Raw genomic sequence first — 56,455 nt, 5'->3', positions numbered from 1 at the left:
TAGGGCCACTGCCTATCTCCCCCGTTGCCATTAGAGGCCTATCAGCCAAAGCGCTGGTAGGCCTCTAAGTATCCCTTGGCCCGCTCCGCTTTCGGCGCGCGGTCAGCCCACTGCCAAAATTCCGGCCCGTGCCCGGGGATGAAGGTATGAGTCAGCTCATGGATGACGACAGAATCGAGGACATACTCCGGCACGTCCTTGAGGCGATCGGTGATGCGAATATCGCCGGTAGAGGTAGTGCAGCTGCCCCACCGTGTGTTTTGATTGCCCACCCAACGAATTGAGCCAATCTTCGCTCGCCCGTCGAGGAAGTTTTTATTGAGCTGGACGGCGCGCTCGTGCAGATCAGCATCAGAGCGCCGCGTCGAGGTGTGCTTGCGCGCTACCTTCGCCTGCATGTCGGCCACGGCTTTGGCCTCCTCTTTCGCCGACATCCAGGAAGGAATCCGGACTTCTAAGACGCCGTCGACAAGCCGTGCTTGCACCGTCCGCTTGCGCTTTGCGGAACGGATAACGCGCACGGCGACACCTGAGTTCTCATTACTCGACATGACAGGTCATTGTACTTGTGCTGGAATGGGAGCAACGAGCGTGGCTTTAGGGGGAAAAGCATGCCAGTTGCATCGCAAGAGCAATCAACGACTGCCTACATGTTGGCGCCGGGGGTAAGCATTCTGGAGCGCGAGCCCGGCGTCATTCAGTTCGGCATGGACGCCACTCGCGTGGGGGTGGTCGAGGTGGAAAGCGAAATTATCGCTTCCTTGAGTCGCCTCCACCAGCCCATTACGCGCGATAGTATTCAGCGGCTCCTCACCCGCGCCGGCATGGAGGAAACCGCTGCGAGCTCGCTGATTGAGGATCTCATTTGTTACAACATTTTGTGGCCGGAGCCTGCGCGAAGCTGCGTGGTTGTGCTGGGCAAAAGCCCGCTTGCCGAGGCCATACGGGCAGCCGCCAGCCAGGATGGATTCGTGCTGCGTAACCAGCTAGAACAAGAAAATACCTACTCGTATATCAAGGCTGTCAGCCCGCATTTTCCGGTGGTAGCGGTGGATTTCCTTGATAAGCCGGTGGAACTGGCTGAAGCACTGCGCAAGTGCAAGGGCGACTTTTTACCTGTGTCGATGTTTGACGCCCGTGGTGTAATTGGCCCCCTGCGAACCGCCGGCCGCGGGCCGTGTCCCATGTGCTCGCATCTGCACCGAATCGACGGCGATGAGCAGTGGCACAACGTCGTCTGCCAATTGGATACAGCAGATGCCAAGGCCGACGAGGTCATTATCAAAGCGATTGCCATGCAAACCATGATCTTTTTAAGACGGCTTGCAGGCCGCCCCAGCCCACCTGGTGCAAAAAGTAGCCGCGTCATGCAAGGCGAGTTACTGGAGGTAGACCCTTACGGCCACAACCAATACCGCCTAGTCCTCGAGCATCCGAAGTGCCCCTACTGTTTTGAAAGGTCCCAGCGGCGCTAAGCGCTAGCATCGTGGCGCTTCCCTGCGGCATCTGGCTAAAAATGCAGGTCTGGGTTTGCTGCCCTGGGTACTTGTTCAGCTGCGCAGCGTGGAGATGATCTGCAGAACTTCCGCACCATAGCGCTCAAGCTTGGAGGGGCCGACGCCGGAGATTTCGAGCAGCTCGCCTTCGTCAGCCGGGAGAGCCTCAGAGATTGCTTGCAGAGTGGCATCGGAGAAGATGACGTAGGCCGGCACTTTGGCATCGCGGGCGGTGTTCGCACGCCAAGCGCGCAAGGCGGAGAACACTTCTTCGTCGCCCTCGTAATCGCAGTACTCGTGGCGTCCCAAGACCTTTTCAGCCGGGCTGCTCAACGGCGCTGCACATACCCGGCACTTGCGCTCGCGATAGCGCCTACCGCTACCAGCGCTTTCTTCGATTCCCGGCACCAAGCCGTCAAGGAAGCGGGTGCGTTCACGGGAGGCCCGAGAACCAGTGGTTTTTGCCAAAGCCCAAGACAAAGCGAGGTGCTCGCGGGCGCGGGTGATTCCGACGTAGAACAGGCGGCGTTCTTCTTCCACCTGCTCGTCACCTGCCTTGATGGCGTAGTTGATAGGTAGCAGCTTCTCCGTCAGGCCCACCAAGAACACGGCGTCCCACTCCAAGCCCTTGGCCGCGTGGATGGTCGCCAGCGTGACGCCTTCCATCGTGGGGTTCTGCTTATTTTCAGAACGGCGATGCAGCTCTCCCAGCACTCCGCTCAAATCAATGCCTTCATGGTCTTGGACAATTTGCTCGATGAGATCTACGAGAGCATTCAGCGACTGCCAACGCTCACGTGCCTTGGCACCCTGCGGCTCGCTAGGCGTAAGCCCCAATTCAACGAAAGCAGCACGAGCGATGGCGACGGGATCCGCTGGCAAGTCTTCACGGCGGGTAGCCGCAATGAGCACGCGGATTGCTTCCAGGATTTCCGGGCGGCGAAAGAAGCCCTCGCCACCGCGGACTTGGTAGACGATGCCGGCGTCGGCAAGCGCCTGCTCAAACTGCTCAGACTGGGCGTTGATACGGTAGAGCACCGCGATCTCAGAGGCTTTAACGCCCTTGTTGAGCAGAGTCAGGATTTGGCCCGCGACTTCCTTTGCCTCGATCTCTTCGGATTCAAAAGCCTTGAACGTCGGCTCCGGGCCGGGCTCGCGCATACCCTGCAGTTCCAAGCGTGTACCGGCAGCGCGGCCAGATGCCTTCGCGATGACGCGGTTGGCCAAGTCCGTTACCTGCGGGGTGGAACGGTAGTCACGCTGCAGCTTCACGATTGTGGCGTTGGGGTAGGTGCGCGAGAAGTTCAGCAGATAATCCGGCGAGGCACCGTTGAAGGAGTAAATCGTCTGGTTGGCATCGCCAACCACAGTGAGGTCATCGCGCTCGCCCAGCCACGCATCTAGAACCCGCTGCTGCAGCGGGGTAACGTCCTGGTACTCATCCACCACGAAGGTGCGGTACTGCTCACGGAAGACCTCTGCCACGGAAGGGACATTCTCAATGGCGCCAGCGATGTGCATGAGCAGGTCATCAAAGTCCAAGAACATGCGATCCGGAGTGGACTTGAGCTGCTCATAGCGGCGGAATACCTCCGCGACCTTGGCAGGTTCAGCAGGCGCTTCGCGGTCAATTGTGGCGATTACCTGCGGATAGGAATCCGGCCCAACCAGCGAGGACTTAGCCCATTCGATCTCGCTGAGATAATCCCTGATGGAGTCCTTCGAATTATCGAGATTCAGCGAGCGCACCGCACGGGCAACGAGGGAGAACTTGTTATCGACGAGCTCCCACGGCAAATCACCTGCCACCTGCGGCCAAAAATAGCGCAGCTGACGCCGCGCCGCCGCGTGAAAAGTCAGCGCCTGGACACCGCCGACTCCCATGTGGTTGAGGCGGTCACGCATCTCGCCCGCAGCACGGGTAGTAAAAGTAACCGCAAGGATGCGCTGCGGGCTAGCGAAACCTTGGTCCACCATGTTGGCGATGCGGTAAGTAACCGTACGGGTCTTACCGGTGCCCGCGCCCGCCAGGATGCACACCGGCCCACGCGGGGCGGTGGCTGCTGCAAGCTGGTCCTCGTCCAATAGGGACAAATCCGGCCTATTCACCGTGGTACCACTCCATTATCATCGTGTGTGCAATCGAGCCCTTGCGGGCAATGTTTAATTCCGGCAGCTCAGCGCGTGAAACCCAGCGGATTTCTTCGAGCTCGCCATCAGTATCGCAAACAGCCTGGACATCATCCGTGACCGCACTAAAGCCCATCATCAACGAGCCACTAGGCGGCCAAGGCTGCGAGCCCCAATAGCGCACTTCGTGCACACGCCTGCCGGTCTCCTCCAACGCTTCCCGCGCGAAAGCTTCCTCCAGGCTCTCCCCCGGTTCGACGTAGCCCGCGATGAGCGAGAAGAAGCTATTGCGCACGCGGTTGCGAGCCAGAAGGATCTTATCCGTGCCTGCCAAGTAGATAATGCCGATTACTGCGGGATTGATCCGTGGAAAGACCATGCGGCGTGGGTCTTGGAGCGAGCGCCCGACGACGCCCGGTTCTGGGAAGTACAGTTCATCACCCGTACGCGCATCAAAACGCGTCTCCCGGCGATTGCGAACTAAATGGATGGCCTTGAGGATGTCAGGGTTTTCTGCGAAGAAGGCAGCGTCACGGAGCGTTCCCAGCTTCGTAGCGGATTGATCGGGGATAGAAAACGCCTGAACGGCCCCTACCTCAACGAGGATGGGGCCGCTGGGCTCCGCGACCAAGACCGGCGCACCCGTGTCATCGACCGGCACTCGGTTGCTCTCGGTGACAGGAAGAAACACTAGTCTTCTTCGTCCTCTTCTTCAGTTGCCTGCTCCATCTCGTGCTTGATGTAAAGGAGGCGATCACCGGGCTTGAGGGAGTAAGCATCCGCGGTATCCACGCGGTGCAGCTCATTGTTACGCAGCACTGCCAGCACGATGTCTGCGAGGTGACGTGGGTTGGAGCCCACCTCGAACTCGCGGACCGCACGTTCGGAGACGGAAAAGCCCTCGTTTGGGGAGAGGAGATCCTCCATCATTTCCACGACCGTCGGCGTTACGGTGGCAAGGCCCAGCAGGCGTCCGGCAGTCTCCGCGGAGGTAACCACGGAATCGGCACCCGATTGGCGCAGCAGGTGGCGGTTCTCAGACTCACGCACCGAAGCGACAATCTTTGCCTTCGGGTTCAGCTCGCGCACCGAGAGAGTACACAGAACGGCGGTATCGTCCGTGGACGGAGTCACGACAACAGACGCCGCATTCTCGACGCCCGCGATGCGCAGGACATCTTGCTTAGTGCCGGAACCGAAGATGGTGACCAGGCCGTGGTGTTCAGCGTTCGCGAGCGAGGCACGGTTGGTGTCGATGACCACGATCTGGGAGGCCGGGACGTCGTCAGCCAGCAAAGCAGCGACGGCGCCCGCGCCCTTGGTGCCGTAACCAATAACAACAGTGTGGTTGCGCAATTGCTTTCTCCAATTCTGGATTTCGAATGTACGACGTGCTTTATCTGTCAGCACTGACAGCGTCGCGCCGACCAACAAAACAAGGAAGATCAGGCGGGCTGGCGTAACTATAAGCAGGTTGACGAAGCGGGCTTGCGGGGTCACCGGGACGATATCGCCGTAGCCCACTGTGGTGAGAGAGACTGCGGCGTAGTACGCAGCATCGAGAAACGACAGGTTCTCGCTGTAGCCATCACCATCGAAGTAAACAACGACGGTGACGAAGACAAGCAGCGCGAATGCCCACAGGACGCGGCTGCCCAGCTGCTTCCACGGGCTGTCATTGTCAGCACGCGGGACCGTGATCACATCAATGAGCGCGTGATCAGGCTGCGACGTCAGCTCAATCTGCGGCATGAAGCGCGCCTTAAAGCGACGGCTTATGCGTTGCGCACGTTGTTTCGGCACTGGACTTTGGTCTTCCTCTAACTTTGATTTTTGTGGCTTTAGCGGCACGCGTTAACGCGAGCATAGCCATAATGGGACCCGCGTTTTACGAACCGGCTAAATACCTTAACCCGCAGAGGCAGAAACTGACGATTCAAGAAGCTCCACCAGCCGCTTTCCGGTGGGCAAATCCCGCGGTTCAAAGAGATAGCCGTCATGGACATAGAAGAATGCCGCGCGTACGTCTTCGGTGCTATGCACGCGCCGCCATGCCTCAGCATAGACCGCAAGCTGGATCTCTGCCGCGCGCATATCCGCGCCTTTAGGCGGGCGGCCAGTTTTCCAGTCCACGATAAACCAGGTGCCGTCTGCTTCGCGGAAGACTGCGTCCATGCGTCCGCGTACTACCGAATCACCGATGGTGATTTCAAAAGGCGCCTCAACGTATTCCGGGGTGCGCTGCGCCCATTCGGAGAAAAGGAATGCCTCCTTCAATGCTTCCAAGTCCTGCTCAGGCTGTTCATCGGAGCCGGGCAGTTCATCCTCCGACAACAGAGCCGGCGAACCAAACCTATCTTCCAGCCAAGCGTGGAAAGCGGTACCGCGTTTGGCGTATGCATTCGGCTTAAAAGGAATGGGACGTCGTTGGCGCCGCGCGAACTGAATGGGGTCTGAACTGAGCGAGACCATGTCGGAAGCTGTCAGCTCGGTTGGAAGCTCTACGTCCACGACGGGTGCTTGCAATGCCGCGTATTCCTCGATCAAAGCACCGGCTTCTTGTTCCCAAAGCTCAAAGGTTTCTCCTGCGCGCAACTCCGGAAGTTTGTCCATGGCCTCCAGCACAGTCTCCGCTGCCTTCACAGCATGCGAGCTAGCTTCCAGCGCTGGGAAAGTGCCCTCGAGCATTACCTCGTGCGCGGCAGCCTCCTCGGGGCTAGCAGGCACGTCCCAATGCTGAACCAAGTCAGGATGCTTTGCACGCAGCAGTTCTAGGTATTCGTAGGGCCCCTTCTTCGACTTATTTTGGACCTTGTTGGTTCCAGAACCCGTAATCGTCAGCGTGGACTCGGTGCGGGTCATCGCAACGTAGAACAGGCGCGCGCTTTCCTCGCGCTGGTTCTGGCGCACGTTTTCCTTATAGGCCTCGCATGCCTTGCCGAATTCCGAACGCTTTGTGGCATCAGGGTCCAGCTCGATGACGTCTTCGTCACCGGGGACCTTCTCCACGAAGGTGAGGAAGGTTTCGGCTTGGCCCTTGTAGCTCGTGGAGTCAGCGTGGAGCACACAGACGTGCTTCCACTCCAGGCCTTTGGATTTGTGCACGGTCATGATTTGCACGCGCCCGGCTACAGCGGGAGCTTCGCCGGGAGTAAGGCCGTCTTCGCGTTCGCGTGCCATCGAGAGATAGTCCAGCAATGCGGAAAGGGAATCGCCGTGGAAATCAGCGACGACGTCGGCAAAAGCGTCCAGGTGCGTGGTGCCGCCCAACGTGCCGCTGGCTAGGACCTCGGTGCGGATATTAAAGAGTGCTTCGATGTCGGCGAAGAGATCCGATAAAGACTTAGACAGCGAGTAGGTACGCAGATGGCGCAGTTTCGAAGAAAGCTCCTCCATGCGCACCAGCCCCGGCGCGCTATAGCGTTCGCGCTCGCCAAGGTCTGCCAAAGCATCGGCCAGGCCCAAAGTTTGTCCGGTGCCTTCTTCAGTCAGCTCCGCTAGTTGGGCGGCGAGATGCTCGACTGGGTCGCCGCCCTCCCAACGCAACCGTCCTGATGCCGCTGCATCGCCGCCGGCAAGGTTGCGTTGACGTGCCAATAGCTGCTGCAGATCCTTTACGCCTAGCCCGCACATGGGCCCGGTGAGCACGCGCAGTGCGGCGTTGGTGTCCTGCGGACGGACGAGGATGGTGGCAACGGCAATGAGATCTTGAATCTCCGGCTGCCAGAGCAAGCCGCCTAGGCCGACGATTTCATTCGGCACGCCTGCGTCATCTAGGGCTTGTGCGATAAGGGGCGATTGCTTATTCGTTCGCACAAGCACCGCCGCGCTGAAATCGTTTGGGTCCTCGTATCGCTCATAAAGGCTCTTGAGATGCTGGGCGATGTGTTCATGCTCCTCGCGCTCAGAGGCAAAATACCCCAGCTCGATATCGCCTTCCGGCGCGCCATCGCGCGGCTGCAGCTCATCAACAGGCCGTGGGCCAGCGGACTCGGAAAAGAGCTTGGCCGCGACGTCGTTTGCCAGTTCCAAAGCACGCTGTGGGTTGCGCCAGGATGTGGTCAGCTGGTCCTTCGGCGCGGGTGAGCCATCTTCCTGAGGGAAATCCTCTACGAAGGCAGCAAGATTTTCTGCCGTGGCGCCACGCCAACCGTAGATAGATTGCATTGGATCGCCCACGGCCGTTACGGATACGCCTGGGCGCACGCCGCCGAACAGGGAACGAAGAAGCACGCGCTGTGCATGGGAGGTGTCCTGGTACTCATCGAGCATCACCACGTTGAAACGCTGGCTTTGCTGCTCGCCTACTGCGGGATGGCTCTGGGCCAGCTTGGCGGCGATTGCCATTTGCTCGCCAAAGGTGATGACGCCACGGGCCGCTTGTTCTTCCTTCAGGGCCTCAACGAGTGGAAGATACTCCACACGCAGCTGCTGGCGGTCTAGGTACCGTTGCACATCCTTGTTGAATTCCGGGCCGTTTTTACGGGTCTTTTCTAGGTCATAAGCGGTGGCAGTGAAGATCCGGGCATGCTCCCGGATATCGGCCGGATCCATCAACGCGTTATCGATGGATTGTGCAAGCTTGAGCAGGGTCTCAGTAACCGTGGCCACCGACTGGGACGCAGATAATTTGCCGCCGTAATTGAGCACGACATCGTGCGCGATAGCGAAGCGCTCTGCATCTGTAATAATCCGCGCGCTTGGCTCAACCGGCACGAGCAGGCCATATTCCCGTACCAAATCACCCGCGTAGGAGTCATACGTGGCGACCTTCGGCGCAATGTTTTCCAGCGCTTCCGCCGCTGCAGAATCCGGCGCGACGATGCGGGAATCTCGCAACTTCATCAATTGCTTACGGATGCGCTGCTCAAGCTGCTGAGCTGCCTTGCGGGTAAAGGTTAGACCCAAGACGTTTTCTGGGCGCACCATGCCATTGGCCACGAGGTAGACCACACGCGAGGCCATGGTTTCCGTCTTGCCAGCGCCCGCGCCGGCGACGACCAGCTTCGGACCGAGCGGGCCCTCGATGACCTTGCTCTGTTCGTCCGTCGGCGGGAAAGGCTTATCCAAAGCAGCAGCAAGTTGCTGGGGGCTTAATAGTTTAGTCTGCGAGCTCATCAGAGACCTGCTTTCCTTCTGCTTGGATGGGACAAATGGACCGGATTGCGCAGCGCCCACAGGACTCATTTTCCCGGGCGGTCAAGTGCTGACTGGAAAGTTCAGCTACCAGCGCGGGCAGCTTCCCAGCGAATTCTTCTAGTTCTTCCGGCGGCACAGCAGCTTGGTCACGGCTGGTGATGGACTTTTGATCAGTGCCTGGATAAACCAGCACGCCGCCACCGCGAGCCATACCCTCACCCGTGCGGATTACAGGACCGTGTGCTCTGTCTTCGTTAGCGTCGCACAGCTGACCATGTGCCAAGGCCAGCTGATAGGTCTTTAGCTGCGCATTGTCTTTGGCTTCCTCACGAGACGGCGCGCTGCTGCCCGTCTTGAGGTCAACCACCATGTAGTCTTCGCCTGCTTTAACCAGGCGGTCCATATAGCCTGCCACCTTAATTCCCGGCATGACCTCCACGGAGACCGGAACCTCCACACCAATCAGCTCGAAGTTAGAAGCAGTGTCCTGGGCCCACTGATGCGTGCGCTCAAGCAGGCGCTCAAAGTCCGCGAGCTCGGAGTCTCGCTTCCAGCTGGGCGCATTAAGGATGAGGCCAAAAGCATCCTTGACCATCTTTTTGCCAAGTTCTGGATCCACGCCGCGGCCCAGCGCCTCAAGATATGCATGCGCCATGGTGCCGCGCAGCAACGCCAGCGGCGTCTCTTCTTCCTCGCTCAAGTTTCCAAGTACTGCATTGAGCGGACAACGCAAGAGCGCCTCCACGCGGGATGGCGAGACACGGCCAGTGGGCGTGCCAGAGTCTTCCGTTTCTTCCGCTACCGCCACCGAGCGTGCAGCCCACCATTGCTCAGGATGGGCTCCGGGCACTCCGGCCTTGGCAAGCCGTGCGAGCTGACGTGCCGCCTGACTGCGCTCAGCCTCCCCGCTTTCAGGATCCATGACAACACGGCGCAATTGGGCCACGAAAGAAGGCACCGAAAGCACCGCTACCTCGAGCGGGTCAATTTCCCGCTCACCGCGCACTGATACCGGTTCGGGTTCGGCCACTTGCAAGCCCAACTCTTGCGGCAAACGCACCGCGCGCAGGCGCTTATTTGCTTCCCGGCGTTCGACTGCACCGGGCACGTCCACGCTGCCCTGCCGCGCAAACTCACTAATAAAGCGCGACGGCTCTTCGGGCACGTCAGCATCGGGTGCATCGACCGCGGCAAGCAACAAACGCGCACGATGGCGGGTCGTGGCCACATGGAACAAGCGGCGTTCCTCCCTCAAGCGGCTTGCCACATGGCTTACCGGCGTGCCCGGGGTAATCGACCGATCCAGCAGATCAATTAACGCTTCCTGCTCAAAGATCGATCCCGTCTCACCGAGGGAAGGCCAAGCACCTTCCTGAGCGCCAGCGATGACAACAGTGTCCCATTCCCGGCCCACCGCACCGTGCGCAGTAATCACCTCTACCGCCTGCGGGATAGCGCTGCGGCGGTCACGCACGCCGGTGGGCAATTCTTGTTCTTCGATGTGCCGCAGGAAGGAATCGAGCGAAGCTCCGGGACGGCGCTCAGAGTAGTCACCTGCAGCATCAAAAAGCGCCATCATGGCATCCAGGTCGCGGTCTGCCTGCGAGCCGGTTGCACCACCGCGCAACGCAGCCGCCTGCAAACGAGCATCGAGCCCAGTGGCATTCCATACCTCCCACAGGATTTCCTCGATAGAGGCTTGCGCACCAATGGCAGCGCGGCCTGCCTGCACAATCGCGCGGATGCGCTCCAAGATGGTTTCTTCGCGCTCGGTCAAAAGCCCCGCGAAATCCGGCAACTGCCCTTCCAAAAGTCCACGCAGCGAATCAATGCCGCGCGCTTGTGGCGCCCACCGCCGCAGGCCACGAATCAGGCGGCGCAAGGTTACGGGATCCGCTCCGCCCACAGGCCCGGTGACTAGGTCTTCGAGTTCCGCATTGCTGAGTTCATGCTCGAGCGCCCGTAATGCCAAAAGTACCGACTTGACCAGCCTTTGCTCGGCCAAGATTACGTCCGTGGGATTGATATGAACCGGCACGCCAGCGGCTAGCAGCGTGCGGCGAATCTGGCCGATATCTCCGCTAGAGCGGACGATGACGGCGATATCGCGCCAGTCGACGCCGTCTTCCAAGTGCCGGCGGCGCACCGCGTCGGCCACCACATCACGCAAGGTCGAGCGCGAGTCCACGATGCTGATGCAGGCAGGCGCTGGACGACGCTGCGGTTCATCCAGCACCAGCTCATGCTCTGCGGGAAAAGAAGTCAAGAACTCCGAATTGGCACCGCGGAAAGCAAAGACCGCTTGGTCAGGGTCACCTGCTACTACGGTCAGTTCCGCCCCACGCGAGAGCTTTTGCACAAGCAATCCGGAGGTTGGATCAAGCAGCTGGGCATCGTCAACGATGATGGTGTGCCACGGGTGGTTTTCGGTAGCGCTAGAGCGCAGCAGTACCTCGTTGACTAACTCCGCCGCCGAATAAGAGTGTAGGCCGGCTAGCTGCTGGGTGCGCTCATACTCCAGCAGGAATTCACCCGCCGCAGTCCACATCGGTCGGTCATACTTCTTACCCAACTCCATGAGCTCATCAGGACCTTGGCCGCGCTCGATAGCGCGCAACAGAAGGTCGCGCAATTGGCGCGCGAAACCCTCGAAGGTCAGTGCCGGCCGTACCTCCGCCGGCCAGCTGCCGCGATGTTCTTCGGCTTGGCCCTCGAGTAGTTCACGGATGACGGCGTCCTGCTCCGCGCCGGTGATAAGGCGGATCTCCTCGTCCGCTGCATTACGCAACAGCGCAAAGGCCAGCGAGTGCACGGAGCGCACCATGGAGGCCTGCGCCGCGTAATCCTCAAGGTGTTCTGCCAATTCACGGCGCAGGATGGCGCCAGATTCCTTGGAGGTGGAAACAACCAGAATGCCCGAAGGATCGGCGCCGCTGCGCAGCTTTTCCAAAACCACGTCAATCAGCAGGCTGGAAACGCCGGCACCAGCCGAGCCTAAAACGCGCCAGGCACCTTTTTGCGGCAGCGGAAAATCCCAAGTGCGCGTGCTGTAATTGGCATGGCGCGGCACGAGGCGCACTTGAGGGGAAGGCGGCAAAACGACGCCTACACGGGCAGTAGAACGGGGATCGTAACTCACCCGTTTAGTATTTCAGATGCCCTGGACACCAGCAGAGCTTCGACCCTTTCAATATTCGAACGCGTGGTTGACTTCGAAGCGGGATGCAAGTTATTGACGTAGCGGCGATAAGCTGAGGCACGCAACAACAACTGCGGCATACCTGGCACGTGTCCAAAGCGCGAACAAATTCCATCATCCACAGACTCGGCTACTAGGCCGTCGACAATAACGAGTGCCGCGCTCCAGCCCAGTGGACGTGGGGCTGCGGAAGGCACGACGTCGACAAGCGCCGGCGGATTCGCCCCAGAGTAAACGGTCGTGCCCAGCACGTCCACGTGCGCGATGCCCACGGGGAGGCTATCAGTTAGCTCCGCCGAATAGGCCTCCCCTGTCTCCGCCCAAGCGGCACGCTCGGCGCGAGCGAAAACGTCGTCACGCTGGCCAACATTCGGCATAGGAAATGTAGAAAGCGCCGCGTCCAAGCGCAAGGCCATCTGTGCGGTTTCATCGATGCGCCCACGCAGCTGCCCTGGAACATACTGATTGGCCTTCCAGCCCGCAGCTGTAAAACGGGCATCCGTGCTAAGGACCGGCCGCACCACGCGCGCGCCTTCTACGGCGAGCTTCTCACGGACCTTGGCGGACCATCCGGAAAGCTCGTTGGCGCGGGCGAAGACAACGTCACCTACCTTGATGCCGTGATCCCACTCCGGCCCCAGAACCTCACTTTGGACCTTGCGGAGATTGGCGCCAGCGTGAAATGCATTCAGCACGTGCTCTGGAGGAAGCAACATTTAGTTCTCCTATTCCGGCTTATGCGGATCTTTAACCCGCGGGTTTGGATACGGCCATGGATTCGGCTCGCAGGTTACATCCTCGTTGGGATAGACTTCTTTGGAGTCTTTTTCATAGAGCTCAGCGTTGTTCAAGCTAAGCGTCTGCTGCATCATGACCGGCGCAAGCTTCCCCTCGCCGCCACACGCCTGGTGGGAGGCATAGCCAATGGCATGGCCAAACTCGTGGTTGATGAGGTACTGGCGGTAATTGCCCAAGTCACCTTCGAATGGCAGCGCCCCGCGCACCCAGCGGGACTCGTTGAGATTGACCGTGGACTCACCAGTGATTCCGGTGTGGCAGGAAGTCTCCGTTTCCAGCTGCGCGCCGCAGAGCTCAGCGGTGGTTTCCAGGGAGGTCAAGCGAATACGCGTATCCGGATTTTCATCGGCCTTTACGTGGGCGAATTCGAAGTCACCGGTAGCCGTCCAACCGCGTGGATCCCCCAGCGTTGCATCGACCATGGCAGCAAAGGCGGAGTCGCCTCCGTACGGGGTCGTGTCGACGCCGTTTTCAATCTCTACCGAGTAACGAACCTTCTTCTTGCCGCCCTTACCCGCATGCGCGCCGGCAGTACCCGCATCGCGGTAAGTATCGTCGCCCTTTTCCGAGAAATCACCGCCGGCGGGTAGCCCGTCCTTCGCCACAGCAATGCGGCTGGCCTTGGCGGGATCGGGGCCTACTCGGTCTTCTTCGGAGGTAGCCGCCGCGTCTCTGCGGGAAGCTACGGTGGCCTCTTCTTCTTGCGCGGGACGTGCGACGTCGACAAGCACCCACACGGTCAGCACCACCATCACTGGGATCGCAACAACGCGCCACCAACCATAAGCCTGTGCAAACCTGACGATCCACGGATCTTGGCCAGGCTTGCGATGCGGGTGACGTGGGGCGCGTTGCGAACTATCCACAGGGCTTTTCATGAGGAAATAGATTACCCGTTGCGCCCTTTTTGAGGGCAATTCCTCTGCTAGGACGCAAAGCTAATGGGTTTAAGCGCCTGCAAAACCGACGGCATGGGTCTTAGCGACGCCGATTTCTGCATAGACCACACGGTCGGTGCGGACGATGTACTTGCGGCCCTTGGTGTCTTCCAGCTCCAAGGTAGCGTTATCTGCCAATGCGGAATTGACCTTGGCTACCAGCTCTTCCTGGGTGCCCTCTGCGTGAATGACGAGCTCACGGGCGGTGTCTGCGAAACCAATCTTGATATCCATGAAAAGGTCTCCTCCTTAAAAGTTTAATTTAAAGTCTCAATGGCCCTACTATAGCCGTACCGGCTACTATCAAGTTGTGTCATTTCAACAGTCTGAGCCCTCGCAATCACCTACCTTTGCGTCCCTCGGCGTCGCAGCAGAGATCGTAGATGCCCTGGCCAGCCGCGGAATTGAGCGCACGTTCGCCATTCAGGAACTGACTCTTCCGATCGCGCTCGGCGGACAAGACCTCATCGGCCAAGCCCGCACTGGCATGGGAAAGACGCTCGGCTTCGGCATCCCAGTTCTAGATCGCGTGTTTGACGACGCCGATATTAAGGAACTAGACGGCACCCCTCGCGCCCTCATCGTGGTTCCTACTCGCGAGCTTGCTGTCCAAGTCGGCGAAGATCTTTCGGCTGCTGCTCGCAATCTCCCGGTACGCCTTGCCACTTTGTACGGCGGGCGCCCTTATGAAGAGCAGATCAAGATGCTCAACAAGGGCGTCGATGTTGTCGTAGGTACCCCGGGCCGCCTTTTGGATCTGGTTCAGCAAGGCCATTTGAGCCTCGAGCACGTGGCAATCCTCGTGCTCGACGAGGCCGACGAGATGCTTGATCTGGGATTCTTGCCAGATATTGAAAAGATTCTGGAAGCTCTCCACGGCAATGCGCACCAAACCATGCTGTTTTCTGCCACCATGCCTGGCCCCATTTTGACCTTGGCACGTACTTTCATGTCGCGGCCTATCCATATCCGCGCCGAATCAGGCGACGAGAACCAAACCCATGCTTCTACCCGCAAGGTGACCTTCCAGGCTCACCGCATGGACAAGTTGGCGATTGTCTCCCGCGCGCTGCAGGCGGAAGGCCGCGGCAAGACCATCATCTTCGCCCGTACCAAGCGCTCGGCAGCGGAAGTTGCAGACGAACTAGCCCAGCGCGGGTTCCGAGTCGGCGCAGTGCACGGTGACTTGGGCCAAGCAGCGCGTGAAAAGTCCCTCAACGCATTCCGCGAGGGCAAGGTGGAAATCCTCGTGGCCACCGACGTTGCCGCACGCGGTATCGATGTCGACGATGTCACCCACGTCATCAACTATCAGGTTCCAGATGACCCAATGACCTTTGTCCACCGCATTGGCCGCACGGGCCGCGCAGGCCATACCGGCACCGCAATCACCTTGGTGGGCTACGACGAGCTGGGTAAATGGCGCCTTATCAACGACGAACTCGACCTCAACGAAGCAGAACCGCCGCAGTGGTTTAGCACCTCCCCCGAGCTTGCCGAGGCCCTCGGTTTTGAAGAGGGCATCGCCGAGTCCGTCGGCCCCGCGACTAAGGTAATCGGCACAACCCGCCTGCGCGAAAAGCCCTCGCCTCGCAATTCCACCCGTACCCGCCGTTCCAGGAGCCGCCGTCGATGAGCAAGACCCCAATCCTTCGCGCGAGCGCGACTGACTGGAAGTTGACTGGCGCCATCGCTGCGGTGTGTGCGATCGCTGTAGGAGGAGCCTACTTTAGCGCCGATATCCGCGACTCTGAGCTGGTTCCGGCAAGCCATGCCATGCCTGACGACGTCGAGGTGCTCGCGGAACCCCCGGTCAAGCTTGCCGAATCCTTCCGCTTGCCCAATACGCCCGTGCCGGGCCAATACCGCGCGCTTTCTGCGAAGGGGCTGACCATCACGCACGAGGGTGAAACAATTACTGCCTCTGACCCGAATGGCAATCCGGTATGGCACTACACGCGTGCGGGTTTAGACTTGTGTTCCCTGGGCACTGCTTGGGGCAAGGTAGTTGCCACCTACCGCACCGGCGTGGGCTGTGGCGATACCGTGGCTATTGATGCGGCGACGGGTCAGTACTCGGATACGCGCAGCGCTATCAATTCCGAAGATGTCGTGGCCATTGCCTCCAATGACCGAGTAGGCACCGTCTCTACTGAACGCGTAGACATTTGGCGCTCGGACATGGTGCGCACCATCGAGTACGGCGATGTTAAGGCCAAGCAAGAGCCGGATATGCAGGAACACGAGGAGTGTTCCATCACCTCGGCTCTAACGCGCACTGAAAACCTCGCCGTTACTGAGTCCTGCCCAGAGAATCCAAACGTTACGTCGCTGCGCCTGATGGGCGCCACCCCGGAGGATTCGCGTAAGCCGGAGATTTCCGCCGATGCCACCATGGATAATCAAGGCTCGAGGCTAATTGCAGTGGGCCAAAAGGCCGCGGCGGTCTATCAGCCCGGCGAGACCCCGCGCATCGATTCTTACTCTGAGACCGGCGAAAAGACCGCCTCACAACCGGTTGCGCCTTCCCCGGAGGTTAATAACTCTTCGACGCCTTTCGCACCGGCTACAGCGGATCTTCCACACCACATGTCTTGGTTTGATGGCCAGCGCCTCTATTTGTTTACTCCGACTACGCTCAAGGTGGACCACGTCTTTGAGGACGCAATCGGAACCGGCATGGCAGTAGGAGATCGCCTGCTTATGCCAACCGATGAGGGAATCGCAGTGGTCAACTGGAGCACCGGTGAAACCGAACGCAACATCCCCGTCGACCGCGGCGACTACGAGGGCCCCGTCTTCCTCACGCAGTCTGGAACCGCCATCGTGGAACAACGCGGCGACACCGCAGTGGGCCTTAGCGCGCTTTAAAGCGCTGCCCGCACAATCGCCGCTGCCAGCGGCCCTAGCTAGCCACGAAAGTTGGCCTCGGCCCACTTCGCGGAGTCCGGCACGACCATCACGAAATACAGCGCGGCAAGAGCGCTGGCAAGAGTGATAACACCCAGCACCGCAGCGCCGCCGCTAAACATCTGGAAAGAGCTCGCGGCAAGGATGATCTCGACGAGGACCACTGCTCCCCTGCCCCAGCGCTTACCCTTTACAAAGGCTAGGGCACCGATAATCACAAAGCCGAACACGATGAAGATGAAGACAGCGGTGCCGAAACCAACGAAGTTGGAAGCGCCTGCCTCAGAGACCATCGAAGCGTTCTCAGCACCCTTCAATTCACGGATAATGAGGAAGAGGCCGAAGGCAATAACAGCCACGGACTGCACGATGGCAATGCCCGCAGCAATCAGCACCGAGCGCGGCGCGCCCGAATTCGCCGCGGCGCTTTTTTCAAACTTTTTGGCAGTGTTCTTCTTCGAATTCTTCTCAGTCACGCGCCACAGTCTACTCACCTGTTTAAAGCATGAGACGCATTGTCATGCCGTTACGACGCGCGGATTTGATAACGCGTGGGAACAAGTACTGCTAGGAACGCGTCCTTAACTATCGACGCGGATGCGCATCGGGGGCATCTGTCCAGAAGTAGATTTGACGGGATCCAAGTCACCACACTCACCTAAAATAACCCAAAGTGGCAGGTAAACTAATTATTGCCAGCTTTCTTGCAGGAAGAAGGGCGCCATTTTTCGCCGTTCACTTGCATGAAAGTCAGTGATCTTTGCCACAATTTACCTCTTAACCCTAGCGGGATGGAGGTAAACATGTCATGATTCTCAAGTAGCAAAAACAACGGACTGTTTAAGCAGCCCAAAACTTGGAAAAACATCCAAGTGAACACAAAGTGAATCATGGCGGCGCCGACGCTGGCCCTAACTCGAGACAGGGCCCCACTGAGCGCAGACCGGTTCGCTCCCACCCCTGTTAATTGCTGTAGTCCGCATTTGTGGACCGCAGAGACCTGTCATGCTGTCTAAATTCTGTTAGGAGATTTCAATCATGGATTGGCGCCACGAAGCTGTTTGCCGCGACGAAGACCCAGAGCTGTTCTTCCCAGTAGGCAACTCCGGCCCTGCACTTACCCAGATCGCAAAGGCCAAGCTAGTTTGCAACCGCTGCCCAGTTTCCTCCGCTTGCCTGAAGTGGGCACTGGAGTCCGGCCAGGATGCCGGAGTCTGGGGCGGTATGTCTGAGGAAGAGCGCCGCGCTCTCAAGCGCCGCCGCAACCGCGGCCGCGGCCGCGCACGCGTTACCGTTTAAAATTCACTTCCCTAATTCTCCGCTAACCTAACCCGATTTCCCCACCGGCTGATCCAGCCACTAAAGTCAGTGGGTAAGTAATTTATCCGCTCACCTATTAGCAAGGAGGCCGCCCATGTCTAAGCGTGGTCGTAAGCGCAAGGATCGCCGTAAGAAGAGTGCAAATCACGGCAAGCGTCCTAGCGCGTAAATAAGCAGCACGACAAAGGCTCGCTCTCCCTTCGTTGAAGGAAGGCGAGCCTTTTGCTGTATCTAAAATAGGCTGCTGAATCTACCTTTGGACTATCTACCTTTGAATTTTAGTTCCAGCGAACCTCGGTACGAGTTATTTCGATGGTGATGCGCTGACGCAGCGACTGTGGCGCTTTGGTGCCAGAACAACACTTGCGAACGAGCGCACGAACCACTTCTTCGCTTTCAAGCCGTGCTTGGCATTCGTCGCACTGGGCAATATGTTCACGGATTTCTAGCGCACGCGCATAGCTTGTGCGCTCATCCAATAGCTCGCAAAACAGTGCCTGGACCTCAGGAGAATTACATGCGCCGCAATTGTTTCCTGTAGCGTTGCTCATTGCTTCTCCTCCATGTCTGGGTGGTTGAGACCGATGCCTTCTTCTCTAGCCACGTCTTTCAACGCGCCACGAAGGAGTTTTCTTCCACGATGTAGCCGGCTCATGACCGTGCCAAGTGGAGTGTCCATAATTTCTGCGATTTCCTTGTACGCCAGGCCTACGACGTCGGCGTAATAGACAACCATGCGATAATCCTCCGGCAAATCATTCATAGCCTCGGAGATCGCGGAATCCGGCATCAACTTCAATGCTTCGACTTCGGCTGATTCCAGGCCTGTCGAATCATGGCCGGCAGTTGTATAGAGCTGAAAATCGCTCAAATCATCTGCTGAAGATTCCGCCGGGCGGCGCTTCGCCTTGCGATAGGAGTTGATGTAGGTATTGGTCATGATTCGGTAGAGCCAAGCTTTGAGGTTGGTGCCTTGCTTGAAGGAGCCAAAATTCTTATAAGCCTTCAGATAGGTCTCTTGAATCAGGTCTTCGGCGTCCTGCGGGTTGCGCGTAAGACGCATGGCTCCACCGTAGAGTTGGTCGAGTAAAGGCAGTGCTTGCTCCTCAAAGAGGCGCTGACTGTCCTTAGCGCTAGTAGTTTTTGTAGCCACGTATCCCATCCTAATGGGTTGGCATGACGCGGCTACTAAAATGCGGCTTATGTCCAAGTCCAAGAAAACTCCGCATGCCGCTACCCCAGCTTTAAAGCTCTTGGAAGAAGCGGGAATCCCACATAAGGTGGCAATCTTCGAGGGCGGTACGGATCATTTCGGTGACACTGCCGCAGCGGAACTAGGCATCGATGCTGATCGCGTATTCAAGACTCTGGTGGTCGATCTCACCGCGGGCAAAGGCGCCAAGCGGGAATTAGCGGTTTGCGTGTTGCCAGTCTCACACAAGCTCAGCCTAAAGAAGGCGGCCGCGGCATTCGGTGCGGCGAAGGCGACGATGGCTGATCCTCAAGATGCCTCGAAATCCTCCGGCTATATTCCAGGCGGAATCTCTCCGCTAGGCCAAAAGCACGTTCTTCCCACCGCAATTGATGAAACGGCTGTCCTCTTCGACACCATCTTTTTCTCCGGCGGGCGCCGTGGCCTCGACATCGAAATGAATGCGGAGGACTTAGCCAAGGTTCTCGATATCACTTTCACCGACCTGGTAGCGCAGTAGTTGGCGCAGCAATCGTTCTAGAACAGCCCTTCCGGGGGTTGTTCTGCAATAAGCTCGGCATAATCGTTATGCACGTTGCCCACGGCTGGATCCGCGGGCCGCGCTTGAAAACCGGTGACGGTGCTTGGCTCGAGCAAAGGCTCGCCTGCCAGCCATGGCCCGATTTCCTCCTGCCGCAGGAACTTAGGCAGGCGGCCGTGCAGCCACGCCATTTCTTCGGTGGCTTCGGTGGTAATCATCGTGGCTGAAAGCCTGTCTTGGCCCGAGGACCACAGCCCGGCAGCAAAGAGCATGCCCTCTGGGCCGGTGACGTAATAGGGCGTCTTCTTGCCCTTGCCCTTGGCCTTGGTTCCACCGCCTGGGCTTGAAACGTCAGCTTTCCATTCGTAGTAGCCATCCAACGGAATGATGCAGCGATTGCGTGCGAAAGCCTCGCGGAACGAAGGCTTAGTCGCCACGGTTTCGGCACACGCGTTAAAAAGCGGCGGACCGTTTAGGTCCTTCTTCCAATGTGGGATAAGACCCCAGCGTGCTGGCTCCACACGTGCTACGGATTCCTGTACACGCACCACGGCAATCGGCTGTGTCGGGGCGATGTTATAACGCGCCGGCGGCAGCCCTTGTGGGGCGTGGACCTCCTCAATACCTGGCCAGTCGCCAACCGCGGCGAGTAAAGACTCGCTGAACAAAACAAATCTTCCGCACATGAACTTATATTATGGACTACATGTCTTTGTATTGGTCAGCCCCGCGTGCCACCGGCCCACTGGATTGGGAACAACCCATTCCAGGGTCGAAGTCGATCACTAACCGCGCCTATATTCTGGCAGCGTTGGCTGACTCTCCATCTATCCTGCGCAATCCGTTGCAGTCACGCGATACGCGTCTTATGGAGGCAGCGCTTGAGTCCATGGGCGTTGCCTTCCGCCACGAAGGCAACGACGTCCACGTCAATCCGGGCCCGCTGCACGGCGCCACCGTCGAGTGCGGTCTCGCAGGAACGGTCATGCGCTTTGTCCCACCCGTCGCAGCACTAGCCAATGGCCCTGTCCGCATCGACGGTGACCCGCAAGCACGCAAGCGCCCAATGGGCACGATGCTTTCCGCACTGCGCAGCCTCGGCGTTGAGGTCGAGGGCGAGGGCCTGCCCTTTGCCATCTCGTCCACGTCAGTTCCAGTAGGCGGCGCAGTGACTATCGACGCCTCCGGTTCCTCCCAGTTCGTCTCCGGACTCTTGCTTTCGGGCGCGCGCTTTGGGGAAGGCATCACCGTCACTCACGAAGGCGGCCCGCTTCCTTCCCTGCCGCATATCGAGATGACCTGTGCAATGCTGCGCCAAGCCGGCGTCGAAGTCGAAGAAAGTAACAATACCTGGCGCGTTAGCCCCGGCCCCATCGCCGGCGGGGAATGGAACATCGAGCCCGATCTCTCCAACGCCACTCCGTTCATGGCCGCAGCGGCGGTTGCTGGCGGCCGCGTAACCATCCCGCAGTGGCCACAGCACACGACCCAGCCGGGCGCTGAGATGTGCGAGATCCTGCAAGCCATGGGCGCCCACGTGGAACAAACAGAAGATTCCGTCACCGTCATCGGTGCCGCGGACGGCAACCTGCATGGCATCGAAAAGCACATGGGCGATATCGGCGAGCTCACGCCTACCGTCGCTGCCCTGTGTGCGCTTGCTTCCTCGCCCTCGCGTCTTAACGGCATCGCTCACCTGCGCGGCCACGAAACAGACCGTCTGACAGCGCTCGCAACCGAAATCAACGCCCTAGGTGGCAAGGTCACGGAGCTTTCCGACGGCCTCTATATCGAACCGGCGCAGCTCCGCGGCGGGAAGTGGCATTCCTACGCGGACCACCGCATGGCAACCGCCGGCGCCATCATCGGGCTGCGCGTTAAAGGCGTGGAAGTAGAAGACGTCAACACCACTGCGAAAACACTTCCTGGCTTTGCAGGAATGTGGGAAGAAATGCTGGAGGCCGCCCGTGGCTAGAAGTACACGCTCATACGACGAATCCGACGTACGTATCCGCCCCGGTAAGGGCTCGCGTCCGCGTACCAAGGATCGCCCCAAGCACAAGGACGCCAAGTTCGGCATGGTGGTGACCAAAGACCGCGGCCGCTGGGGCGTGACGCTCGACGAGGGACCGCAGGTCGTCGCCATGCGTGCACGCGAGATGGGCCGCACCCCGGTCGAGGTCGGTGACCGAGTCGGCGTCGTCGGTGATACCAGCGGGCGCAAGGACACCCTCGCACGCATCGTCAAGCTTGCGGAGCGCACTTCTGTTTTGCGCCGCACTGCCGACGATACGGATCCTTATGAGCGCATCGTCGTCGCCAACGCCGACCGCATGCTCATCGTCACCGCAGTGGCGGATCCTCCCCCACGCTCCGGCTTTGTAGAGCGCGCACTCATCGCCGCCTTCGTCGGCAACGTGCACCCAGTGCTCTGTCTGACCAAGACCGATCTCACCGACCCCACACCTTTTGCTGCCGAATTCGCAGATCTTGACGTCACCGTAGTCGAAGCAGGCGTCGATGATTCCTTGGACCAAGTGCGTGATGTGATAAATGGCCACGTCACAGCCCTCATCGGGCACTCCGGCGTGGGTAAATCCACGCTCGTTAATCGCTTGGTTCCCGACGCTAAGCGCGAGACCGGTGAGGTCTCCGCCGTGGGCAAGGGACGCCATACCTCCACGCAATCCGTCGCTCTTCCGCTGCCAGAAGAGCTTTGTGCAGACGGCGGCTGGATTATCGATACCCCAGGCATCCGTTCCTTTGGCCTAGCGCATGTCGACGCCGATACAGTCCTCGGTGTCTTTGAAGATCTAGCCGCGGCAACAGAATATTGCCCGCGCGGCTGCACGCACGTCGGCCCCCCAGCCGATCCAGAATGCGGGCTGGATCTGAAAATTCCCGAAGGCTCAGCCTCCGCCCGCCGTCGTGACGCGGTGCGCAAGCTGCTCGAAGCGCTGCGCACCAACGTCGATTGGGAAAATTAGAGCAGCTCCACCAAGAAGGGCAGCTCAGATGGGTCGTAGAACGCCATAAAGTTATCCAGGGCGTCTCCTACGGCCAGCTCCGCGTCTTCGTCACCAAGATCGGCGTTATCGATGACCTCGATGGCCTTCGCGGTAGCTTCCTCAGACTCTTCCACGTCCACGTGGATAGCCTGCAGGTTTTCCTCCGTAATGACTGCAGGATTCAGCTTGACTACCGGATCACCCATGTCAGGCTGGGGAGTTAACACAGACTCGTCAACGTCCACCGAAATAACTACGCGACGATGCGGGAAATTCTCCTCGTCGCCAATGGCGAGCAGGCGAAGGGATGCCATCGAAGCCTCCAAGAATGCGGAGTAGGCAATCTCTTCTTCATCCCCCTCGGTGTAGAACTCGCGCAGCGCAGGGGTCACGGTAAAGCCCCAGCCGGAGCGTGCGGCCAACTGGCCGGTCTCCTTAAGCTCGCTGAGCATAGCGAAGGTCGCCGGCAGATAAACGCGCGCCTTAGCCACTTAGAACTCACCCTCGATGTCGAATACAGCCTGGACCTCGACGCTGGTGCGGTCGAAGACGGTATACAGCATGCCGAGCATTCCGAAATCAACGGCAGCACGCACGTTGAGAATAGAGTCATCGACCATGACGCAGTCATTGATCGGCAGCTCGATGGCATCCGCCGCAGCCTGGAAGGCAGCCAGCTCAGGCTTTTCTGCCCCAATTTCGCCGGAAAGGATGACCGCATCAACGATGCCGCGGTATTCCCACTCGCGGATATGCTCTGCGCCTGGGCCACCTGGATCATTAGACAGGATGGCGGTCGCTACGCCGTTAGCCTTGGCTGCAGCGAACAGGGAACGCCAGCGCTTGACGTCTTCCTCGGTGCCGTCCAAGACACCAACGAAATCTACGATAAGACCGCGCATTTAAACTTCCTTAATACTAAAAGAGCGGGTGTGCTTTTAACGGACGAAAGTATATCTAAAAATAAAAAATATCGCGCCCACCCCTTTCAGCATTCTCACAGGAGCCAGCGCTTTCCGACGCCACGTGGCACAATGGTGGGTGCGTTCGCCTCCTGTATGACCTGCAGGAAGGCTCACTTAAGTTGTATTCACCTATCCCTGGTTTTAGCCACCTCAAGCTCTATACCGCGCCCGATCGAGTGCGCTATGAGAGAAAGCCCACGGAAGAAGACCTTTCCGCCCGCAAGGAAATCCTCGACCTTGTCGTCTTCGCACTGGAGGTTACGGGCGGGCTGCGCCCACTGCATCATCTAGCGGGCAACAAGTACAACCGCGATATCAAAGTGCATTTGCACGCTTGGGCGCTTAATCATCGGCCCCACGATAGGCCGCTGCGCGCACAGCTGCGAAGCCTGCACGCCCGCGCTAACGGTGAGTTCTTTGGCTCGGCCGATATTGGCGGCAAACGCCATGGTTTTACCGGGTCCTTCAAGCACAATCGGCTAGAAGAGTTCCGCTTGCTCTCCCTTGGCCACAACCTGAATATCTAGGCTCAAGGGGCAGGGCTCGCACCAAGTACTTAGGGCCAAATATTAAAGCGACCCCAGGCGCAGCAGGATGTCGGTCCAATCCACCGAGGTCCATGCGCCGACGCCGAGGCCAATCACAGAGGCGATGCCGCCAAAGAGCATGCCAATCTGGCCGAAGGCAGGGCGCTCTTCGGGGGTCTTACTGGGTTTTCCATCTGCAATGCGTTCTACGCATTCTGCGACCGTGAGGTTCTCGGTTTCGGCAGCAGAAAAGTAATCTTCCATGCCTGCAGCGACAACAGCCTCATGGCAGGAACGCGGTTCCTGTTCAACCTCGCCGTAGGCTTGCGCGGTTCCGCTCAGGAGCGTGGCAGACAAAAATGCCGAAAATCCCAGGCTGAGTGAACGACTGCGCACGGAGTTACCCTTCTTAGAAAAAGAAAATCTATTGTTGGCTTCCTTCTAGAGTATAGGAAACTGGCATAAAACTTAAAGCGCCTGACCAATTTCTTGGCCAGACGCTTCAAATGAGCTTATATCCGCTAAGCCTCGGTGGTTTCAGGGGAAGCTGCCTGGGCTTCCTGCTGCGCCTTGAACTGCTTGCGGAGCATGAACAGCTGGCGGACGGTCTCTTCCTTGACGCCCTCGTTCATGGCGTTGAACATCTCGCCGCCTTCCTTCTGGTACTCCACCAGCGGATCGCGCTGTGCCATCGCACGCAAGCCGATGCCTTCCTTCAGGTAGTCCATCTCGTAGAGGTGTTCACGCCACTTCTGGTCGATGATAGGCAGGATGACCATGCGTTCGGTGTTGCGCATCTGGGACTCGCCGCCGATAGCGCTAACGGACTCTTCGAGTTCGTCGTACTCGTGGTTAGCATCGCTTAGCAATGCATCGCGCAGCTGCTCTGCACTTAGCTCGCCGACAGAACCGTACTCGGTGCCCTCCACCAAGGACTCGTGGCTCATAGTCGGGCCATAGAGAGACTCCAAAGCATTCCACAGCTCGTCCAAGTCCCAGTCCTCGACGTAGCCGGTGGCAGTAGCGCCGGCAACATAAGCCGACACGGTGTCATCGATCATGTCGCGGATGTTGTCCTTGATGTCACCAGAGTCCAAGATGTCGTGGCGGGTAGCGTAGACAACCTTGCGCTGCTCGTTGAGCACTTCGTCATACTTCAGAACGTTTTTACGCATTTCGAAGTTCTGATTCTCCACCTGTGCCTGGGCGCCCTTGATGGAGTTGGACACCATCTTCGCCTCGATCGGGACATCGTCAGGCACGTTCAGGCGGTTCATCATGTTCTCCATGGACTGACCCACGAAGCGAACCATCAGCTCATCACGCATCGAAAGGTAGAAGCGGGTCTCACCTGGATCGCCCTGACGGCCGGAACGGCCACGCAGCTGATTGTCGATACGGCGAGATTCGTGGCGCTCGGTGCCCAGGACATAAAGGCCTCCTGCTTCACGGACCTCGTCACCCAGGCGCTTGGAACGCTCACGCTCCTCGTCAATCTCAGCGTCCCATGCCTCCTGGTAACGCTCTTCATCCTCGAAAGGATCGAGGCCGCGCTCACGCAGTTTCTCGTCCAGGATGACCTCGGGGTTGCCACCCAGCACGATATCGGTACCACGGCCTGCCATGTTGGTAGCAACGGTTACGGTGCCAGGGCGACCGGCGCGGGCGACAATCTGGCCCTCTTCCTCGTGGTGCTTCGCGTTCAGGACGGAGTGCTTGACGCCACGCTTGGTCAAAAGCTGGGACAGGTACTCGGAGCGCTCAACGGAGGTGGTACCAACCAGGACCGGCTGGCCGGCCTCGACGTGCTCAGCAATGTCATCGACGACTGCGGCGAACTTTGCTTCCTGCGTCTTGTAGATGCGGTCAGCCTGGTCAACACGCTGGTTCGGCTTGTTCGTCGGAATCGGCACAACATCGAGACCATAAATGGAATGCAGCTCGGCAGCCTCGGTCTCTGCGGTACCGGTCATGCCGGAAATCTTCTCGTACAGGCGGAAGTAGTTCTGCAGAGTAACGGTCGCCAGAGTCTGGTTCTCGTTCTTGATCTCCACGTTTTCCTTGGCCTCAATGGCCTGGTGCATGCCCTCGTTGTAGCGACGGCCTGCCAGCACGCGGCCGGTGAAAGAGTCAACGATCATGACCTCACCGTTACGCACGATGTAGTCCTTATCGCGCGCAAACAGTTCCTTCGCCTTCAGCGCGTTGTTCAGGTAAGACACGAGCTGCGAGTGCTCTGGGGCATAGAGGTTGTCGATGCCCAGCTGGTCTTCCACGAATTCCACGCCATCCTCAAGCACGCCGATGGTGCGCTTCTTGTGGTCTACCTCGTAGTGGATACCCTCGCGCATCTTCGGCGCAATCTGGGAGAAAACGTTGTAGAACTGGGAGGATCCGTCCACTGGGCCGGAGATGATAAGCGGGGTACGGGCTTCGTCGATAAGAATGGAGTCAACCTCATCGACGATGCAGAAGTTATGGCCGCGCTGGACGACGTCGTCAAGCGTGCGGACCATGTTATCGCGCAAATAGTCAAAGCCCAGCTCGTTGTTGGTGCCGTAGGTGATATCGCAGCCGTAGGCTTCCTTGCGCTGTGCAGGGCGCATCTCGGAAAGAATGACGCCAACGCTAAGGCCCAGCCAGCGGTGCACACGACCCATCATCTCGGCGTCACGCTTTGCCAAGTAATCGTTGACGGTAACGATGTGCACGCCCTTGCCCTCAAGCGCATTGAGGTAAGCCGGCAGCAGCGAGGTCAGGGTCTTGCCCTCACCGGTGCGCATCTCGGCAACGTTGCCGAAGTGCAGCGCCGCGCCACCCATGATCTGCACCTTGTAGTGCTTCTGATCGAGCACGCGCCAAGCGGCTTCACGGACGGTGGCAAAAGCCTCGAGAAGAATGTCATTCATCTCTTCGCCGGCCCCCAGGCGGTCCTTGAATTCCTGGGTCTTTGCCTTTAGTTCTGCATCAGATAGCGCAGCGTACTCCGCATCGAGAGCAATAACGTCATCAGCCATCTTTGCTAGGCGCTTGACGGTGCGTCCTTCGCCTGCGCGCAGCAGCTTGGAGAGTCCAAACACTTCTAGATAGTCCTTCTTGTCGCGACAAAATAGTTAACTTCTCGTCATTGTACCCACTGGGTAGTTAACGCTTGATTCCGACCACCTTATGAAACCCTGAACGTTTGCGGTGCGTCAGCAAAACTTTAGCCCCTCCTCCGCGGTGCATAGGCCCCGACAATCAGGGACTTAAGCGAACGCGGCGGAAGGGCTAAATCTTAAAAAGAGTTGGGTTTACTCCTCAGTTGCGTCCTCCGACAGGGAGATGATGCCGTAGTCGAAAGCATGACGACGGTAGACCACAGATGGCTTGTTGTTTTCTTCGTTAATGAAGAGATAGAAGTCGTGGCCCACGAGCTCCATCTCGCTCAAAGCATCATCGACGCTCATCGGGGTAGCCGGGTGCTCCTTGGAGCGGACGATCTGGCCGGGGCGAACATCCTCGACGGTTTCTGCATAGGGATCGATGTAGCGCTCTTCCTTCGCGCGCTCGTGCTCTGCAGCAGCAACGATCTCAGCAGCCAGCTCGCCGGTACCCTTCTGCGCGCGGTGACCGGACTTCACGTTCTCACGGCGGACCTTGACCTTACGCAGGGAACGCTCCATCTTTGCCAGAGCGGTTTCCAGTGCTGCGTAGAAGGAATCTTCCTTTGCTTCAGCGCGAGCGATGTGGCCCTTACCCGTTGCGGTGATCTGGATGCGATCAGACTCTGCTTCACGACGCGGGTTCGGCTCGTGCTGGAGCTCCACGTGGAAGAAAGTCAGAGTCGGGTCAAGGCGTTCAATCTTGGCCAGCTTTTCGGTGACGCGCTCTTGGAAGTGGTCTGGCACCTCGACGTTACGACCGGTGATGGTGACCTGAGCGTTGGTGGGCTGGGACATTGAATTGCCTCCCTTATCTCGTGGGGACTGAATGACTGCACATTCCGCAGGTGAAAGGCCCTTTCCGATGCGACTTTCCAAAATAGAAACCGGATGGTTTGGGACACTTTATCTGCTTCCCTGTGACACTCTTCATGGTAGCACTGGTCATAACCAAGGGGACCAATAGGGCCGGAATTACCCCTGCAACCAACCGAATCTAAGCTTCTGCCAGTACGATTGCCCCATCAGGGACTCCCCCGCTGCCCCGCAGACGGCTGGCGCTGGCCACCAAAGTTGCGCCGGTGGTTACCACGTCGTCGACAAGCAGCAATCGTCGTCCTACGATCCGGCTTGCAGCAGGCCTGACCTGCACCGCTGCGCGCATATTGTCCCAGCGTTGAGTTGCAGAAAGCTCGGATTGATCAGCCGCTGACTCCCGAACTTCCAATGCCTCGCATACGCTTACCCGCGGCAAGGTCTTGGCCACCTGCATGCAAATCTGCGCTACTGGGTCGCCACCGCGTGCTCGCGCCGAAGAACGCCGCGTGGGGGCTGGCACCAGCACTAATTCCTCCGGAATCTCGCCGCGCGCCCGCAAATGCTCAATGCCTGCGGCATAAACTGCTGCCACATGGCTGCGCACTTTGCGGTTACCCCGCTCCTTCATGGCCACGATGAGGTTTCGCCGCACGTCCGAATAGGGCCCGAGCGCCCATACCGGCATCCCCAATGGGACTGGCCTAGCAATCTGTTGCGGCAGCGCCCGCAAATGCAGCTGGCAACGCGCACATAGATGTGCTGCAGCCTCTAGCTCTCCCCCGCATCCGGCACACTGATGCGGAACAACTATTTCTAACAAGGCCGCCGCACGCTGTGCCAAAACGCGCGAATCCCAATGCTTACCTACTAGTGCCACCTATCTCTTCTCCCCCCGAGCACTCGGCTTATTTTCGCCCCATGTTTGCCTCACGCATGCTTGTCTCACGATTGCCTGAAGCCACCCCAGCTTTAGGCGCAGACGTCACAACTTGTATAAGGCGCTTTTACTTGGCAACGATAGGTGAAGAACGCTGACCCTGCAGGCCGGCAACCTCGCGCCAGAAGGTGTTGTCGGTGTTTTCGGCAGGTAGCTCCAGCAATGCGTGAGAGTCGGTGATGTAAAGCTTCGTTGGAGAAGCTGCAACTGCCACCACCGGCGCGGTCACATTACCCGTTGCCAAAGTCGTTGCAGAAGAGCCATCCTGTTCGATGCGCCATACCGGCGAGTTCACGCTATCTGTGCCCACCATCAATCCGCCGTCGCTCATCCAATCCAGCGAAAGCGCGGTATTTTGTATCTCTTGACCCACGCGATGCGCATTAACGATTGAGTACTTACGGTTTTTGCCGCGCACGACGACGCCGACGTAGACGTTGCCCTCAATAATCATCGCAACGCGTGCTCCGGTAGCCGAGAGGCGAATAACAGAAATCTCGCCCTGAATACTATCCAGGCTAGAGGAGTCGACCTCAGATTGATGCAGTTCGCCCTTCGCCGAGCGGGATACGCGAACAATTTTCTTGCCATCAACAACAGTCCAAATGCTCTGGCCGTTTGCCTCAAAGGTCGGGCGCGCCAGTGTCTTAGACTTCAGGTCATCCTCCAGCTTTACGCCTAGCTCTCCCATGCTCAATTGATATTCATCGGAGGACTTCTTACGTATTGCGGCTACGATTCCTTCCTTGGAGATATCCGCAGACTGAACATCTGAGCCCCTGCCCAGGACGCTGTTGGCTGGCTCCACCTGGTCACCTGCGACTTCAAACAAGGCTCCGTTGTTGACGGCGAAAAGCTGGGCGTCAGAGCTGACCAGATTTCCAGGGTTGAATTCGGCAAAATCATCGACGGTCATCACGTCCAAGCCATCAACGAGAGGGCTACCATCCGCCGTAGCTTTAACGGTGGTAGATACACCAGCGTTGTTTAACGTCCACGTCAGCGCCGCGGCAAAGCGGAAACGCTCGTCCTTGCTCATCGAGCTCAACCCGCCGAAGTTGTAGGTGCCGTTTTCATAACCTAAGAACGTCGCCGAAGTTGGCGTTAGATCTGTAGTCGCCGGACGCAGATCAGTATTGGGGCCTTCCAGCAACAAGGTGACAATTTCGCTATCGATGGATTGCTGGCCGGTGTAGATCCAGCGCCTATCCGAAACGAGTGATTCGCCCGACTGCCCCAAGAAATAAAGCGAAATTGGCCGGTAATTATTACGCAAGTCGTTGCGTTCAATGACCAACTTGGGCGGAAAATCTTGGATACGCCACTGCCCGTCCACCTTCTGCATTTGCACGGTGGCTGAATAATCGCGTTCACTCGGGGTATAAGCACCGTTAGGGCTCAAGGTACCGATATGTTTTCCACTGACTTCGAAGGTTTTATGGTCCAGGCCATTATCCGTGGTCAAGATGTCGATAGAGTCGACCACATCCACGGCTTCTTTCGGCGTCCATTGCTCTTGGGCGTCCGGTGTTAGGAAGTTGCGGGTGGATTGATAGTCATTGGCAGGCTTCCCGGAGGCCTTATAGAATTCACGCAGTACCAAGTCTGCATCCGCGTCCTGCTTCGGGGACATGATTTCCACTTGCGGATCGGCTTGCGGTGCAAAAGTGGCGATGACCTCGGGCGCAGTGTTATTCGGCAGCGTCGAGCAGCCGGCAGCCGAAAACAAGAGAAAGCCACTAGACAGCGCTAGACATTGCCGCGCCTGCTTTTTCCAGCGCGTAGCCCTAGACGAGTTGGGATTATTCATCACCGCTCCTTCTCGTCGTCTTGTACACCCTTATCCGGGTGCGCTGCCTCGCTTTCGGCGACGCTACCAGAGCGACCACCGCTGGATTCAGGGCCAGGTTCCGGGGCGTCGTCAAGCACCGCGGACTCCAGCTCCACGAACTCACGAGCACGGCGCTCCGAAGGCCAGATGATGCCGACATCTTCTTGCTCCATTACCTCTGCCGCTTCCAGTTCCGGCTGCGGGGCATTGGGGACCTCAAGGGCAATCGGCTGCTCTTCGATGGCCGTGTTCGGCGAGCGCGGAACGATGAGGCGGAAGCGCGAACCGACGCCGATATAACCGATGGCATCGAGCGTACCGCCGTGCAAGACCGCATCCTCGCGGGCGATGGCCAAGCCCAAACCGGTACCCCCTGAATGGCGCTTACGCGAAGCATCTGCACGCCAGAAACGGTTGAATACGAGCTCTTCTTGACCGTCCTTCAGACCCACGCCAGAGTCGGTCACCGCGATGCCCACCGCTTGGTCATTGGCCTGCAAATCGACGACCACGGGATTTCCCTCAGAGTGGTCGATAGCGTTGGCCAAAAGATTACGCAAGATGCGCTCAATGCGGCGCGAATCTGCTTCGATAGTGACGGGCTCATCCGGCATATTAACCTGCACGTCGACGTTTAATTCCTCTGCCAGGTGCTGGACCTGTGCCAGCGCAGAGTCAACACAGGAGCGGGCGTCGAATGAGGCCGTGGAAAGGTCAGCCACGCCCGCATCATGGCGCGAGATCTCCAGCAGGTCGGCGAGCAATTCCTCGAAGCGATCAAGCTCGCGAATCATCAGCGCTGATGCGCGGCGAGTATGCGGCTCAAGGGAATCCGGATCAGCAGCGATGAGGTCCGCCGCCATGCGTACCGTGGTCAACGGAGTGCGCAGCTCATGGGAGACGTCTGAAGTAAATTGGCGCTGGAGATCGCCATATTCCTCAAGCTGGTTAATCTGCTTTGAAAGCTTGTCAGCCATGTCGTTGAAAGAGCCCGCCAGACGGCCCATTTCATCGTCAGAGTTGACCACCATACGCTCGCGCAAGTGGCCTGCCGCGAGGCGTTGCGCAATGCGAGATGCGGAACGAATGGGAACGATAACCTGCTGCGTTGCCAGCCAAGCGATGCCGACCAGCAACACGACAACCACCACGCCGGCTGCCGAAAGCAAACCGCGCATGAGCGCCATTGTGGCTTCCTCAGACTCCATCGACAGCACCAGGTAAACCTGGGCGTTTGGAATATCGGAATCGATTGGGGTGCCAATAATCAAGGCATTATAAGGATCGCCGCCGGGGTGATCCACGCTGGTGTATTGCTGCGCCACCTGGCCGTTAGACACCAAGTCCCGTAATTCATTGGGCAGGCGAAAGCCCTCAGGAGAAGTAGTAAGAGAGTTATCGTCGTTTTCTACGGCGATAACAGCTTCATAGGCTTCTTGGTGTTCGTTGTGATCAGCCGATAGCTGGCCAAGGGAAGAACGTGCGGAATTGATGCGCACTTGGTTCGAGTTGGCGCTGCCAGTGGCATCGATTTGCTGCTCCACGGTGGTACGCGCGCGATCGAGCTCCTGGCGGGCTGCATCTTCTTTTTGGCTGACCAAACGCTGCGTCAGCACCGAGACAAGCGCGTACGCCAACAAGAGCATGACCACCGTGGATGCCACGAGGATCATGCCGATGACCCTTGTCTGCAGCGATGTGCGCCACTTATCTACAACGCCATCCTGCAGACGCTTAAACCAATCAAAAATAGCTGCGGGTCCTCTTTATTCGCCGGCGCCAGTCTTGCCGGTCTTATAGCCAACGCCGCGGACGGTCAGGACGATCTGCGGGTCTTCCGGATCGTGCTCGATCTTGGCGCGCAAACGCTGCACGTGCACATTGACGAGACGGGTATCAGAAGCGTGGCGGTAGCCCCAGACGGATTCCAGTAGCGCTTCACGGGTGTGCACCTGGCCAGGCTTGCGTGCCATCTCGAGAAGTAAGTCGAATTCCAGTGGGGTAAGTGAAAGCTCCTCGCCGTCGACGCGCTTGACGGTATGTTCTGGGACGTCGATGACTAGGTCGCCGACCTCGATGAGCTCGCTGGAGGAAGAGTCGGTGCGGCGCAGGCGCGCACGAATGCGGGCAACCAGCTCCTTCGGCTTGAAGGGCTTGGTGATGTAATCATCAGCGCCAGATTCCAAGCCAAGCACTACGTCGACAGTGTCCGTCTTCGCGGTGAGCATAACGATAGGAACTGCCGATTCCGAGCGGATGGCGCGGCAAATATCAACGCCATTCATGCCCGGCAGCATGAGGTCAAGCAGGATGAGCTCTGGCTCGTGTTCGTGGAAAGCAGGAACTGCTTCATTGCCGTCAGTAACAGCGATGGGCTCGAAGCCTTCGGCCTCAAGAACGATGGTCAACATTTCCGAGATGGCTGGATCATCGTCAACGACCAGAATCTTCGGCGCCATTTTCCTACTCCTCTACGAGTTCCTTGACAGATTGCACAATCATATCGGTATCAGCGGTGGCGATCCAGCGTCCGCCCCACGCACGTTCCGCTAATCGACGATACGCCGCCGCAGTGTTCGTCTGGAGATCACTGTCTTTTTCATATCGGTCACGGGCACGGCCGGCGTCCTCGGCTGCGCGCGCCTCGGCGCGGGCTGCGGCGAGCTCGACGTCGGTGTCGAGAAAGATCTGCAGGCTGGGCTTAGGCAGCCCCAAACGCGAAAACTCAAGATCGTAGACCCAGTCTACGACCTCATCGGTACCCAAGCGCGCGGCCGAGTAGGCGGCGTTTGAGGCCACGTAACGGTCCAAAATCAGCAGGTCTTTGCCCTCTTGCGCTTCCAACAGGCAGTCTTTTGCGCCAAACCTGTCAAGAGCAAAGAGGGTGGCCATGGCATAGGCGGAATCCGTTAAGTCACCCATCCGGCCGTAGAGAGCCTCTTGGGCCAGCTGCGCGTGCACGGATTCTTCATAGCGCGGAAAGCCCAAGACATCGACTTCTACAGAAAGCTCGCCTTTAATCCTGTTTACGAGCGTGTTCTTGCCCGCACCGTCAATTCCTTCGATGCTAACCAGCATTATTAGGACAAAGCCTCAATGAATGCTTCGAGGTCATAATCTTCTTCCACGCCCTCCAGCAATTCCAGAGCCTGCTCGTTGAGCTCTTCGCTGCCGGAGCCGGCAAGCCCACGGATAAACGGATAGGAAGAAACAATTTCACCGGCGCTAAACGGCGCACCGGCCCAGATGGCGGCGATGGTAGCGGCCGCTAGTGCATTGCGCTGTTCCTCTTCAGAAACGGAATTGTCATTCGTAGCCAAGGCACAAGCATCAGATACAGACTCAACGATGTCCTCGTCATCAAGGTTGGCGAGTTCATCCAGGAAATCAACGTTGACGTCATCTGCAAAGATGTCTTCGTCCCAAGTGCTCATTGCGCTCTCCTTTGATATAACGCGAAAGTTCTACTGCTGGTGGCCTCCACCGCGGGCAGACAGTTGATGAAGGGGAGAAATCTTCCCGCGATGTTTACTTCTATATCTAGCCGCTGCCGCTGCTTTTGTCAGTGCGTTGCCACAGTCAATTTATACGTTAAAAACCACAGAGAGAATCAACACACTTTAGGCTGAGCGCGGAAACAGAGGTCAATCGCCAATTCAGTCCAGACGGACAAGCACCTTGGGCCGTGTAGGACGCAGAACTTCCCCGGCTGCGCACTGCGAAGCGGAAGCCGAACTAGCTAAACCAAATTCCGAAACACTCTTTCAAGGAAACTTCCGCCTACATGGCGATACGTAAGATGCCTATTCCACTAAATACTCTTACATGGTATGGTCGTTACCGAGTTGTTACACATATCAGTTTCCAGCCCGCATCCCCGCTGGTCGGAAGCTATTTCTTTGAAGTCCATTATTGTAACGGTTAGAACTAAGCCATTCCCCTTAGAACCCTCCATAGGTGGCTTGAGAAGGAAAGGAGCGTACGATGAAGCCCGATGCACGTCGCGTGTATGTCTTTATCGCCCTCGGTCTCCTTTTCGCGTTGTTCGTAGGCTACGGTGTCTGGCGTGTTTCCACGCCTGACACCGTGGCGTCGCACAGCACCAGCGAGTCTGTAACTCAGGTTGGCGAAACCGAGTCGCAAAGCAAGCGCACCTCGCAAACTCCCACCACGAGCAGCCGCCCCCACTCCAAGCACAGCAGCAAGAGCCACAAAGACAGCTCTTCCCGCAAGCGCGCCGTGGCACTCAAGAATGACCCATTCTTGGCCCCAAACGCTTTTACCGGCAGCACCTCTAACACTGGCCCCACGTCGGTTTACCGCCCGGAGAACCTCTCCTCCCAGTCCCACGCCACCGCGCAACAGAATGCCAACAGCACCTACGCAACGGGCTACCCACAGGAGCCTTCTAACAGCGCCTCCGGCACTGCTGCACCAACCACTTCTACGCAGGCAACTGCGCAACAGCCAACCAGCCAAGCTTCTGCACCAAACAACACGCAGCCAAGCCTGACTGAAACCGTCCGTCCAAAGCCCGGGGATTCCGACTCCGGCCAGCCCACGGCGGCTCAGCCCGTCGAGCCTTCTCCTTCGGGCGAAGCCACCCCAGGCAAGATGAACGGCACGGAAGTTCCTGCTACCGATACAGCGCCAACTTTTGGAGGCAGCGGCGATACCGTTGATGCCCCGCAGCCAAGCTCCGAGCCGACCTATGCAGATACTTTTAAGGAGCCGACTGCTGTTGATGTCGAGGACACCAACATGACCGAAGCCGTCGATATCTCCGATCCAACCGGCTAGGCTCCTACCCCAACGGAAGCGCCGACCACCGGCGCGACTACGGCCGCAGGTCAGGCAACTAACCTCGCTGAGGCCCCAGTGCAACTGCTCGATGGTCAAGCGGTAACCAATTTGCGCACTCCCGCGGTTTCGGTTGCCACAATTGTCGATTTTCTGGAAGGCCCTGGCAACGCTTCATCCACGGCGAACGAGCCGCTGCGCGTTGTCATCTTCGTCGCACTGGGTTCGCACACTCCGGACGCACGCGAGCTTAGCGGCGAACTGGTGGGCGCTTCTACGGTTATCGTCGAAGATTTAGATGCCACGTTCGTCGAAGGCGGCGACGTCATTCAGGCAGAGGCCGAGGGGTTTATTGAGCGCAAGGATGTAGTTTCCATGGCGGAGATAATTCGCGGTGACGTTACAGGTCTCCTAGCAGGCCCTAGACACGAGCGATAAAGAGCTGGCTCGCCTCGCCCGCTGCAACCCGCGCCACTACGGTCTCCTCTGCTGCTGGCAGCCATGCCGCCTGCCCCGGCTGCAGCTTGAGCTCTTGGCCTTCGGTGTCACGCAGCTCCACTTCCCCACCGGTGCACAGCGCAATGGCCGGACCATCGAAGTTCAGCTCAACGGTATCGTCTGCGCAGAGCTCTACGCGGTCCAAGATGAATTCATCGATCGGCACCGGATAGGCCCAAGCCTTAGCGCCGTGCAGGGTTTCTTCTACGCTCTTCTCTTTTTGCTGCACGCGCGGATCATCCACGCTTTCATAAGTGAGGACCTTGACCAATTCCGGAACATCCACGAACTTCGGGGTCAGGCCGCCGCGCAGGACGTTGTCGGAGTTCGCCATGATCTCCACGCCAAGGCCCGAGACATAAGCGTGCAGCGCGCCGGCGTTGAGGTACACAGCCTCGCCGGGCTGCAAGACCACGTGGTTGAGCAAAAGCGCTCCCAAGACACCGATGTCACCTGGGTATTGCTCGTTCAGGCTGATGACTGTGCGCATATCGCGTGCCATCCACGCCGCAGCCGAATCCGCTGGTTCTGCTTCAAGGCGCGCGATCAGCTTTTCACCAGCCTCGACGATTGCTGCGATGAGTTCCTTACGCTTTGTAGCCGGGATAGTGATCCAAGTGGTAAACAGCGCGCGCAAGTTTTCCGACTCCGCGGCGGCCTCCGGCAGGAGCATGTTCAGGTAGTGCTCGAGCTCAGGGCATTCCAAAGCCTTCAGCAGCTCCAGCGTGCGCTCGAGGGGCCGAAAGCCAGCCATGGCGTAGAACTCAGTGAGTGCCACTATGAGCTCCGGCTTGTGGTTGTCATCCTTGTAGTTGCGGTTCGTGGCGCTTACCTCGATACCCTGCTCATTTTCGCGGGCAAAACCCTCTTCCGCCTGCGCCTTAGAGGGGTGCGCCTGCAAAGACAGCGGCTCTGCGGCGGCCAATATCTTCAACAAGAAAGGCAGGCGCTTGCCATAGTCTTGCTGCACGCGCTTGCCCAACTGCTCCGCCGGAGCGGCTGCAATAACCTCGTCGAGGCGCTGGCCATCAACGGTTGAAGGGGCCCCCGGATGCGCGCCGAACCAGAGCTCGGCTACCGGGGTATCGCTCGCGGGATCACCTTTGAGCTCAGGAATCATGGTCCGTGAGCCCCAGGAGTAGTTGCGGGTTGCGCTGTTGAGCAGCTGCATATGTATTGCTTCCTTCTTTTAAGAAATCTCGTAGGCGGTCGCGGCATAACTGCGCGTAATGAACTGAAGAGCGCGCGCCAATTCCCCTAAGGCGGGTTCAGGATCATTGCTCGATTCAGCGATTGAATGGGGAAGGTTCGCCTCTTCCTCTCCCCACAAAACAATTTTCAATGGTACCAAAGCATTTTCTTCTGGCGGGTCTATCTGCGGGTCAAAGAATATGTCACGCACCGCTGTTCCACCTCTTTGCTGTGCGCGCTCCAAAATATGTGGCAACGCCTCAGGGTCAGCAAAAGTACCGCCCAGACCATGCGCAGCCCAAACCGCGGCGGCCATGCGGGCAACCAGGGCATTGATAAATACTCCGGAACGCTCCTCTGACCAGGAATATGGGTCGACGCCGCAGGAATGAATAACCCTCGCGCCCTCCACAAATTCCCGCAGCTCGCGGCCGGGGTTAGTTGCGGAATCATGCTCTGGGCTAAGCGCCTCCAGCTCGCGGTCCACTGCGTCGGCGGCTTCCTCCAACCTGCGGGCTACGAGCTCTCCTTCTTCTTCGAGGACCGCAGCCACCGCATACAGCGCGGCGATGAACCGAGCCGGCGAGGCTCCCTCCGCCGTGGGCAAAGTGGGTGCCACAAAGGTGGACTCGGGAGCGTCCTCCACGAGCGGACCGCGCGAGGGCCCGACCAGTACAGTAGCGGCTCCCCTTTTATCCGCAGCAATAAGTGCACGGGAGGCCCAGTCACACTCCGCACGCTCACCTACCACCACGACGACATCCAAGGCACCAACAAAGTGCGGGAGTGATTCCGCCACCACCAACGGAATGCGCGCTGGCTCGGCCAGCCCTACCGCTGTATAGGCAGCCGCGCGGGCTATCTGATCAGTAGGCAAAATGACCAGGCAGCGCGGTTTAGCCCCGCCCAAAAGGCCGGCCAGCTGCGAGATAGCACCGCCTAAGACCCTGATTTGGGCTCCTTCATGAGCGACGTCGAAATAACGCACTGTTTCTGGGTCATAAGCTGCGCCATCATAGTAAGCACTATCCATGCCGCCGAGCATAGTCTGGCCCTCGGACACGCAGTAGTGCTAATTAGAACTTCCCCAGCCAATTATGAATAAAACCCCAGGTATATAATCCCTTTTTGCACGTGAGGTGAAATACCTCAACTAGAATCAACCAGCATGGTTGCAGCAGAAAGTCCGCAGATTCACCCCGTAGTTTTGATTGGTGGCGGCCCCGGCGCGTGGGACCTCATCACGGTACGTGGAATGCACGCCTTGCAAAAGGCGGAGATTATCTTGGCGGATCACCTGGGTCCAGTGCAGCACCTGGACAAGCTCTGCGACGTGGCAAACAAAGAGCTCATCGATGTCTCCAAGCTGCCGTATAAGCGCCAAACCTCCCAAGAAAAGATCAACGAACTCCTCGTCGAGTATGCGCTTGCCGGTCGAAAAGTAGCCCGCTTGAAAGGCGGCGACCCGTATGTCTTCGGCCGCGGTTTTGAGGAGCTGCAGGCACTTACCGCCGCGTCCATTCCGGTGGAAGTAATCCCTGGCGTTACCTCCGCCATCTCGGTTCCTGCTTTGGCAGGCGTGCCCGTCACCCAGCGCGGCATTGTCCATGCATTCACAGTGGTTTCCGGTCACCTGCCGCCAGGCCACGCCAAGTCTTTGGTGGATTGGCAAGCGCTAGCGCAATCGGGGGCTACGCTCAGTATCATCATGGGCGTGAAGAATTCGGCAGCCATCGCCCAGGCGCTTATCAATGGCGGACGTTGCGCATCGACGCCTGTGGCCATCATCCAGGAGGGCACAATGGCCAGCGAAAGGGTCTACAAGTGCGTCCTCGGGGACCTCGCGGAGACCGTCAGAAAAGAGCAAGTTGCCCCGCCCGCGGTCTTCGTCATCGGCGAGGTCGCCGGGCTAAACAGCCAGGATGCGCAGTAAACGCCACCTGGCTTAGTTCGCCTGCAGCGGCCAGTACTCCTTGGTCCGGCTGAGCTCCGGGGCAGTTTGCGCCACCACCTTGAAGCCGCGGCCCCCGCGCGGGCGGTGTGGCACCGCAGCGTGGAATGCCGCATGCGCTTCACGCTCTGCCTCCTCGGCAGCTTCTTCAGCAGTGCGCGCCGCACGTGTGCGTCGAGCACCAATCGCCGTAGCAGCCACTCCCGCTACAACCACGAGGATCTGCACAGCCACCACGAACCAAGGCGCGATGGCCCAACCGAAGTAGGCTTCAGCACCGCTTATCACCTTGCCGATGTTCAGCGCCACGATTGCAGTACCGACGAAACCGCCCAGCACCACCGGGTTAATGCGCGAAATCAACCAAGCGGCAATCGGTGCCGTAACCGCCCCGCCAACCAGCAGCGCAATCACCGCTGCCAAATTAGCCACGATGTCATTCCACAACCCCACCAGGAACCCGGCAGTCGCGCCGAAAGTCACCAGGAATTCCGCCGTATTAACGGTTCCCACGATGCGCCGCGACTGCTCTTTACCGATCGCCATCATCGTCGAGGTGGATATCGGACCCCATCCACCGCCGCCAGTGGCATCGACGAATCCGCCGACTATCCCTAGGCCGGCTAGAAATCCCGCGGAATGCTTGCTGCGATAGGCCGAAGGCTTCTTTTGCAGGCGCGCGAAACGCCACACGAGGTTGGTTCCAATGCCGACAAGAATTAACGCGGTTATCGGCGCCGCAGCCGCAGTCGAGATATTAGACAACACGCTCGCCCCCAGAAAGGCCGCGAGCGCCCCGGGCAGCCCGAGCTTGAATACCGTTGGCCAATGCACGTTTCCAAAGCGCCAATGGCTAATCCCTGATACCAGCGTCGTTCCGAGTTCCGCCGTGTGCACCACCGCAGAGGCTTGTGCCGGCCCAAGACCAGCCAAGAGCAGCATGGTCGTGGAGGTTACGCCGAAGCCCATGCCAATTCCGCCGTCGACAAGCTGTGCCGCAGCGCCGGCTAGAGCAATCAGAATGAACGACCGCATTTTTTATCCGATCTGTGCAAGCATGTGAGTCTGGGTGGACAAGCCCGCTGCATGGGCAAAACGGTCAGCAACAACCCCAGCAAGGTCAGTGCCTAGCGGGAAGTCTACTTGTGCAGGGGAATCCGCGAGCAGGTCCAGCAACAGCCCTGCCGTGCTAAACAGTGGCAGCACCCGCACCTCGCCTTGGCGGCGCACCTGCTTGGCGACGCCCTCTTTCCCACCACGTGTTGCAAACACCACCGAGGTGGGCAGATGGGTGAGGCTTTCTACATTCGCAGCGAGGTCGCGCACAGAGCTATCCGCCTTCTCGTCCGAAGAGCCCACGGCATAGATGACGAGATGCTGTGGTTTCTTACCTGTCTGCGGCGCCATCGCACGCGCTGCTAGGAGCTCCGCGATGTCGGCACCGGTGCCTAAGCCTTCTGCTTGCAGCAGCCGCAGCCCGGCGGATTGCGCAGCGCGATCGATCGCTTCCGGCACATCCACGCGCAGATGATAGCCCCGCGTAAACAGCAGTGGTACGACCACCGCTTCCCTCTGCCCCGCGGTAGCTACTCGTTGGGCTGCAGCTTCCAGGTCAGATTCGTGAAAATCGAGGTAAGCCGCTTCATAAGATGTGGCGCCGGCAAGCGCCGCCGCCTTTCGCGTCAAAGCCTCAATGCCAAGAGCTGCCTCTGGATGGCGCGAACCATGTGAAAGCGTAATCAGTGCGCTCATCGTCTGCTCCCCGCGCTTGCATCCTGCTTAGCCGTAGACAGATGCCCGCGACGTTGCAGCGATCGTTGCAACGCCTCGTTGGAGGAAACCGCCTTGGCAGGTGCTACCGGCGCATCATCCTGACCGTGGAACATCACGGAAAAGATACGCAGGCACTCGCAGCACTTCCAAGCGAAATCGCCTTCCTCATCGGGAAAGAGGTTCATGCCGCCGCAGTAGGGGCAGTACATCGGATGGTTGCGGTTCGGATTCGGCTCGCGACGAAAATTCACTGCAGATCCTCCTCATCTGCGCGCAGGACCCAGTGGCGGAACTGCTCGCCTTCCTCGCGCTGCTCCTTATATTTCTGCACCAACCGGATGACATAGTCTGGGACCTCATCCGCGATGACCTTGTGCCCGCGCAGCTTGCGCCCCCAGTCCGGGGAGAGCCCGAGCGCGCCACCCAGATGCACCTGGAAGCCCTCAACACGGTTTCCTTCGGAATCGGTGACTATCTGGCCTTTCAGTCCGATATCCGAGACCTGGGAACGCGCGCAAGCATTCGGGCAGCCGTTGAGCGCAATGGAAGTCGGCACGTCGAGGTCGCCCAAGGTGTCTTCCAAGATGTCCACCAGCTCAATCGCCCGGGCCTTCGTGGTCACGTGCGCAAGCTTGCAGAACTCCAAGCCGGTGCAGGAAATAACGCCGCGCCGGAACTCAGATGGCTGTGAGTACAAACCGGTCTCATCGAGCGCCCGCGAAAGAGCCGGAATATCGGCTTCCTTGACGTCGAGGAAGAGAAGTTCCTTCATCGGCGTGGTGCGGATGCGGGTAATGCCGAAACGCTCCGCGACGTCGGCAATAGCGATGAGCTGCTCGCCCGTGGCGTGGCCTACGGTGGGCTTGACGCCGAGATAAAAGTTGCCATCCTTTTGTCTGTGCACGCCGAGGTGGTCGCGGGAGCCAGGCTCGACGGTAAGGGGCTCGCCGTCGGCAAGCGGGGCGTCCAAGTACTCATTTTCTAGCACCTCGCGGAACTTCTTGATGCCCCACTTCGCGACTAGGAACTTCAGGCGCGCTCGATTGCGATTGCGGCGGTAGCCATAATCGCGGAAGATGCGAGCCACGCCGGCCCACACCTCCGGTACACGCTCAAGCGGCACCCAAGCGCCCAAGGACTGGGAAAGCATGGGATTCGTGGACAAGCCGCCGCCGACGAAGCAGTCGAAACCAGGGCCGTACTCGGGGTGATCGACGCCGACGAACGCGATGTCCTGAATCTCGTGAGTAACGTCCTGCCGGCGATTGCCCGAAATGGCCGTCTTGAACTTGCGCGGGAGATTGTGGAACTCCTCGCGCGGGAGGTAGTTAGCCACGATGTCATCGATGGCCGGGGTGGCGTCGATGATTTCGTCTTCCGCGACTCCCGCCACCGGCGAGCCCAAGATGACGCGGGGAACGTCGCCACAGCCCAACAGAGTATCGAGGCCCACCGCGCGCAGCTTTTCCCAGATACCCGGGACGTCCTCAATCTGAATCCAGTGCAGCTGGATGTTTTGGAGGTCCGTGAAATCCGCGGTGGAACGCGCATAATCCCGCGAGATCTCCCCCACCGTGCGCAGCTGCTGCGGGCTGACGCGACCGCCGTCGAAGCGCACGCGCATCATGAAGTACTCATCCTGCAGCTCCGCATTGCTGAGCTTGGAGGTTAGCTCGCCTCCCAGATTCTGTTTGCGCTGGGTATAAAGGCCAAGCCACTTAAAGCGCGGCGCAAGGTCCTCCGGCGGGATGGACTTAAAGCCCTGCTTGGAGTAGATATCGATGACACGCTGGCGGGCGGAGAGACCACCGTCCTCGCGCTTGATCTCCTCGTCCGCGTTAAGCGGCTTTGTACCGTCGATTTTCCATTGTCCTTCTGGCTTGCGCGTACGAGACTTGGCGGTAGGTTTCGTTGCGGTAGTCATGGCGGTGAACAATTGCCTTTCGTAGTGGTTGCCAAAAACCTACCTGTCTAACCTCAATAGACAAAGCGGTTCGGATTAATTTCACCACTCTTTACAATGTGACCTGCGACAACATCGCCAAGCTGGAAGAATCTAAATAACCCGGTTGCCGGATTTACGTTAACGCGGTTCAATAAACCCCACGCTCACGAAGTTTCAGCAGACTAATCAGTCTAATATTCATAAAAGGAATTAGAACGACTAGTATTACGACCAGTACCTGAACGATGGCTTTTAGCGTTTAGCGCTAGTCGTTCCAATATTCCGTAAAAATCTTGAGGAAAGGCCCACTACTGACATGTCGCAAGCCCCACTGAAGGTAGCCGTCATCGGCGCTGGCCCAGCAGGCATCTACGCCTCTGACATCCTGGTTAAAAAGACCGGTGGCAATGTTGAGATCGATCTCATCGAGCAGATGCCAGCTCCCTTCGGCCTGATCCGCTACGGCGTGGCGCCGGACCACCCACGCATCAAGGGCATCGTCAACTCCCTGCACCGCGTTTTGGAAACCGAGCAAATTCGCCTCATCTCCAACGTGCACATCGGCCGCGACCTCACCGTGGCTCAGCTACAGGAGCATTATGACGCAGTCGTCTTCGCAACCGGCGCTGTCGGCGACCGCAACCTCGACGTCCCAGGCGCAGACCTCGAAGGCGTCCACGGCGCAGGCGAGTTCGTTGGTTTCTACGATGGCAACCCACGCTTCAACCGCGAGTGGGATCTCAGCGCAAAGGAAGTAGCCGTCGTGGGCGTGGGCAACGTTGGACTCGACGTCGCCCGCATCTTGGCGAAGACCGGCGACGAGCTCAAGGTCACCGAAATCCCAGACAATGTCTATGACTCCCTGGCCAAGAACCAGGCTGAAACGGTCCGCGTTTTCGGCCGCCGCGGCCCCGCACAGGCTAAGTTCACTCCGCTCGAGCTCAAGGAGCTGGACCACTCCCCGACCATCAACGTTGTTGTCGACCCAGAAGACATCGACTACGACGAAGCTTCTCTCGAAGCACGTGCAAACTCTAAGTCCCAGGATCTGGTCTGCCAGACCCTCGAGGGCTACGCCATCCGCGAGCCGAAGGATGCGCCGCACACCCTGCAGATTCACCTCTTCGAGCAGCCGGTCGAAATCCTCGGCGAGAACGGCAAGGTCACCGGCATCAAGACCGAACGCACGGAGCTGACTGGTGACGGCAACGTTCGCGGCACCGGCAAGTTCACCGAGTGGCCTGTCCAGGCTGTTTACCTCGCCGTAGGCTACCGTTCCGATGCCATCGATACCGTTCCTTTCAATACCGACAAAAACGTCATCAACAACGATGGTGGCCACGTCATCGAGCAGGACGGCAGCATCGTTCCGGGCCTTTACGCCACGGGCTGGATCAAGCGTGGCCCGGTCGGACTTATTGGCAACACCAAGTCTGATGCAACGGAGACCATCGGTATGTTGCTCGAGGACGCCGAGGCTGGCAAGCTTTCCCACTCCTCCGACGAGGACATCACCGCAACCTTGTCCGAAGCAGGCATCGAGTTCCTGACCTGGGATGGTTGGAAGAACCTCGACGCTGCCGAGCGTGCGCTTGGTGAGGCAGAAGGCCGCGAGCGCAAGAAGTACGTCGAGTGGGAGGACATGGTTACCCACTCCCGCGGCTAATTTTCCCGCATAAAAGCGCCAGCATTGTGCTGGCGCTTTTTGTGTTTTGCGGCGCGGCCACGCCCTGCGGCTCGGCTAGGGCGGCGCTCACCCGCGGCTCAGCCTCCGCGAATGTACCGTTTCTTGCAAATAGGCCGGCAAAGCTAGCCTGTTTGGGTTCACTATTTACAGGAAACGGTACACGCAGAAAGGCGGCCTGCGCGAAGGCACCGGCACGGGAAAGCGCCTAAGCGCGGATAATGCCGAGAACCTTCTCCACGATGGCATCGACCTCATCAGCAGTCTTTGCCTCGACGTTCAGGCGCAACAGCGGCTCAGTGTTGGAAGCACGCACGTTGAACCACGCATCGGTGCCTTTCAGCTCGACGGTCACGCCGTCGAGCTCGTCGATGGACTCAATCTCCTCAGCCAAACCGTCGAGCACTGCCTGCGTAGCAGCCTTCTGATCCTCCACGGTGGAGTTAATCTCACCAGAAGCTTCGTAACGCGAGTACTGCGCCATGAGTTCAGAAAGCGGCTTATCGGATTCGCCCAACGCAGCTAGCACGTGCATCGCAGCGAGCATGCCCGAGTCCGCGTTCCAGAACTCCTGGAAGTAGTAGTGCGCAGAGTGCTCACCGCCGAAGGCAGCCTTCTCCTTGGCCATCTGGGCCTTGATGAAGGAGTGACCCACGCGGGTACGCACAGCCTTGCCGCCGTTTTCAGCGATAAGCTCCGGGACCGTCTTGGAGGTAATCAGGTTGTGAATGATGGTCGAGCCTGGGAACTTCTTGAGGTAGCGCTCCGCGACAAGTGCACAAATAGCAGAAGGCGAAACTGCATCGCCGTTTTCATCGACCACGAAGCAGCGATCGGCGTCGCCATCGAAGGCGAGTCCGATGTCTGCCTTCTGCTCCTTCACAAAGGCCTGCAGGTCCACGAGGTTCTTCGGGTCCAAAGGATTAGCCTCGTGATTCGGGAAGGTGCCATCTAGCTCGAAGAATAGCTCGCGCACGTCAAAAGGAAGGCCCTCGAAGACCGCCGGAACCGTGTGTCCGCCCATACCGTTTGCTGCATCCACGGCTACAACGAGCGGGCGGGAAGACTCCAGCGGAACCAAAGAGCGCAAGAAGTTTGCGTAGTCAGGCAGGACCTCACGCTCGGAGACGGAACCTGCGGCGCCGTCGTAGGCTGGAACACCATCTACGAGCATGTCCTTGATTGCTTCCAGGCCAGTCTCCTGCCCCACCGGGACAGCACCGGCGCGACAAAGCTTGATGCCGTTGTACTTAGCTGGGTTATGCGAGGCGGTAAACATCGCGCCAGCGCATTCCATGGACCCTGCTGCAAAGTAGAGCTCATCAGTGGAGGTCAAGTTCAGCTTCACCACGTCCAGGCCCTGCGAAGCTACGCCTTCAGCAAAGGCAGCGGACAACGCCGGCGAAGAAGGACGCATATCGTGGCCCACAGCCACCGTCTTCTCGCCTTCTTCGCGCAAAATAGCGGCGAAAGCAGCACCAGTGTCGCGGACGAAATTCTCATCAATGTCTTCACCCACGACGCCACGGACGTCATAGGCCTTAATAACGGCGTTTAGCTGTTCACGAGTACGCATAACCTGCAATAGTACTCTTTCCCCAGCCCCAAATACTGGAGCCGTGGCCTAAAACTAGTCCTCTTTCAAGCGATGACGGCCGCCCGCGGCGGATTCGGTGGCGTCCTGAGTCGAGGCGTCGTCAGGCACGACGCTCAAGTGTGCTCGGCGACGCTGCTTTGCCTCGCTTACGCGGCGCGTGCGGAAGACCGGGTGGTTGGAGCTATCAGGATCGGCGCCATCAAAGTTGGCGGCGTAGTCAATGGGGTCTTGACCGGAGCCCGAACCATCTTCCACTAGGCCGGTAGTGACGCGCCCGCCCTCGCGAACTGCCTCGGCCAGGGCCATGAGGTCGTCTTCCTCGTCAAGCTCAATGCGGTCCACACGCACCATCTCCCAGCCGATGGGAGCGGTGATGCGGGAGCTGTGCTTTTCGCACAAGTCCCAGCTATGCGGATCAGTCTCCTCCGCGAGCGGGCCTACGACGGCCGTCTGCTGTGAATACGCGTAGGTCAAAGTTGCCACGGCGGGTTTGCCGCAGCCTGGACGAGAGCAATGACGAGAATGATTCACGGCAATGAGTCTAAACCTTTAGTTGAGATTTGAATAGTCGAAACTCGGCGCGTCCCGCACGAAAATGGTCATGCGAAACCTTAAAATCACGGGCATGACCATGCGCCGCCCCCACACTCGTCCGTTCCGCGACCGCCGCGGAAGGGGTATGCACGGACCGCTTTTGCCACAATCGACGCCGCGTTTCCGCAGCAAGAGCGAGCGCTTCGACATGGCCGTACTCGAGGCCTATGCCCCCATCCAGAATGCTTTTGCAGAGCAGCTCGCCGGATTGGACTTGGCGGTGGACACGGTTCCACGCATGCGGCTTTCTGCTGATATGACGGTCCTGCCGGAAGAGATCATCGCCGACGGCCCGGTACCTTTAGGCCGGGTTGTCCCTGCTGGCGTTGACGCTGCCGGCCACCCAACACGCGCCCGCATGGTAATTTTCCGGATGCCCATCGAGGAGCGTGCCGAAACATCTAGCGAACGCGCAGAGTTGCTAGGCACGGTTCTAACTGCGTTGGTGGCCAATTACCTCAACCTTGATCCGCAGGACGTTGATCCTCGGTTTAGCTGGTAAGCAAAAATCCTCCACCACAATCCACGCCCTAGCGCCAGATGACACTAAACATAGATAGAGGTGAAGGATTTAAGAAGAAAGGTTTCCCTAGCCGGAGGTTAACCAATCTCGCGCTTGAGGCGGCGGCGTTCACGATCAGACAGTCCGCCCCAGATTCCGAAGCGCTCGTCATGCTCTAGTGCATACTCGAGACACTCATCTCGCACCGCACAAGCCTGGCAGATACGCTTGGCTTCGCGGGTGGAGCCTCCCTTCTCCGGAAAGAAGGCTTCAGGATCAGTCTGCGCGCACAGTGCCTGGTCTTGCCACTCCTGCTCGACGGCGCCAAAAAGCTCATCGAGAGACATCTCTGCGGCAGCACCGCCACGGAGAATAGCGCCATTATTCGAGTTTTTCTCCACGCTAATTCCTTTCTCCGAGGTTGGGTAGGTTTCTTCTAAGTTGCACCGACCTTACACCAAAGCCAAAGTTTGGCGGAGGCGTCGCCGATGCGCTTGATTACACTGATGTTATTTCACACCGGATCACTAAATATCGTCAACCCGAAAACGAGGCCTTCCGGGGATTCTCTCCAAAAACGCAGCACACGATCCCCAACTTTCACATCCGTCACATAGATCCCCCTCCGGGGGTAAGGGCCGGGGGTACCATATGTAGTGGTGGTCCATATTCCTGTGAACAATTCCAAGGTTTGATCGGCGTGTCGCCACCATCTAAGCCGATCTGCTGGATCTCTGCGCGCACAAGCTGCCCAGCAACCAAAACCGTAAAAGACCAGCCAAAAAGCGAAAACTCCCACCACCTGCGCCCCCCTTAAAAGGAAACGGGTCGTGGGAGAGATAGCTTAAATGTCTGCTCTTTTTAAGCGTCAGAGCTGAAGCGGACGCCGGCATCCGGAATCTGTACGCCCGGGAAGACACGCATGCCTCCCTTGAGCTCACAGCGCGCTCCGATGACAGCGCCCTCACCGATGACGCAATTGTCGATGTGTGCGTTGGCGCCGATTTGCGCGCCCGAAGCGATAATCGAGTTGCTGATGATTGCCCCCGGCTCGATGGTCACGCCGTCAAAGACAACAGTGCCGTCCAGACGCGAGCCTGCACCGACCTCAGAGCCGCGGCCAATCGCGGTGCCAGAAAGCAACAACACACCGCCGGCGATTCCGGCAGACTCATCGACGAGGGACTCACCGGTGCGGCCTTCCAGCAGCGGCGAATGAGCAATGCCACGAACCAAGTCAGAAGAACCTCGCACGAAGTCATCTGGGCGGCCCATATCGCGCCAGTAGGAGTTGTCGACGTGACCTACCACCATGCGACCGGACTCCAACAGGCTCGGGAAGGTCTCACGCTCAACGGAGACCACGCGGTTAGCCGGAATGGTCTCAATGACTTTCCGCTTGAACGTGTAGCAGCCAGCGTTAATTTGGTTCGTTGGCGGATCCTCGGTCTTTTCCAAAAACGCCGTCACGCGGCCGTTGCTGTCAGTCGGAACGCAGCCGAAGGCGCGCGGGTCTGCCACGTTGAGCAGGTGCATGGTAACGTCCGCATCCTTTTCGTGGTGGGTTCGCAAGATGCCGCCCAGGTCCATACCGGAGAGAACATCGCCGTTGAAGACCATCACGGTATCGTGGCGCAATTTGTCGTAGACGTTGCGGATGCCGCCGCCGGTACCCAGCGCGGTCTCTTCTACTACGTATTCGATTTCCAGGCCCATATCGGAACCGTCACCGAAGTACTCTTCGAAGACCTCTGCCTTAAACGACGTCGACAGCACCACGTGGGTAACGCCCGCAGCCTTGATGCGGGCAAGAAGGTGCTGCAGGAACGGATAGTTAGCAGTCGGCAGCATCGGCTTTGGGGTGCCGATGGTCAGCGGGCGCAGGCGGGTTCCACGGCCACCGACGAGGATGACGGCATCGGTAGAAGCGCCCCATTGGACAGCTGCTTGACTCATAGAAGAATTCCTTATGCGAATAAATCGACGTGTTTTATCGGGGGTCAGTGTATATGCCCAAGGCGCCTAGCCACTGCTGCGGCACGCTAGGGCGCTTAGAGCAAACCCGCGCAACCGCAGTCCGGCCTTGAGCGCCAGTCGGACTGGCGCTTGCCACCACTGCGGATGGCGGTCGGCTTGGAAGCGGTAAGCCGAGTCGTGGTGGGCTCGCAGCATCGCGCCCGCATGCGCCTGGGTAGAGTGCCCTTTGGCATGGGTGATGATTGCCTCAGGGCAAAAGACGTTGCTCCAGCCCGCACGGCTAAAACGGTCACCCAGATCGACGTCTTCCATGTACATGAAGTAGCGCTCGTCAAAGCCGCCGATCTGCTGGAACGCATCCCACCGCACCAAAAGGCAGGAACCCGAAAGCCAGCCCGCCTCGCGCTCGACGGACATATGGGCGTCATTGCGATAGGCACGCGACCACGGGTTGCTAGGCCAGATGGTGCCAAACAGGGCGTGGCCGATGCCGGTGGTCAATGTGGGGATCGCACGCGCGGAAGGATAATACGAGCCATCCGGTTCCACGATGCGCGGGCCTACGGCTGCGGCTTGTGGATTCCGGCGCGCACACTCCACCAACTTATCCAAAGCTCCAGGAGTAAAAGTAACGTCTGGGTTGCTGATGAGGAAGAACTCTTCATCGACCTCACCCAACGCGCCGGAGCGGACAAGCCGCGCGCCGGCATTCATTCCGCCGCCGTAACCGATGTTGCCGCCCGTGTCTAAAAACACAACGTCGTCACGGCCAGCAGCCGCGGTCTGCGGCACTGAATCGGTGGAGCCGTTATCCGCCAAGACCACAGCCGTGGGCCGGTTGGTTGCGCTTTCCAGCGATTTAAGGAAATCCCCAAGGTAATGGCCCGGCGAATACGTCACCGTGACCACTGCGAGGGCAGTTACGTTATCTGTGTTCACAATGCTGCTTAGCGTACCCATACTCGCTGCTAGGTTGCTGCCAAGACACTACAAGCTTGACGAAAATCATGTATAGATCACGATTTCTTTCTCTTCTCGCCTAAACTGTCACAAGATCAGCCCCTAAATTGGCTACACGGCAAGCACCGAGAGAAGCCACCTTGCTTGCTGCCACCTTTGAACGCCACAATTAGAAAGTCCTCCTCCTGTGTCTTCTGAGAAAAAATCAGACAAGCAGCGTCGTTCCCGCGCCATCTCGCCCTCGCCCAATTCGGCGACGGCGGTAAAGCAACAGGGGTCCAAGCCCCTGAAGGCCGTCATGGCATTTGTATCGGCGGCAATCTTGGTGTTCTCTGGCGTTGGCTATGCCACCGTGGGCCGCGTGGGCGATGGCATGTCCTCTGTCTCTAACCTCGCGTTGGGCAACAAGGGTGGTTTTAAGGCAGACACCGAAGACGGCGCGATGGATATCTTGCTGGTGGGCAAGGATTCGCGCACGGATGCCAAGGGCAACCCGCTGTCAGACAAGGAACTGGCAGACCTCCACGCCGGCGTGGACGAGGGCGAGGAGAACACAGACACCATCATGATCATCCGCATCCCGGATGACGGCTCCCGTGCAACTGCGGTTTCGATTCCGCGCGATACCTACGTCGACGACGGCGAGTTTGGCAACACCAAGATTAACGCCGTTTTCGCTTCCCACAAGACGGACAAGGTCGAAGAGCTAGAGCAAGAAAACGCCGAGGCAGAGGTTGAAGGCAAGAAGAAACCACATTCCGCGAAGGAGATCGAGCAGCAGGGCGTGGAGGCCGGCCGCCAGGGGCTTATCAGCATGGTGCGCTCACTCACAGACATCGATATCGATCACTACGCTGAGGTCGGCCTGCTGGGCTTCGTGCTGCTTACCGACGCCGTCGATGGCGTCGACGTGTGCTTGAACAACGACGTTAAGGACGTCATGTCTGGCGCTGATTTCAAGAAGGGCCGCCAGACCCTCCACGGCGCCCAGGGCCTGTCCTTCGTCCGCCAGCGCTACGAGCTTCCACGCGGCGACCTGGACCGCATCGTGCGCCAGCAGGCATACATGGCTTCTTTGGTTTCCAAGGTGCTCTCCTCCGGCACCCTGGCTAACCCAAATAAGCTCTCCAAGATTGCTGACGCAATCGAACGCTCTGTAGTCATCGATGAGGGCTGGGACGTCATGGGTTTGGTCACCCAGCTTTCAGGCTTGGCCGGCGGCAACGTCACCTTCACCACCATTCCGGTGACCTCCATCGACGGCGTGGGTGACTACGGTGAGTCCGTCGTGACCATCGACAAGAAAGAGGTCCATAAGTTTATGGATGACCTCGCCAAGACTGCGGAGCAGACGGAGGAAGCCGCGGCGTCGTCAAGCGCAGAGGCAGGCTCCAACCCTTCCGAAAAGCCAGTAGCCGATGGCATCGAGGTCAACGTGCTCAACGCGGGCAGCATCGATGGCCTGGCCTCCGGCGTTGGCACATGGCTGACTGGCGTGGGCTACAAGGTCGACCAGACCAGCAATGCCGAGCCGGGCCTATACTACGAGTCCCAGATTGTCGCCGCGGATGAGAACGACCAACGCGCCAAAGACTTGGCTGAGCAGCTCGGTGGTCTGCCGGTTACTTCCAGCCCGTCGCTGGACGAAAACACCTTTGTCGTCGTGGCTTACGACGACTACAAAGGCCCATCTGACGAGGAAGCGCAGGCCGCAGAGCCCACCGACTCCGAACCGGGCGAACAGGTCGGCACCCCAGGCAGCGACATGGGCGCGGCAGAGGTTGCCCCGGAGATCGACGCCGGCGGCGAGGGCCCGCGCTGCGTGAACTAAACGCTACACAAACTAAGTAATTCTCGAGCCAGGGACCTAATTCAAAAGGTTCCTGGCTTTTCTTAGGGATCGTTCCCCAGTTTTTGGCAGGTAGTTGCCATTTAATGTTAAAAATGAGTATCCCTATCACTCACTTTCCGGGGCGCTCGAGGGCCCAGGGCCGTAGTGTGAAAGCATTCCCTGCCGCGCTAAGGCTCAGTCACCTACGATGGGCGGACATGGATATGCTTCAGCACCTACTTTCCGCAGATGCCGCAGCGCCGCGCCTGACTTTCTACAACGAAGCCACCGGCGCGCGCATGGATTTTTCCGCACAGACCTTGGATAACTGGGTCTCCAAGATTGCCAACATGCTCCTAGAAGAGCTTGAGCTCGATTCCGATTCCCTCATTTTCCTCGACCTCCCTGTTTCCTGGCAGCCCGCAGTTATCGCTTTGGGCGCCATTGCTGCCGAGGTCCACACAGCGTTCACTCGCGCTGAACTAGACGGTGCAAGCCCCGATGTTATTTTTGCCGCGCCCGAGGGCTACGCAGAGTTGACTGAGGAATTCGCAGGAGCCGATGTTGTGCTCGTTACCGATGACCCATTCGGGCGCGGCGTCATCGAATCCGGCGGCGAATTGCCCGCGGGCGCCATCGACTTTGGGCCCACCGTGCGTTTCTACGGCGATCAGTTCTATGGCCCCACCACCGCTTTGCCGGAGCTTTATTCTGCCGCCGGCCCTGCCCAACGCGTGATGTCCGCGGGGTGGAAGGACAAGGATTCCTTTAAGAAGTTGATTCTCGAACCGCTCGCATGTGGAGGCTCCGCCGTTATTGTCGCCGGCATGTGCACTGCCGAGCGTTTAGAAGAAATCGCCGCCAACGAGAAGGTGGATCTGCGTCTTTAGCTGGCACGAACGCCATCGGCGGGGTTAATTCCCAGAAACTCCTGGAGGCGCGTGACCACGGCATGGATTTCCGCGGTGGCAAAGTGCCCGCGACGCCAAGCCGCGTGCAGGGGCACACCGCCTAGCATCTCCTCCTCATTGCAGATGCGCAGGCCTACCGCGTCGTGGGCCTGCAGAGCACTGGAGATGGCGATTGCACGCCCGGCTCGCGCGAGGGCGATGAGCGTAACGGTGTCCTCGCACTCGACGACGTCGCCAAGCACAGCGTGGTTGCGCCCTACAAAGGCATCGAAGAGCCCGCGTGAGACGCTGCGCCGGCCTGACATGGCGAGACGATGAGTGACCAAGTCCCCCACGTCAATGCTGTCTTGGCCCGCTAGAGGGTGCTCCTTGTTTACCCAAGCCCGGATAGTGGCCTCCCCCAACGGAACGGAATCGAGCCCCTCCTTTACTGGAATTGGCGTCACCACCACATCGGCGGTGGTATCTAGCGCTTGGTACACCTCGTAGTGCTCGACCGCCAGCGTGGTCAGAAGCGGAATCTCCTCGCGCGCGTCAACGATGAAAGGCGCCAAGATCGTCGAGATGGTCGTCGGCGTTGCCGCCACCTGCAAGGCGCGCATCTCGCCGCGTTGCAGCGCCGAAACCGCCTGCGTAGCCCTGTTATTATCTGCCACCAATTGCTGGCACACGGGAATCAATGCCTTGCCCGCCTCGTTGAGACGCAGCACCCCAGCTGCGCGTTCGAAAAGCTCGAGCCCCAGCTCCTCCTCAAAGCGCCGCAGCTGGCGGCTTAGCGCCGGCTGGGTGATGCTCAATTGCTCTGCCGCGGTGGTCACGGAACCGGTGCGCGCGAGCGCCAAGAAATATTTCGCCCTCGTGTAATCCATAAAACTTCATTTAACACGAGCTATTACCAATGGGCATGGATTTGAAAAATCTTAGACATTAGACAACATGGACGAAATTCCTTCACAATAAGGTGAAATTGTTGTACCAATCACAGAAGAAGGATTGTCTGAAAACTATGACTCGTCGCCATGTTGGCACCGCCATCGCTGAATCTCTCGCAGCACACAACGTCAAGCGCGCATACCTCGTCCCAGGCGAGAGCTTCCTGCCAGTACTTGATGGGCTCTATGACAGCCCCATCGAAACCATCGTTACCCGCCAGGAAGGCGGCGCTTCCTACATGGCAGAGGCACACGGCAAGGCCACCGGTGAGCCGGGCGTCGCAATGGTCACCCGCGGCCCAGGCGCTTCCAATGCTTTCGTTGGTATCCACACCGCCTGGCAGGATTCCACCCCGATGGTCCTCTTCGTGGGCCTTATCCCCTTCCCCGACCGTGACCGTGAGTCGTTCCAGGAATTCGACCCAAAGGCGTGGTTTGGAACCCAGACCAAGCAGGTCTTCATCCTCGATGACCCATCCCGTGCTTCCCACGTGGTGGCGGAGGCATTCTTCCAGGCCAAGCAGGGCCGCCCAGGCCCAGTAGTGGTGGGCCTGCCGGAGGACATTCTCCACTTGGACTTCGACGGGGAGATTATCCAGCCAATCAACGTGACAGACGGCGCGGTATCCCCAAGCGATATCGCCGCGCTTTCCGAGGCCCTACGCTGCGCCGAGCGCCCACTCATCTTCGCCGGCGGCCCACGCTGGACCCCAGAGTCCGCACGCCAAATCACCGAGTTTGCAGAAACCAACCAGATTCCGGTGGTCCACGATTTCCGCGCCAGCGACCGCATCCCTTTCTCTTCCCCGGCCAACGCCGGCTGGCTGGGCTACGGCCGTGACGAGAAGGCAGCTGCGCTGCTCAAGGATTCCGACCTCGTACTCGCCGTTGGAGCAGTGCTTGGCGACGTCCCGACTGACGGCTACAAGCTGCGTCAAGGCGCAAATGACCGCAACTTCTTCATCAACATCGATTCCAGCCTGCGTGGCAACTCCGCAGCCGTCACCCGCCACATCCTGGCCAGCCCGGTAGCCTTCGCCGAAGCGCTGTCTGAGATCAATACGGGCGAGGTCTGCGCTGCCCAGCAGCAGTGGTTCGCGGATGCGCACGCGGCGCAGGTGGCTTTCTCTACGGTTCAGGACGAAGCCGACTGGCGCCCGGCTCCTGAGGGAACCGCACACATCGAATCACTCATGCGCGCCATTCAGGAGCAGGCCCCAGAGGATTCCATCTACACCTTCGGCGCCGGAAACCACTGCATCTGGGCGCAGCAGTTTATGCGCACCAACGTCTACCCCTCCCAGTTCAGCGTGCGCAATGGCTCGATGGGCTACTCCGTTCCAGGTGCGGTCTCCACCAAGCTGGAGTTTCCTGAGCGCACCGTCATCGCCATTGCTGGCGACGGCGAGTACCTGATGAACGGCCAAGAGCTGGCTACCGCCCTGCAGTACGGCGCTCCTTATCTGACTGTCGTGATGTCCAACGGCGAGTTCGGCACCATCCGCGATCATCAAAAGAACCACTTCCCTGATCGCGTTTCCGGTACCCAGCTTTCCAACCCGGATTTCGCCGCCGTCGCCCGTGGCTTTGGCGCACACGGCGAGCTTGTCACTTCCGACGCCGAGGCAGGCCCTGCCGTCGAGCGCGCCCTGCAGGCTATGCGCGAGAAGCAGATTCCAGCAGTCATCAACGTGATTGTGGATCAAGCTCTGTCGCTGCCTGACAACGACTAAAACTGTCCCCAAACAAAGGATTTTTCAATGAGCGATACCGTTGCTACCGCTGTTGAGCGTGCAGAGGTCAAACCTGCTGGCTCCACGATGACTTGGGTCATCACCCTGTTCGGCACTGCCGTCGGCGCAGGAATTTTGTTCCTTCCACTTAACGCTGGTGGATTTGGTTTCTGGCCACTGGTCTTTGCCACGGTCTTCATCCTGCCGCTAGTCTATTTCTCGCACCGCACCTATGTCCGAATAGTCAGTGGCGCGCCGATCCGCGACCACGGCAAGGACGTCCTGGAACTGGCCACGCAGTATTTTGGCCGCACCTCCGGCATCGTTATCGCCATTTTGTACTGGCTCGCTATCTTCCCCACGGTGCTGATTTACGGCATCAGCATCACCAACTCGGTCGATAGCTTCATCGTCAACCAACTGGGTGGACCTTCCATCAACCGGTGGGTACTCGCCATCCTTTGCGTGGGCATTATGACCGGCGCGTTCGCCGTGGGCCGCAAGCCCATGCTGTGGCTGGCCCAGGTGCTGGTCTATCCGCTCATCTTCGCTTTGGCAGCAACGTCCATCTATCTCATCCCACGCTGGGATTTTCAGAGCTTCCTGCACTACGACAACGGTGAAGGCGACTTTGGAATCCTCAAGGGAATCCTGCTGATTCTGCCGGTGCTTGTATTTTCCTT

At 58.8% G+C, this 56,455-nt stretch carries 54 protein-coding genes (1 of these 54 cut by a window edge); 18 read left to right on the top strand and 36 right to left on the bottom strand.

Translation table 11 applies throughout. The annotated features are described in order from the left end of the window. Positions 1-41: 41 nt before the first annotated feature. Entirely contained in the window at positions 42-551 is a 510-nt protein-coding gene (locus HMPREF3155_RS01830) for a M48 metallopeptidase family protein (RefSeq protein WP_062035654.1), read from the bottom strand. A gap of 60 nt (positions 552-611) precedes the next feature. On the opposite strand from HMPREF3155_RS01830, the gene HMPREF3155_RS01825 reads away from it, so the two are divergent. Then, positions 612-1,475 (top strand): hypothetical protein, encoded by an 864-nt coding sequence (locus HMPREF3155_RS01825; RefSeq protein ID WP_083281219.1) that lies wholly within the window; start codon positions 612-614, stop codon positions 1,473-1,475. 75 nt (positions 1,476-1,550) lie between these two features. Here the strand turns inward: HMPREF3155_RS01825 and HMPREF3155_RS01820 are convergent, their stop codons facing one another. The 8 genes from HMPREF3155_RS01820 to HMPREF3155_RS01785 form a co-directional block, all read right to left on the bottom strand. Beyond that, the gene (locus HMPREF3155_RS01820; protein ID WP_070432432.1) at positions 1,551-3,605 is read right to left on the bottom strand and encodes an ATP-dependent DNA helicase UvrD2; all 2,055 of its coding nucleotides are present in this window, start codon (positions 3,603-3,605) and stop codon (positions 1,551-1,553) included. Next, positions 3,598-4,317, bottom strand: coding sequence for an NAD(+) diphosphatase (locus tag HMPREF3155_RS01815; protein WP_070432431.1), 720 nt, complete (start codon positions 4,315-4,317; stop codon positions 3,598-3,600). Before HMPREF3155_RS01815 ends, HMPREF3155_RS01820 begins: the two co-directional genes overlap by 8 nt. Beyond that, on the bottom strand, positions 4,317-5,378 hold the full coding sequence (locus tag HMPREF3155_RS01810) for a potassium channel family protein (protein ID WP_235591010.1): 1,062 nt from the start codon (positions 5,376-5,378) through the stop codon (positions 4,317-4,319). Before HMPREF3155_RS01810 ends, HMPREF3155_RS01815 begins: the two co-directional genes overlap by 1 nt. Before the next feature lie 156 nt (positions 5,379-5,534). Further along, positions 5,535-8,744: an ATP-dependent helicase gene (locus HMPREF3155_RS01805; protein ID WP_070432430.1), complete on the bottom strand. Its 3,210-nt coding sequence runs from the start codon at positions 8,742-8,744 to the stop codon at positions 5,535-5,537. Further along, entirely contained in the window at positions 8,728-11,904 is a 3,177-nt protein-coding gene (locus HMPREF3155_RS01800) for an ATP-dependent DNA helicase (RefSeq protein WP_246817629.1), read from the bottom strand. Before HMPREF3155_RS01800 ends, HMPREF3155_RS01805 begins: the two co-directional genes overlap by 17 nt. Next, a complete protein-coding gene (locus HMPREF3155_RS01795) occupies positions 11,901-12,680 on the bottom strand; it encodes a hypothetical protein (RefSeq protein ID WP_070432429.1) in 780 nt (259 codons plus the stop codon). The genes HMPREF3155_RS01800 and HMPREF3155_RS01795 overlap by 4 nt, the downstream gene beginning before the upstream one ends. Positions 12,681-12,689: 9 nt before the next feature. Next, a complete protein-coding gene (locus HMPREF3155_RS01790; RefSeq protein ID WP_083281217.1) occupies positions 12,690-13,640 on the bottom strand; it encodes a DUF3152 domain-containing protein in 951 nt (316 codons plus the stop codon). A 69-nt stretch (positions 13,641-13,709) separates the two neighbouring features. Further along, complete coding sequence (locus HMPREF3155_RS01785; RefSeq protein WP_061921035.1) at positions 13,710-13,934, bottom strand: DUF3107 domain-containing protein; 225 nt, start codon at positions 13,932-13,934, stop codon at positions 13,710-13,712. 76 nt (positions 13,935-14,010) lie between these two features. Here HMPREF3155_RS01785 and HMPREF3155_RS01780 point away from each other — a divergent pair, with 76 nt between their 5' ends. Then, on the top strand, positions 14,011-15,336 hold the full coding sequence (locus HMPREF3155_RS01780) for a DEAD/DEAH box helicase (protein ID WP_062041773.1): 1,326 nt from the start codon (positions 14,011-14,013) through the stop codon (positions 15,334-15,336). Then, complete coding sequence (locus HMPREF3155_RS01775) at positions 15,333-16,571, top strand: Rv3212 family protein (protein WP_062035661.1); 1,239 nt, start codon at positions 15,333-15,335, stop codon at positions 16,569-16,571. The genes HMPREF3155_RS01780 and HMPREF3155_RS01775 overlap by 4 nt, the downstream gene beginning before the upstream one ends. Before the next feature lie 38 nt (positions 16,572-16,609). On the opposite strand, the gene HMPREF3155_RS01770 is transcribed toward HMPREF3155_RS01775, so the two are convergent. Then, complete coding sequence (locus tag HMPREF3155_RS01770) at positions 16,610-17,086, bottom strand: hypothetical protein (protein WP_062035662.1); 477 nt, start codon at positions 17,084-17,086, stop codon at positions 16,610-16,612. A gap of 562 nt (positions 17,087-17,648) precedes the next feature. Here HMPREF3155_RS01770 and HMPREF3155_RS01765 point away from each other — a divergent pair. After that, a complete protein-coding gene (locus HMPREF3155_RS01765) occupies positions 17,649-17,909 on the top strand; it encodes a WhiB family transcriptional regulator (RefSeq protein WP_061921027.1) in 261 nt (86 codons plus the stop codon). A gap of 115 nt (positions 17,910-18,024) precedes the next feature. Continuing rightward, a complete protein-coding gene (locus tag HMPREF3155_RS13420; RefSeq protein ID WP_096030696.1) occupies positions 18,025-18,099 on the top strand; it encodes a 50S ribosomal protein bL37 in 75 nt (24 codons plus the stop codon). 109 nt (positions 18,100-18,208) lie between these two features. Here HMPREF3155_RS13420 and rsrA read toward each other — a convergent pair whose 3' ends face one another. Further along, entirely contained in the window at positions 18,209-18,481 is a 273-nt protein-coding gene (rsrA, locus tag HMPREF3155_RS01760; protein WP_062035663.1) for a mycothiol system anti-sigma-R factor, read from the bottom strand. Beyond that, entirely contained in the window at positions 18,478-19,092 is a 615-nt protein-coding gene (locus HMPREF3155_RS01755; protein ID WP_062035664.1) for a sigma-70 family RNA polymerase sigma factor, read from the bottom strand. The genes rsrA and HMPREF3155_RS01755 overlap by 4 nt, the downstream gene beginning before the upstream one ends. Positions 19,093-19,123: 31 nt before the next feature. Here HMPREF3155_RS01755 and ybaK point away from each other — a divergent pair, with 31 nt between their 5' ends. Further along, complete coding sequence (gene ybaK / locus HMPREF3155_RS01750; RefSeq protein WP_082787625.1) at positions 19,124-19,642, top strand: Cys-tRNA(Pro) deacylase; 519 nt, start codon at positions 19,124-19,126, stop codon at positions 19,640-19,642. Between the two features lie 17 nt (positions 19,643-19,659). Here the strand turns inward: ybaK and HMPREF3155_RS01745 are convergent, their stop codons facing one another. Further along, positions 19,660-20,349 (bottom strand): SOS response-associated peptidase, encoded by a 690-nt coding sequence (locus tag HMPREF3155_RS01745; RefSeq protein WP_061921021.1) that lies wholly within the window; start codon positions 20,347-20,349, stop codon positions 19,660-19,662. A 20-nt stretch (positions 20,350-20,369) separates the two neighbouring features. Between HMPREF3155_RS01745 and aroA the strand changes: the two genes are divergently transcribed. Together aroA and rsgA are read left to right on the top strand one after the other, a co-directional pair. Next, positions 20,370-21,638 carry a 3-phosphoshikimate 1-carboxyvinyltransferase gene (gene aroA, locus HMPREF3155_RS01740; RefSeq protein WP_235591008.1) on the top strand — a complete coding sequence of 423 codons (1,269 nt, stop codon included), beginning with the start codon at positions 20,370-20,372 and terminating at the stop codon, positions 21,636-21,638. Continuing rightward, complete coding sequence (gene rsgA, locus HMPREF3155_RS01735) at positions 21,631-22,650, top strand: ribosome small subunit-dependent GTPase A (protein WP_061921017.1); 1,020 nt, start codon at positions 21,631-21,633, stop codon at positions 22,648-22,650. Before aroA ends, rsgA begins: the two co-directional genes overlap by 8 nt. Here the strand turns inward: rsgA and HMPREF3155_RS01730 are convergent. Both HMPREF3155_RS01730 and HMPREF3155_RS01725 read right to left on the bottom strand, forming a co-directional pair. After that, entirely contained in the window at positions 22,647-23,162 is a 516-nt protein-coding gene (locus HMPREF3155_RS01730; protein ID WP_070432427.1) for a DUF6912 family protein, read from the bottom strand. The genes rsgA and HMPREF3155_RS01730 overlap by 4 nt on opposite strands. Further along, a complete protein-coding gene (locus tag HMPREF3155_RS01725) occupies positions 23,163-23,573 on the bottom strand; it encodes an HAD-IA family hydrolase (RefSeq protein ID WP_061921014.1) in 411 nt (136 codons plus the stop codon). A 182-nt stretch (positions 23,574-23,755) separates the two neighbouring features. Here HMPREF3155_RS01725 and HMPREF3155_RS01720 point away from each other — a divergent pair, with 182 nt between their 5' ends. After that, positions 23,756-24,163, top strand: a complete 408-nt coding sequence (locus HMPREF3155_RS01720) for a hypothetical protein (RefSeq protein ID WP_070432426.1) — start codon at positions 23,756-23,758, stop codon at positions 24,161-24,163. Between the two features lie 42 nt (positions 24,164-24,205). Here HMPREF3155_RS01720 and HMPREF3155_RS01715 read toward each other — a convergent pair whose 3' ends face one another. The 9 genes from HMPREF3155_RS01715 to HMPREF3155_RS01675 form a co-directional block, all read right to left on the bottom strand. Continuing rightward, on the bottom strand, positions 24,206-24,559 hold the full coding sequence (locus HMPREF3155_RS01715) for a hypothetical protein (RefSeq protein WP_070432425.1): 354 nt from the start codon (positions 24,557-24,559) through the stop codon (positions 24,206-24,208). Between the two features lie 125 nt (positions 24,560-24,684). Next, positions 24,685-27,243, bottom strand: a complete 2,559-nt coding sequence (gene secA / locus HMPREF3155_RS01710) for a preprotein translocase subunit SecA (protein WP_070432424.1) — start codon at positions 27,241-27,243, stop codon at positions 24,685-24,687. A 213-nt stretch (positions 27,244-27,456) separates the two neighbouring features. Beyond that, positions 27,457-28,104 (bottom strand): ribosome hibernation-promoting factor, HPF/YfiA family, encoded by a 648-nt coding sequence (gene hpf, locus HMPREF3155_RS01705; RefSeq protein WP_062035670.1) that lies wholly within the window; start codon positions 28,102-28,104, stop codon positions 27,457-27,459. Positions 28,105-28,303: 199 nt separating this feature from the next. Next, positions 28,304-29,002 carry a ComF family protein gene (locus tag HMPREF3155_RS01700; protein WP_246817627.1) on the bottom strand — a complete coding sequence of 233 codons (699 nt, stop codon included), beginning with the start codon at positions 29,000-29,002 and terminating at the stop codon, positions 28,304-28,306. 127 nt (positions 29,003-29,129) lie between these two features. Then, positions 29,130-30,872, bottom strand: a complete 1,743-nt coding sequence (locus tag HMPREF3155_RS01695) for an LpqB family beta-propeller domain-containing protein (protein WP_061921004.1) — start codon at positions 30,870-30,872, stop codon at positions 29,130-29,132. Continuing rightward, positions 30,872-32,566 carry an MtrAB system histidine kinase MtrB gene (gene mtrB / locus HMPREF3155_RS01690; protein ID WP_070432423.1) on the bottom strand — a complete coding sequence of 565 codons (1,695 nt, stop codon included), beginning with the start codon at positions 32,564-32,566 and terminating at the stop codon, positions 30,872-30,874. Before mtrB ends, HMPREF3155_RS01695 begins: the two co-directional genes overlap by 1 nt. 93 nt (positions 32,567-32,659) lie before the next feature. Beyond that, positions 32,660-33,352 (bottom strand): MtrAB system response regulator MtrA, encoded by a 693-nt coding sequence (gene mtrA, locus HMPREF3155_RS01685; RefSeq protein ID WP_061921002.1) that lies wholly within the window; start codon positions 33,350-33,352, stop codon positions 32,660-32,662. Between the two features lie 4 nt (positions 33,353-33,356). Beyond that, positions 33,357-33,971, bottom strand: coding sequence for a dTMP kinase (locus HMPREF3155_RS01680; protein ID WP_061921000.1), 615 nt, complete (start codon positions 33,969-33,971; stop codon positions 33,357-33,359). 2 nt (positions 33,972-33,973) lie between these two features. Next, positions 33,974-34,327 (bottom strand): DUF4259 domain-containing protein, encoded by a 354-nt coding sequence (locus HMPREF3155_RS01675; RefSeq protein WP_061920998.1) that lies wholly within the window; start codon positions 34,325-34,327, stop codon positions 33,974-33,976. 550 nt (positions 34,328-34,877) lie between these two features. Between HMPREF3155_RS01675 and HMPREF3155_RS01670 the strand changes: the two genes are divergently transcribed. Together HMPREF3155_RS01670 and HMPREF3155_RS01665 are read left to right on the top strand one after the other, a co-directional pair. Beyond that, a complete protein-coding gene (locus HMPREF3155_RS01670; protein ID WP_061920996.1) occupies positions 34,878-35,693 on the top strand; it encodes a hypothetical protein in 816 nt (271 codons plus the stop codon). Between the two features lie 78 nt (positions 35,694-35,771). Further along, a complete protein-coding gene (locus tag HMPREF3155_RS01665) occupies positions 35,772-36,131 on the top strand; it encodes a hypothetical protein (RefSeq protein WP_061920994.1) in 360 nt (119 codons plus the stop codon). On the opposite strand, the gene manA is transcribed toward HMPREF3155_RS01665, so the two are convergent. Together manA and HMPREF3155_RS01655 are read right to left on the bottom strand one after the other, a co-directional pair. Continuing rightward, positions 36,115-37,362: a mannose-6-phosphate isomerase, class I gene (gene manA, locus HMPREF3155_RS01660; RefSeq protein WP_070432422.1), complete on the bottom strand. Its 1,248-nt coding sequence runs from the start codon at positions 37,360-37,362 to the stop codon at positions 36,115-36,117. The genes HMPREF3155_RS01665 and manA overlap by 17 nt on opposite strands. An 18-nt stretch (positions 37,363-37,380) precedes the next feature. Then, positions 37,381-38,415 (bottom strand): exopolyphosphatase, encoded by a 1,035-nt coding sequence (locus tag HMPREF3155_RS01655; protein ID WP_070432439.1) that lies wholly within the window; start codon positions 38,413-38,415, stop codon positions 37,381-37,383. Positions 38,416-38,550: 135 nt separating this feature from the next. Between HMPREF3155_RS01655 and cobA the strand changes: the two genes are divergently transcribed. Continuing rightward, positions 38,551-39,315 (top strand): uroporphyrinogen-III C-methyltransferase, encoded by a 765-nt coding sequence (gene cobA, locus HMPREF3155_RS01650; protein WP_070432421.1) that lies wholly within the window; start codon positions 38,551-38,553, stop codon positions 39,313-39,315. Between the two features lie 12 nt (positions 39,316-39,327). On the opposite strand, the gene HMPREF3155_RS01645 is transcribed toward cobA, so the two are convergent. Genes HMPREF3155_RS01645 through HMPREF3155_RS01630 form a run of 4 tightly spaced genes read right to left on the bottom strand, consistent with a single transcriptional unit; the run spans position 39,328 to position 43,030 of the window. Continuing rightward, positions 39,328-40,368 carry a sulfite exporter TauE/SafE family protein gene (locus tag HMPREF3155_RS01645; RefSeq protein WP_070432420.1) on the bottom strand — a complete coding sequence of 347 codons (1,041 nt, stop codon included), beginning with the start codon at positions 40,366-40,368 and terminating at the stop codon, positions 39,328-39,330. A 3-nt stretch (positions 40,369-40,371) separates the two neighbouring features. Then, the gene (locus HMPREF3155_RS01640; protein WP_070432419.1) at positions 40,372-41,085 is read right to left on the bottom strand and encodes a sirohydrochlorin chelatase; all 714 of its coding nucleotides are present in this window, start codon (positions 41,083-41,085) and stop codon (positions 40,372-40,374) included. Beyond that, entirely contained in the window at positions 41,082-41,357 is a 276-nt protein-coding gene (locus HMPREF3155_RS01635) for a hypothetical protein (RefSeq protein ID WP_061920984.1), read from the bottom strand. The genes HMPREF3155_RS01640 and HMPREF3155_RS01635 overlap by 4 nt, the downstream gene beginning before the upstream one ends. Then, positions 41,354-43,030, bottom strand: a complete 1,677-nt coding sequence (locus HMPREF3155_RS01630) for a nitrite/sulfite reductase (RefSeq protein ID WP_070432418.1) — start codon at positions 43,028-43,030, stop codon at positions 41,354-41,356. Before HMPREF3155_RS01630 ends, HMPREF3155_RS01635 begins: the two co-directional genes overlap by 4 nt. Before the next feature lie 337 nt (positions 43,031-43,367). Here HMPREF3155_RS01630 and HMPREF3155_RS01625 point away from each other — a divergent pair, with 337 nt between their 5' ends. Then, the gene (locus HMPREF3155_RS01625) at positions 43,368-44,717 is read left to right on the top strand and encodes an FAD-dependent oxidoreductase (protein ID WP_061920981.1); all 1,350 of its coding nucleotides are present in this window, start codon (positions 43,368-43,370) and stop codon (positions 44,715-44,717) included. A gap of 226 nt (positions 44,718-44,943) precedes the next feature. Here HMPREF3155_RS01625 and HMPREF3155_RS01620 read toward each other — a convergent pair whose 3' ends face one another. Further along, positions 44,944-46,311: a phosphomannomutase/phosphoglucomutase gene (locus HMPREF3155_RS01620; protein WP_070432417.1), complete on the bottom strand. Its 1,368-nt coding sequence runs from the start codon at positions 46,309-46,311 to the stop codon at positions 44,944-44,946. Between the two features lie 54 nt (positions 46,312-46,365). Next, the gene (locus tag HMPREF3155_RS01615; protein ID WP_082787627.1) at positions 46,366-46,863 is read right to left on the bottom strand and encodes a DUF3499 domain-containing protein; all 498 of its coding nucleotides are present in this window, start codon (positions 46,861-46,863) and stop codon (positions 46,366-46,368) included. A gap of 94 nt (positions 46,864-46,957) precedes the next feature. On the opposite strand from HMPREF3155_RS01615, the gene HMPREF3155_RS01610 reads away from it, so the two are divergent. Next, positions 46,958-47,428 (top strand): metallopeptidase family protein, encoded by a 471-nt coding sequence (locus HMPREF3155_RS01610; RefSeq protein WP_062039102.1) that lies wholly within the window; start codon positions 46,958-46,960, stop codon positions 47,426-47,428. A gap of 98 nt (positions 47,429-47,526) precedes the next feature. On the opposite strand, the gene HMPREF3155_RS01605 is transcribed toward HMPREF3155_RS01610, so the two are convergent. The 3 genes from HMPREF3155_RS01605 to HMPREF3155_RS01595 all read right to left on the bottom strand — a co-directional run bounded on the left by HMPREF3155_RS01605 (position 47,527) and on the right by HMPREF3155_RS01595 (position 50,365). Further along, entirely contained in the window at positions 47,527-47,775 is a 249-nt protein-coding gene (locus tag HMPREF3155_RS01605; RefSeq protein ID WP_005528147.1) for a WhiB family transcriptional regulator, read from the bottom strand. Between the two features lie 514 nt (positions 47,776-48,289). Then, positions 48,290-49,384 (bottom strand): mannose-1-phosphate guanylyltransferase, encoded by a 1,095-nt coding sequence (locus HMPREF3155_RS01600; protein WP_070432416.1) that lies wholly within the window; start codon positions 49,382-49,384, stop codon positions 48,290-48,292. 66 nt (positions 49,385-49,450) lie between these two features. Then, entirely contained in the window at positions 49,451-50,365 is a 915-nt protein-coding gene (locus tag HMPREF3155_RS01595) for a glycosyltransferase family 2 protein (RefSeq protein ID WP_062035687.1), read from the bottom strand. A gap of 187 nt (positions 50,366-50,552) precedes the next feature. Between HMPREF3155_RS01595 and HMPREF3155_RS01590 the strand changes: the two genes are divergently transcribed. Both HMPREF3155_RS01590 and HMPREF3155_RS01585 read left to right on the top strand, forming a co-directional pair. After that, positions 50,553-52,196 carry an LCP family protein gene (locus HMPREF3155_RS01590; protein ID WP_201057410.1) on the top strand — a complete coding sequence of 548 codons (1,644 nt, stop codon included), beginning with the start codon at positions 50,553-50,555 and terminating at the stop codon, positions 52,194-52,196. A 218-nt stretch (positions 52,197-52,414) separates the two neighbouring features. Continuing rightward, complete coding sequence (locus tag HMPREF3155_RS01585; RefSeq protein WP_062035688.1) at positions 52,415-53,086, top strand: TIGR03089 family protein; 672 nt, start codon at positions 52,415-52,417, stop codon at positions 53,084-53,086. Here the strand turns inward: HMPREF3155_RS01585 and HMPREF3155_RS01580 are convergent. Beyond that, entirely contained in the window at positions 53,083-53,976 is an 894-nt protein-coding gene (locus HMPREF3155_RS01580) for a LysR family transcriptional regulator (protein WP_062035689.1), read from the bottom strand. The genes HMPREF3155_RS01585 and HMPREF3155_RS01580 overlap by 4 nt on opposite strands. A 137-nt stretch (positions 53,977-54,113) precedes the next feature. Between HMPREF3155_RS01580 and HMPREF3155_RS01575 the strand changes: the two genes are divergently transcribed. Together HMPREF3155_RS01575 and HMPREF3155_RS01570 are read left to right on the top strand one after the other, a co-directional pair. Then, positions 54,114-55,772, top strand: a complete 1,659-nt coding sequence (locus tag HMPREF3155_RS01575; RefSeq protein ID WP_062035690.1) for a thiamine pyrophosphate-dependent enzyme — start codon at positions 54,114-54,116, stop codon at positions 55,770-55,772. A 27-nt stretch (positions 55,773-55,799) separates the two neighbouring features. Then, positions 55,800-56,455, top strand: partial view of an amino acid permease gene (locus HMPREF3155_RS01570; RefSeq protein WP_070432415.1) — the 5' portion only. The gene runs 622 nt beyond the window's last position; only the first 656 of its 1,278 coding nucleotides appear in the window; its start codon is at positions 55,800-55,802; its stop codon lies beyond the right edge, outside the window.

It is taken from the genome of Corynebacterium sp. HMSC06D04 (genome assembly GCF_001807315.1).
Lineage (GTDB): Bacteria > Actinomycetota > Actinomycetes > Mycobacteriales > Mycobacteriaceae > Corynebacterium > Corynebacterium simulans.
This window is presented reverse-complemented; position numbering and strand designations above follow the sequence as displayed.

Coding starts and splice junctions, on each gene's coding strand:
- HMPREF3155_RS01830 (WP_062035654.1), bottom strand. CDS start 551: ATGTCGAGTAATGAGAACTCAGGTGTCGCCGTGCGCGTTATCCGTTCC.
- HMPREF3155_RS01825 (WP_083281219.1), top strand. CDS start 612: ATGCCAGTTGCATCGCAAGAGCAATCAACGACTGCCTACATGTTGGCG.
- HMPREF3155_RS01810 (WP_235591010.1), bottom strand. CDS start 5,378: ATGCCGCAGATTGAGCTGACGTCGCAGCCTGATCACGCGCTCATTGAT.
- HMPREF3155_RS01805 (WP_070432430.1), bottom strand. CDS start 8,744: ATGAGCTCGCAGACTAAACTATTAAGCCCCCAGCAACTTGCTGCTGCT.
- HMPREF3155_RS01795 (WP_070432429.1), bottom strand. CDS start 12,680: ATGTTGCTTCCTCCAGAGCACGTGCTGAATGCATTTCACGCTGGCGCC.
- HMPREF3155_RS01790 (WP_083281217.1), bottom strand. CDS start 13,640: ATGAAAAGCCCTGTGGATAGTTCGCAACGCGCCCCACGTCACCCGCAT.
- HMPREF3155_RS01785 (WP_061921035.1), bottom strand. CDS start 13,934: ATGGATATCAAGATTGGTTTCGCAGACACCGCCCGTGAGCTCGTCATT.
- HMPREF3155_RS01775 (WP_062035661.1), top strand. CDS start 15,333: ATGAGCAAGACCCCAATCCTTCGCGCGAGCGCGACTGACTGGAAGTTG.
- HMPREF3155_RS01765 (WP_061921027.1), top strand. CDS start 17,649: ATGGATTGGCGCCACGAAGCTGTTTGCCGCGACGAAGACCCAGAGCTG.
- rsrA (WP_062035663.1), bottom strand. CDS start 18,481: ATGAGCAACGCTACAGGAAACAATTGCGGCGCATGTAATTCTCCTGAG.
- HMPREF3155_RS01755 (WP_062035664.1), bottom strand. CDS start 19,092: ATGGGATACGTGGCTACAAAAACTACTAGCGCTAAGGACAGTCAGCGC.
- ybaK (WP_082787625.1), top strand. CDS start 19,124: ATGCGGCTTATGTCCAAGTCCAAGAAAACTCCGCATGCCGCTACCCCA.
- HMPREF3155_RS01745 (WP_061921021.1), bottom strand. CDS start 20,349: ATGTGCGGAAGATTTGTTTTGTTCAGCGAGTCTTTACTCGCCGCGGTT.
- aroA (WP_235591008.1), top strand. CDS start 20,370: ATGTCTTTGTATTGGTCAGCCCCGCGTGCCACCGGCCCACTGGATTGG.
- HMPREF3155_RS01725 (WP_061921014.1), bottom strand. CDS start 23,573: ATGCGCGGTCTTATCGTAGATTTCGTTGGTGTCTTGGACGGCACCGAG.
- hpf (WP_062035670.1), bottom strand. CDS start 28,104: ATGTCCCAGCCCACCAACGCTCAGGTCACCATCACCGGTCGTAACGTC.
- HMPREF3155_RS01695 (WP_061921004.1), bottom strand. CDS start 30,872: ATGAATAATCCCAACTCGTCTAGGGCTACGCGCTGGAAAAAGCAGGCG.
- mtrB (WP_070432423.1), bottom strand. CDS start 32,566: ATGATCCTCGTGGCATCCACGGTGGTCATGCTCTTGTTGGCGTACGCG.
- mtrA (WP_061921002.1), bottom strand. CDS start 33,352: ATGGCGCCGAAGATTCTGGTCGTTGACGATGATCCAGCCATCTCGGAA.
- HMPREF3155_RS01680 (WP_061921000.1), bottom strand. CDS start 33,971: ATGCTGGTTAGCATCGAAGGAATTGACGGTGCGGGCAAGAACACGCTC.
- HMPREF3155_RS01675 (WP_061920998.1), bottom strand. CDS start 34,327: ATGAGCACTTGGGACGAAGACATCTTTGCAGATGACGTCAACGTTGAT.
- HMPREF3155_RS01670 (WP_061920996.1), top strand. CDS start 34,878: ATGAAGCCCGATGCACGTCGCGTGTATGTCTTTATCGCCCTCGGTCTC.
- manA (WP_070432422.1), bottom strand. CDS start 37,362: ATGCAGCTGCTCAACAGCGCAACCCGCAACTACTCCTGGGGCTCACGG.
- HMPREF3155_RS01655 (WP_070432439.1), bottom strand. CDS start 38,415: ATGGATAGTGCTTACTATGATGGCGCAGCTTATGACCCAGAAACAGTG.
- cobA (WP_070432421.1), top strand. CDS start 38,551: ATGGTTGCAGCAGAAAGTCCGCAGATTCACCCCGTAGTTTTGATTGGT.
- HMPREF3155_RS01645 (WP_070432420.1), bottom strand. CDS start 40,368: ATGCGGTCGTTCATTCTGATTGCTCTAGCCGGCGCTGCGGCACAGCTT.
- HMPREF3155_RS01640 (WP_070432419.1), bottom strand. CDS start 41,085: ATGAGCGCACTGATTACGCTTTCACATGGTTCGCGCCATCCAGAGGCA.
- HMPREF3155_RS01630 (WP_070432418.1), bottom strand. CDS start 43,030: ATGACTACCGCAACGAAACCTACCGCCAAGTCTCGTACGCGCAAGCCA.
- HMPREF3155_RS01625 (WP_061920981.1), top strand. CDS start 43,368: ATGTCGCAAGCCCCACTGAAGGTAGCCGTCATCGGCGCTGGCCCAGCA.
- HMPREF3155_RS01620 (WP_070432417.1), bottom strand. CDS start 46,311: ATGCGTACTCGTGAACAGCTAAACGCCGTTATTAAGGCCTATGACGTC.
- HMPREF3155_RS01610 (WP_062039102.1), top strand. CDS start 46,958: ATGACCATGCGCCGCCCCCACACTCGTCCGTTCCGCGACCGCCGCGGA.
- HMPREF3155_RS01605 (WP_005528147.1), bottom strand. CDS start 47,775: ATGTCTCTCGATGAGCTTTTTGGCGCCGTCGAGCAGGAGTGGCAAGAC.
- HMPREF3155_RS01600 (WP_070432416.1), bottom strand. CDS start 49,384: ATGAGTCAAGCAGCTGTCCAATGGGGCGCTTCTACCGATGCCGTCATC.
- HMPREF3155_RS01595 (WP_062035687.1), bottom strand. CDS start 50,365: ATGGGTACGCTAAGCAGCATTGTGAACACAGATAACGTAACTGCCCTC.
- HMPREF3155_RS01585 (WP_062035688.1), top strand. CDS start 52,415: ATGGATATGCTTCAGCACCTACTTTCCGCAGATGCCGCAGCGCCGCGC.
- HMPREF3155_RS01580 (WP_062035689.1), bottom strand. CDS start 53,976: ATGGATTACACGAGGGCGAAATATTTCTTGGCGCTCGCGCGCACCGGT.
- HMPREF3155_RS01575 (WP_062035690.1), top strand. CDS start 54,114: ATGACTCGTCGCCATGTTGGCACCGCCATCGCTGAATCTCTCGCAGCA.